General features: G+C 42.8%; 30 protein-coding genes. 7 read left to right on the top strand and 23 right to left on the bottom strand.

The window, feature by feature from the left end:
- The 20 genes from F752_RS0120460 to gmd all read right to left on the bottom strand — a co-directional run.
- Positions 1 to 9,302, bottom strand: a 9,302-nt coding sequence (locus tag F752_RS0120460; protein ID WP_160164147.1) for a malectin domain-containing carbohydrate-binding protein, incomplete at its 3' end; no start/stop codon positions are given.
- A 493-nt stretch (positions 9,303 to 9,795) separates the two neighbouring features.
- A complete protein-coding gene (locus F752_RS0120455; protein WP_026135883.1) occupies positions 9,796 to 11,193 on the bottom strand; it encodes an undecaprenyl-phosphate glucose phosphotransferase in 1,398 nt (465 codons plus the stop codon).
- 295 nt (positions 11,194 to 11,488) lie between these two features.
- Positions 11,489 to 12,412, bottom strand: coding sequence for a class I SAM-dependent methyltransferase (locus F752_RS24740; protein ID WP_017733614.1), 924 nt, complete (start codon positions 12,410 to 12,412; stop codon positions 11,489 to 11,491).
- A 376-nt stretch (positions 12,413 to 12,788) separates the two neighbouring features.
- Entirely contained in the window at positions 12,789 to 14,276 is a 1,488-nt protein-coding gene (locus F752_RS24735; protein WP_017733613.1) for a WcaI family glycosyltransferase, read from the bottom strand.
- A 185-nt stretch (positions 14,277 to 14,461) separates the two neighbouring features.
- Positions 14,462 to 15,388: a glycosyltransferase family 2 protein gene (locus F752_RS0120435; protein ID WP_017733612.1), complete on the bottom strand. Its 927-nt coding sequence runs from the start codon at positions 15,386 to 15,388 to the stop codon at positions 14,462 to 14,464.
- Positions 15,389 to 15,512: 124 nt separating this feature from the next.
- The gene (locus F752_RS0120430; RefSeq protein ID WP_017733611.1) at positions 15,513 to 16,316 is read right to left on the bottom strand and encodes a class I SAM-dependent methyltransferase; all 804 of its coding nucleotides are present in this window, start codon (positions 16,314 to 16,316) and stop codon (positions 15,513 to 15,515) included.
- Between the two features lie 157 nt (positions 16,317 to 16,473).
- Positions 16,474 to 17,577, bottom strand: coding sequence for a glycosyltransferase family 61 protein (locus F752_RS0120425; RefSeq protein WP_017733610.1), 1,104 nt, complete (start codon positions 17,575 to 17,577; stop codon positions 16,474 to 16,476).
- Positions 17,567 to 18,139 (bottom strand): DapH/DapD/GlmU-related protein, encoded by a 573-nt coding sequence (locus tag F752_RS24730; protein ID WP_017733609.1) that lies wholly within the window; start codon positions 18,137 to 18,139, stop codon positions 17,567 to 17,569. Before F752_RS24730 ends, F752_RS0120425 begins: the two co-directional genes overlap by 11 nt.
- 12 nt (positions 18,140 to 18,151) lie before the next feature.
- A complete protein-coding gene (locus tag F752_RS24725) occupies positions 18,152 to 19,261 on the bottom strand; it encodes a glycosyltransferase family 4 protein (RefSeq protein ID WP_017733608.1) in 1,110 nt (369 codons plus the stop codon).
- A gap of 83 nt (positions 19,262 to 19,344) precedes the next feature.
- The gene (locus F752_RS0120410) at positions 19,345 to 20,619 is read right to left on the bottom strand and encodes a glycosyltransferase (RefSeq protein WP_017733607.1); all 1,275 of its coding nucleotides are present in this window, start codon (positions 20,617 to 20,619) and stop codon (positions 19,345 to 19,347) included.
- A gap of 105 nt (positions 20,620 to 20,724) precedes the next feature.
- Positions 20,725 to 21,876 carry a glycosyltransferase gene (locus tag F752_RS0120405; RefSeq protein WP_236614045.1) on the bottom strand — a complete coding sequence of 384 codons (1,152 nt, stop codon included), beginning with the start codon at positions 21,874 to 21,876 and terminating at the stop codon, positions 20,725 to 20,727.
- Positions 21,877 to 22,016: 140 nt separating this feature from the next.
- Positions 22,017 to 23,216, bottom strand: coding sequence for a hypothetical protein (locus F752_RS0120400; protein ID WP_236614044.1), 1,200 nt, complete (start codon positions 23,214 to 23,216; stop codon positions 22,017 to 22,019).
- 199 nt (positions 23,217 to 23,415) lie between these two features.
- Complete coding sequence (locus F752_RS0120395; protein WP_017733604.1) at positions 23,416 to 24,651, bottom strand: glycosyltransferase family 4 protein; 1,236 nt, start codon at positions 24,649 to 24,651, stop codon at positions 23,416 to 23,418.
- 107 nt (positions 24,652 to 24,758) lie between these two features.
- On the bottom strand, positions 24,759 to 25,892 hold the full coding sequence (locus F752_RS0120390; protein WP_017733603.1) for a glycosyltransferase family protein: 1,134 nt from the start codon (positions 25,890 to 25,892) through the stop codon (positions 24,759 to 24,761).
- A 165-nt stretch (positions 25,893 to 26,057) separates the two neighbouring features.
- Complete coding sequence (locus F752_RS0120385; protein ID WP_017733602.1) at positions 26,058 to 27,185, bottom strand: glycosyltransferase; 1,128 nt, start codon at positions 27,183 to 27,185, stop codon at positions 26,058 to 26,060.
- Positions 27,186 to 28,233: 1,048 nt separating this feature from the next.
- Positions 28,234 to 29,523, bottom strand: a complete 1,290-nt coding sequence (locus F752_RS0120380) for a polysaccharide biosynthesis protein (RefSeq protein ID WP_017733601.1) — start codon at positions 29,521 to 29,523, stop codon at positions 28,234 to 28,236.
- A gap of 162 nt (positions 29,524 to 29,685) precedes the next feature.
- Complete coding sequence (locus F752_RS0120375) at positions 29,686 to 32,037, bottom strand: GumC family protein (protein ID WP_017733600.1); 2,352 nt, start codon at positions 32,035 to 32,037, stop codon at positions 29,686 to 29,688.
- Positions 32,038 to 32,048: 11 nt separating this feature from the next.
- Positions 32,049 to 32,834 (bottom strand): polysaccharide biosynthesis/export family protein, encoded by a 786-nt coding sequence (locus F752_RS0120370; RefSeq protein ID WP_026135882.1) that lies wholly within the window; start codon positions 32,832 to 32,834, stop codon positions 32,049 to 32,051.
- Positions 32,835 to 32,926: 92 nt separating this feature from the next.
- Entirely contained in the window at positions 32,927 to 33,490 is a 564-nt protein-coding gene (locus F752_RS24720; RefSeq protein WP_236614043.1) for a UpxY family transcription antiterminator, read from the bottom strand.
- A 1,090-nt stretch (positions 33,491 to 34,580) separates the two neighbouring features.
- Complete coding sequence (gene gmd / locus F752_RS0120360) at positions 34,581 to 35,693, bottom strand: GDP-mannose 4,6-dehydratase (protein ID WP_017733597.1); 1,113 nt, start codon at positions 35,691 to 35,693, stop codon at positions 34,581 to 34,583.
- A 553-nt stretch (positions 35,694 to 36,246) separates the two neighbouring features.
- Between gmd and F752_RS0120355 the strand changes: the two genes are divergently transcribed.
- The 3 genes from F752_RS0120355 (at position 36,247) to F752_RS0120345 (ending at position 40,789) form a co-directional block, all read left to right on the top strand.
- Positions 36,247 to 38,586, top strand: a complete 2,340-nt coding sequence (locus tag F752_RS0120355; RefSeq protein WP_017733596.1) for a TonB-dependent receptor — start codon at positions 36,247 to 36,249, stop codon at positions 38,584 to 38,586.
- A 150-nt stretch (positions 38,587 to 38,736) separates the two neighbouring features.
- A complete protein-coding gene (locus tag F752_RS0120350; RefSeq protein WP_017733595.1) occupies positions 38,737 to 40,239 on the top strand; it encodes a PQQ-dependent sugar dehydrogenase in 1,503 nt (500 codons plus the stop codon).
- Positions 40,232 to 40,789 (top strand): DUF892 family protein, encoded by a 558-nt coding sequence (locus F752_RS0120345; RefSeq protein ID WP_017733594.1) that lies wholly within the window; start codon positions 40,232 to 40,234, stop codon positions 40,787 to 40,789. The genes F752_RS0120350 and F752_RS0120345 overlap by 8 nt, the downstream gene beginning before the upstream one ends.
- Before the next feature lie 107 nt (positions 40,790 to 40,896).
- Here F752_RS0120345 and F752_RS0120340 read toward each other — a convergent pair whose 3' ends face one another.
- A complete protein-coding gene (locus F752_RS0120340) occupies positions 40,897 to 41,529 on the bottom strand; it encodes a TVP38/TMEM64 family protein (RefSeq protein WP_017733593.1) in 633 nt (210 codons plus the stop codon).
- Positions 41,530 to 41,846: 317 nt separating this feature from the next.
- Here F752_RS0120340 and F752_RS0120335 point away from each other — a divergent pair, with 317 nt between their 5' ends.
- From F752_RS0120335 to F752_RS0120320, 4 genes are read left to right on the top strand one after another with little or no spacing between them, the layout of a single operon-like run.
- Complete coding sequence (locus tag F752_RS0120335; RefSeq protein WP_017733592.1) at positions 41,847 to 42,647, top strand: SDR family oxidoreductase; 801 nt, start codon at positions 41,847 to 41,849, stop codon at positions 42,645 to 42,647.
- Between the two features lie 31 nt (positions 42,648 to 42,678).
- Positions 42,679 to 43,896, top strand: coding sequence for an acyl-CoA dehydrogenase family protein (locus F752_RS0120330; RefSeq protein WP_017733591.1), 1,218 nt, complete (start codon positions 42,679 to 42,681; stop codon positions 43,894 to 43,896).
- A gap of 44 nt (positions 43,897 to 43,940) precedes the next feature.
- Positions 43,941 to 44,750, top strand: a complete 810-nt coding sequence (locus tag F752_RS0120325) for an alpha/beta fold hydrolase (RefSeq protein ID WP_017733590.1) — start codon at positions 43,941 to 43,943, stop codon at positions 44,748 to 44,750.
- Positions 44,743 to 45,816: a phosphotransferase family protein gene (locus tag F752_RS0120320; protein WP_017733589.1), complete on the top strand. Its 1,074-nt coding sequence runs from the start codon at positions 44,743 to 44,745 to the stop codon at positions 45,814 to 45,816. The genes F752_RS0120325 and F752_RS0120320 overlap by 8 nt, the downstream gene beginning before the upstream one ends.
- Positions 45,817 to 45,928: 112 nt before the next feature.
- Here F752_RS0120320 and F752_RS0120315 read toward each other — a convergent pair whose 3' ends face one another.
- Together F752_RS0120315 and F752_RS0120310 are read right to left on the bottom strand one after the other, a co-directional pair.
- Positions 45,929 to 46,426, bottom strand: a complete 498-nt coding sequence (locus F752_RS0120315) for a DUF2231 domain-containing protein (protein WP_017733588.1) — start codon at positions 46,424 to 46,426, stop codon at positions 45,929 to 45,931.
- A 1-nt stretch (position 46,427) separates the two neighbouring features.
- A complete protein-coding gene (locus F752_RS0120310; protein ID WP_017733587.1) occupies positions 46,428 to 46,748 on the bottom strand; it encodes a hypothetical protein in 321 nt (106 codons plus the stop codon).
- Positions 46,749 to 47,010: the final 262 nt, after the last annotated feature.

Raw genomic sequence — 47,010 nt, 5'->3', positions numbered from 1 at the left:
TCCACTCCACTTTCCTTCCAGCTGTAGCTGCTGATGCTTCCATCTGCATCTGCCGAAGCTGAACCATCCAAAGATATCGAAGCTGTGCCATCACTGCCTGCCGTCACCGTCTGGTCTGCTCCCGCACTAGCTATAGGTGCTGAGTTGCCAGCAGGAGCCTCATTCACCACTATAGAAACCTGGTCTGGAGAACTAACTGCTCCTTTATCATCTGTGACAATAAGACTGAAGATATAAGTACCTGCCGTTAATTCACTTACGGTTGGTGCAGCTATACTGGTACTGCTAAAGATGGCGGTGCCAGGACCACTTTCCTGACTCCAGCTATAACCATTAACTGTACCATCAGCATCCGTACCTGAACCATTCAGTGCCACTGAGTTGGTTGGCAGTGTAATGACCTTATCATCACCTGCATTAGCTACTGGAGCTGTATTTGGAGAAGTGCTGCCACAATCTGTAAGAGGAGCTGTTGAACTTGTACGGCTGATACCTGCAGGAAGGCCTTGGCTGTCATATCCATTGCCACTCACATCCTTCACTACCCCAGTTTCTTCCTCAAAGTTGAAGTAAGCGGCTAGTCCGGTTGCTGTGATTACTACCCCTTTATTGTAGTTCCCAGCTATATCAGTGCCACTCCTTGCAAGCTTCCATATTCTTAGTTCATCCAGCTCACCTGCCAAATAGCCGGCTCCCTGCCCTAAGTTGTTGATGGTAAAGTCACCGGTCCATTGGTTTGTGGCCTTTGCACCCACATCTTCCACGCCATTGATGTACACCTTCATCATATTCCCCTGCCTTACAAAAGCATAGTGGGTCCAGGTATCGGCTACTGTTTTGTGGGAAGAAACAATAGGATCATTACCGCCAGTAGCCCCTTTACTGTATAGTCTGGCCTGTGTTTTGTAATAATTAATATACTGGCTGTCACCTCCACTTACAGGTGCATCGGAATTACTTGTGTTGCCTGAGAATTTCGCCCAATATTCAATGGTAAAGTCGCCACTCAGCACCAATGGTTTATTCAGCATCAGCTGAATACTGCCATTGAATGCCAGGGACTGGCAAGTAGCAGTAGCTTCAGGATTCACCGTCAGGTTTACCTGGTCAGAAGCAGTGGCTCCTGCATCATCTGTTACAGTTACTTTGAAGCTGTAGCTTCCCTCCACCAGGTTGGAGAGCGAAAGCGTGGCCGTATTGATACTGCTCAGGCTGGCTTCCGGTCCGCTTACTTTCTCCCAAAGGTAAGAAGCTATTGTTCCATCTTCATCCGAAGCGGCGGCCGTAAAGCTGGCGGTATTCTCCGGCAGTGTAATTGTCTGGTCCACACCTGCATCTACTATCGGTGCTGTATTAATGCCTCCACCACCATTCCCTTCTACTGTTAAATCAAATATATCACTGACTGATCCTCCTACACCATCAGAAACAACTACTTTTATTGCTAACGAACCCACATCAGATGCTGCAGGTGAACCACTGAAGGTCCGTGTAGTTCCCTCAAAACTTAACCAGGAGGGTAGCTGATTATCATTTGACAAAGCGGCTGTATAGGTTAAGATATCCCCATCAGGGTCGTTAAAAGTATTTTCAGCAAAAGTAAAGTTAAATGCCACTCCTTCTATCGCTTGCTGATTAGGAATAGGATTGGCCACCACCGGCGGATTATTTTCCCCTCCACCGACAGCATTATTTACAAACACTCTCGGTATACGTTTATCCCAGCCCATAGAAATAATGTCCAGGTCGCCGTCATTGTCAAGGTCAACTGTCTGGGTGCCATCGTGGTGATCAGTGGTCCCCCCTGGGTGTAAGACATGCTCAATCCAAGTGCCTGTATTACATAAATCATTTTCGAAAGCCAGCAATCTATGCTCGTTTTTCCATTCCCCTGTTAGTACATCCAGGTCACCATCAAAATCAATATCAACCAAATCTAAACTCAAGCCGCCATCGACGAGACTACCAATCGTTTTTCTGCTCCACTTATTCGTTGGATCTGCAGGCGGCAGAAACGAACTCACCTCCTGGTCATTTCCAATTTGGCTTACGACCCCATCCAATATTCCATCTCCATCCAGATCCCCTAAAGCATTGCGATCAAAGTAAGAAGGCAGTGCAACCCCTGTGGAGAAGGTAGTCCAACTACCTTTATCATTCCTTAACCAATTTCCTCCCTGGAAAAGATCCAGGTCACCGTCTCCATCAATATCGCCTGCGCTTATTGCTTCTCCGTAAGAATCCTGGCTAATAGAGGCAATTGTCCAGGCCTGGTTAACCGGGTCGGCAGGCACCGTTATCATTTGTACAGGTGAGTTACTTGATCCAGCTCCATTCCAAACTACGGCAATCTGAATATTCTCTACACCATTATAATTTCCTATGGCGGCTCCTGCCATAAAGGTTTCAGAGAAAGTGGAGGTGCCTGCCGGTATATTGGTATGTATGGTAAAATTGCCTGTCCCATCGTTTTCTGCCCATGCCATTTCCGCACTAATATATTTCCCTTGGGTACCAAAAATGTCCATATCCCCATCCTTATCAAAATCATGAATAAGAGACATGTTGTTCATGGGTTCTCCGATGACTTTCTGTACCCACTCTCCGGTTTGGGTGCCAGGGTTCTTATACCACCAGCCCCCTGTTACAATATCTTTTAAGCCATCTCCATCTAAATCTTCAGAAAAAATGTACACCGAACGGTAAGGCACTTCACTGCCAATCGGTTTTTCTGTCCAATCTAACGGGAATGGATTATCCAAACAAACTAAATCTTCCACCACCTTTACCTGAACATGGTCGCTATAAATAGTGGGACTATGATTCGCATTTACCAAAAGCAATTTAATGGTGTGGTTTCCGGGAGACAAATTCTCAAAAACCTGAGGATCTGTCGTATATACTTCGCCCAGGTCTACCCCATCTATTATCTTATGAATATGGGTTCCTCCTTCACTTACCTCCCAATTATTTACTTCGAAACTAACGTTAAAACTTTGAGGTACACTGGTTCCTTCATTAGGCGAAAGAATAGCAACAGAAGGGATGGGGGAATTATCTTGGCTTAAAATTTCAATGGCAGAAATTTTAGCATTATCTACAGAGGCGTTAAAATTCAGGTTGAGTGTACCATCTGTAACGGCTACTGACACTTCTTTTATTGCTGCCGTAGCATCTCCTGTTTCAGCATAAATGTCAAAATTATCCAGAAAGAGGTTATTTTCTGCTGTCACATCAAATACTCGTTGACCTACAGCAGTAAAATAAATTTCCGCAAAATGTAGTCTTACCAGATAAGAGCCTGATGGAACAGGTATGTCATAGCTGAAGTTGGCTCCATAGCGTTCACTCTGGTACAATGCATCATCTGTAGTGCCGGCTATATTCAAGCTCGTATTACTGTAGGTATTGGAAGGGCTAAAATACTGGTCTGCAGCAAAGATTGTCCCTCCACCTGTAGTAAATTCACCCCCTCCTGCATGGAGGCGAATAGGATTAAAATCAGCAAGGCCATTCACCGTCACCACTACTTCATCTGTATCGGTGGCTCCTTCATTATCTGTTACAGTAAGAGCAATTGTATAGCTGCCTACTGCCAGGTTAGCAGAAGGATTTACACCTGTAGCTATCTCTACACCATCTGCTGTCCAGCTGTAGCTGCTAATGCTTCCATCTGCGTCACTGCTGCCAGAGCCATCCAAAGATACCGAAGCTGTGCCATCACTGCCTGCCGTCACCGTCTGGTCTGCTCCCGCATCTGCTACAGGGGCTGTATTCGTTGGAACAGAGGTGGATGCGAGAATTTCAATGGCAGAAATCTTTGCATTGTCTGCAATGGTAGTGAAAGACAGGTTCAGCGTACCATCTGTTACGTTTACTTCTGATTCTTTTATTACAGCTACAGCATATCCAACATCGGCCATAATATCATAGTTTGTCAAAATTGGATTTCCTTCGGCCGCAACGTTAAATACCCGCTTACCAGCTAGAGTATGATATATCTCTGCAAAATGCAGCCTTACCAGATAAGAGCCTGATGGAACAGGTATGTCATAGCTGAAGTTGGCTCCATAGCGTTCACTCTGGTACAATGCATCATCTGTAGTGCCGGCTATATTCAAGCTCGTATTACTGTAGGTATTGGAAGGGCTAAAATACTGGTCTGCAGCAAAGATTGTCCCTCCACCTGTAGTAAATTCACCCCCTCCTGCATGGAGGCGAATAGGATTAAAATCAGCAAGGCCATTCACCGTCACCACTACTTCATCTGTATCGGTGGCTCCTTCATTATCTGTTACAGTAAGAGCAATTGTATAGCTGCCTACTGCCAGGTTAGCAGAAGGATTTACACCTGTAGCTATCTCTACACCATCTGCTGTCCAGCTGTAGCTGCTAATGCTTCCATCTGCGTCACTGCTGCCAGAGCCATCCAAAGATACCGAAGCTGTGCCATCACTGCCTGCCGTCACCGTCTGGTCTGCTCCCGCATCTGCTACAGGGGCTGTATTCGTTGGAACAGAGGTGGATGCGAGAATTTCAATGGCAGAAATCTTTGCATTGTCTGCAATGGTAGTGAAAGACAGGTTCAGCGTACCATCTGTTACGTTTACTTCTGATTCTTTTATTACAGCTACAGCATATCCAACATCGGCCATAATATCATAGTTTGTCAAAATTGGATTTCCTTCGGCCGCAACGTTAAATACCCGCTTACCAGCTAGAGTATGATATATCTCTGCAAAATGCAGCCTTACCAGATAAGAGCCTGATGGAACAGGTATGTCATAGCTGAAGTTGGCTCCATAGCGTTCACTCTGGTACAATGCATCATCTGTAGTGCCGGCTATATTCAAGCTCGTATTACTGTAGGTATTGGAAGGGCTAAAATACTGGTCTGCAGCAAAGATTGTCCCTCCACCTGTAGTAAATTCACCCCCTCCTGCATGGAGGCGAATAGGATTAAAATCAGCAAGGCCATTCACCGTCACCACTACTTCATCTGTATCGGTGGCTCCTTCATTATCTGTTACAGTAAGAGCAATTGTATAGCTGCCTACTGCCAGGTTAGCAGAAGGATTTACACCTGTAGCTATCTCTACACCATCTGCTGTCCAGCTGTAGCTGCTAATGCTTCCATCTGCGTCACTGCTGCCAGAGCCATCCAAAGATACCGAAGCTGTGCCATCACTGCCTGCCGTCACCGTCTGGTCTGCTCCCGCATCTGCTACAGGGGCTGTATTCGTTGGAACAGAGGTGGATGCGAGAATTTCAATGGCAGAAATCTTTGCATTGTCTGCAATGGTAGTGAAAGACAGGTTCAGCGTACCATCTGTTACGTTTACTTCTGATTCTTTTATTACAGCTACAGCATATCCAACATCGGCCATAATATCATAGTTTGTCAAAATTGGATTTCCTTCGGCCGCAACGTTAAATACCCGCTTACCAGCTAGAGTATGATATATCTCTGCAAAATGCAGCCTTACCAGATAAGAGCCTGATGGAACAGGTATGTCATAGCTGAAGTTGGCTCCATAGCGTTCACTCTGGTACAATGCATCATCTGTAGTGCCGGCTATATTCAAGCTCGTATTACTGTAGGTACTGGAGGGGCTAAAATACTGGTCTGCAGCAAAGATTATCCCTCCACCTGTAGTAAATTCACCCCCTCCTGCATGGAGGCGAACAGGACTAAAATCAGCAGGGCCATTCACCGTCACCACTACTTCATCTGTAGCAGTGGCTCCTTCATTATCTGTTACAGTAAGAGCAATCGTATAGCTGCCTACTGCCAGGTTAACAGAAGGATTTACACCTGTAGCTATCTCCACTCCACTCTCCTTCCAGCTGTAGCTGCTGATGCTTCCATCTGCATCTGCCGAAGCTGAACCATCCAAAGCCACCGAAGCTGTGCCATCACTGCCTGCCGTCACCGTCTGGTCTGCTCCCGCATCTGCTACAGGTGCTGAGTTGCCAGCAGGAGCCTCATTCACCACTATAGAAACCTGGTCTGGAGAACTAACTGCTCCTTTATCATCTGTGACAATAAGACTGAAGATGTAGGTACCTGCCGTTAATTCACTTACCGTTGGTGCAGCTATACTGGTACTGCTAAAGATGGCGGTGCCGGGCCCACTTTCCTGACTCCAGCTATAACCATTAACTGTACCATCAGCATCCGTACCTGAACCATCCAATATCACTGAATTAGTCGGAAGGGTAATGACCTTATCATCACCTGCATTAGCTACTGGAGCTGTATTATCTGGTGGTGTTGAAGTAGTTTCCTGTACCTCAATGGCAGATAATTTTGCATTATCGACAGATGCATTAAATACCAGATTCAACGTGCCATCTGTAACTTCTACCATTATTTCTTTTACAATTGCAGTGGCATAGCCTACATCTGCTATAATATCATAATTGGTAAGCAGATCCTTTCCTTCTGCCGACACATTAAATACTCGCTTACCTGCTGCTGTATGGTATAGTTCTGCAAAATGTAGCCTAAGCTGGTAGGTGGCTGACGCAAGGGGAATATTGTAAGAAAAGCTTTCTCCATAGCGCTCACTCTGGTACAAGCCGTCCTCTATTGTTCCATCAATACTAATTGTTTTACTAAAAGTACTGGAGGTTTCGCTAAAGTATTGGTCGGCAGAAAAAGATTCCCCAAGACTGGTGGCAAATACTGCTCCCCCCGCATTTAGCCGGATAGTCGGAGGCTCGTACTTGAAGGACTGAATAATACTTTGATTAAGAACCACCCCACTTTCATTCTCTATACCATTTACAGTTAAATCATAGGTTAACTCCGCCAATAGATCTGATACATTTAAAACTACTGTTCTCCTGTCATGAAGTAAACTGGCAGCAAGTACTTCTATGTCATTATTAATTGTGTAATGAACCAGCCCTTCTGCCGAAGATTGCTTAAGTGCTTCATTAAACTTTAACTGAATTTCATTCTTTGAAAGAGCCTTCAGGGAATTAAGTTTCGCAGGGGTTTGATCTACCGATACTCCACTACCTTTAAACTCAAGTGAATTTAAATCAAACAGGTTCTTATCACCTGAATTTCTTTTCATGACAAAATATAAATCATGCCTTCCCCCCGGATCTGTTACAGGAGCTTCAACATAGGTCCACTCATTTAAACTACCTGTAACAGGCACTTGCACGGTATGTAAAAGCTGCCCATCCGGCGCTCCTAATCGAAGTTCGATGATTCCTCCTAAGGTTGATGCCAGCCGATAAGAAACAGCATTGATGTTTACCATATTTCGCCCTTCAAAAACAATGTAAGCTCCGTGCGATAAGGCCCTGACTGCATTGCTTCCTCCTCCTAATTCATCAGAGTTATCAATTAAGCTGGTATTTAGCTGCTGGTCGTAAAACTCGGCCTCCGTCTGTTTTGGGTGAAGCATAATCTGGTCGAAAGATTTTAGTCCATCGTTATCCGTATAATTGACATTCAAAACCTGGAAAACATCCTCTGGTACACCTGAATCATGGCTGCCAGGATCCAGGAAATAAGATCCTTCACACTGGTTAATGGTTAATCCGTCATGAAAATGCTTCAGGTGTCCCATGGAAGGCACCAGATTAAGTTTACTGCACGAAATGCTTCCATCTATTGTTGAGCCATCTTCCGGATCATTTACTACAATCTTATAATCAATATTATCATACCAGCTTATCATTCCTCCATCCGGCGGATAAACGAAATCAAAAGTAGCGGCATTGTTTCCGGCATAAATAGTTACCGATTTGGCATTTATTCCTCCATTCGAGTCGTCAACCCTTAGCTGGGCATTATAAACCCCTGCTGTCGTATAAATAAAAGAGGGGTTGGGCTCATTGGAGTCCACTACTCCATCCGCGTCAAAATCCCAGGCATAAGTTAAGGCATCACCCTCTGGATCGCTGGTACCCTCGCTTGAAAAATTGACAGTAAGTGGAAGAGAACCGGAAGTAACATCTGCGCTTATGCTTACCGCCGGGGAGCTGTTCCCATGAGTACCTATAAAATCGAGGCGTACTAACTTTCCTGTTCCCGTATTATCAGGGCAGCATCCGGCTCCATACTCCAGGATATAAAGCTGCCCATCAGGTCCAATTTTTAAATCAATAAACCCGGCTCCCTTTACCACATCGCCCGCCAGTTGTTCAGTAGAAAGGATGGTGCCATCATCATCCATTTTAACCACCCACACCTTACTGCTATTAAAATCATAATAAAAAAAGGCTTTATGGAAATCAGAAGGTAACTTTTTAGGATTATCATTCCCTGGATCAAAATAGTACCTGGGCCCGGCCAAATAACACTGGTGAAAAAATTCTAACCAGGAAGATTGAGCTGGAGGTAAGTCTGTGATTCCCGTATTCCATTTAGAGATGTTTACTGGTTTGGCAGGATCGTAATAGAAGTTTGGGCTGGCGTAATCGTTTAAGTAAGGCTCGTTCTTTCCGGCAAAGTAAGGCCAGCCGTAGTTACCTGCCTGTTTAGTCAGGTTTATCTCATCCATTCCGTAAGGGCCAAGAGAACTGCTTGAGTTCGCATCAGGACCCACTTCGCCCCAAAACAACCAATCGGTATTTGTTTTGTCGACAAAAATTTTAAAAGGATTTCTGGCTCCCATAACATAAATTTCAGGTAACCCACCTTGACCGTCTGGAAAGAGATTTCCATCCGGGATACTATATGTACCGTCCGCCTCCGGTTTTATCCTCAGAATTTTACCCCTCAGATCATTGGTGTTAGAAGATGTTCTTTCCGAACTCTTATCAGGATCGGTTTCATCGAGGGTAGCATAGGAGGAGTGGTTCGTATTATCACCTGTTGCAATGTATAAATTGCCCATAGAATCAAAATCCATATCACCTGCTGCATGAAAATATCCATTCCGATCGGTTTTCCATTCCAGCACTACCTTTTCTGAAGACAGGCTAAGCAGATCCCCTTCCATTTTAAACCTGGACACCCTATTTACCGATATCGACAGGGGAGAGTAATGAATGTACACGTAATTATTGGCAGCAAAATCAGGATCAAAGGCAATTGCTAATAGGCCATCTTCCATATCGTGGAAAACACTCAAAGTACCTGCAGGTACTGTTGTTTGGGTATTCGGCTTATAAATAAGCACTTGACCGTACCGGTCCAGGATAAAAATTCGTCCATCAGGTGCAAACTCGAAATTGATGGAATTTTTAAGACCAGTTAGCAGTTCGACCTTTTGGAATTCAGTAGGCAGCTGCCCGAATGCAGTCACATGAAAGCCAAGAATGGTAACTAAAATCAACCAAGCAGGAATTTTAAAACCCGCCAATAAAGGTTTATCAGGAAGTAGGAAAAATTTATTCATGTGTAAATAAAAAAGAATGAGCAATTTTACTTTTACTGTTCACTGAACCGATATTAAATCGCTGCTAACTTTAAAAAATTAATGCCTGGCGTGAATACATTTTCAGGCTATTAACGGGATAAAAGGGATGCCGGGAAAGAAGTAAACTTTTACATTTCTTGGTTCTGCATAAAAACGCCAAAAAAAAGAAAGCCTATCGGCATCTTCTAAAAAGTTAAAAAGGCACCAGTCACAAAAAAATACACGGAGAAGCTTAATTTACTTTGCTTTAGCAAGTTGTTTAATGCACCCTGTTTTTTTTATAATCCTGTAAACCAACTACATACGATTTAAATATAATGCTTTTATTTATTATTTTTCTTATTTAGAAATTAATTTTTTATATTTTTTTCATGAATCGTCCTAAAAATACAACTTGGTCTTTACAGGCCTACCAGGCGTTTTCATCTCCGCGAATTCCCTGCCAAATGGTTAGAAAAATAATCTTTAAATCGAGAAGCAAAGACCAGTTTTCTAAGTACCAAAGATCTGCTTCCACTCTTTTGGACATGGCATCGGTTTCCCTGGTTTCTCCTCTAAAACCATTTACCTGGGCCCAACCAGTAATGCCGGGGGTAAGAAAATGCCGAACCATAAAATTGTTTATCAGGACAGAATAATCCCGGGTATGCTGGAGCATATGAGGCCGAGGACCCACTACAGACATATCGCCCATCAGAACATTAAAAAACTGGGGCAATTCATCCATACTAGTTTTCCTGAGAAAGGCCCCTACCCTTGTTATTCGTTTATCTCCTTTAACAGCCTGCTTGCTGTCGCTCTCATTATTTAGGTGCATACTGCGGAATTTCAGGCAGTAAAAAGCTTTATTGCCCTTTCCGGAGCGTAATTGTTTAAAAAACACAGGCCCTTTAGATTCCAACTTAATCATAATGCCTACCAGTGGTACTAACCAGCTTAAAAGCAACAAAATTACCAGCAATGAAAAAGCAATATCAAAGCATCTTTTTATTATTTCATTAGCTTTATTGTCCAGTGGTTCTTTTCTTGGGGTTAATATTGGCATATATCCATAAACCTCTAAAAGAATATTTTTATCAAAAAAGGCTTTAACATCTGGCACCAGCCTGCAGCGAATCAGGTGCTTATCTGCCTCTTCCATTAGCTTCTGAGCTTTATCAAAGGCATGCATTGGCAAGGCATTAAAAACTTCCTTCACATTATTTGTTAATACATAATTAAAGCAATCGTCTACCTTCCCCAATATTTTTAAATTTGCCTCCTTTTGCTGTAGCAGGTCATCGTCAAACATACCTTCGACCATGTACCCCAGGTGCGGATTTTCGTTAATATATTTGTATAAATCCATCACTACAGCGCCCCCTCCCACAATTACCACTTTTTTGCTTTCCTGCCAAAACCTGCGACGTGACTTTCGAATTGCAAGGAAAGTAACTTTGATAAACAAAATAAGTATTGCGTAAAACACGAAAGAGGATAAAAGAAAGCTTAAGCTAAGGCTGAATTTTGGGAAGGCAACCACCATGGCTAAACCTGCCAGCAGGTATATAGTTAAAGCCGATATAGTAACTTTTACAGTAGGTATGGCTTCTCGGATTATAACGTTCTCATATTGACGTACAAGGGAAGAACAGTAAAACCAAATCAGATTTAAAATAAGGAAACTTAACCTGTAGTTCTCAGAAGTAGAGTCCCAGAATGAATGAGGACACTCGAATGTAAAGAACAAACAAAGCGAAAGGTTAAGTAATAAATAATCTGAGACAACATTGATCCATTTTACAAAGGTTGCGTATTTATACGTCATAGCTTAAAAGTTAAAAAATTGACGTTAGCCACTGTGATAAGGGCCCTATTGGATTTAAAACTTTCTCTGATTCTCAAAAGCAAAACAACTTAATTTTGCTAATGCTAGTCATGATTTATTGGAGTGAGCAAAATGTAATTTATTTTGCTCACTCATTCTTGATAGCGAAAAAACCAGAAAAGGTTTATTATCTAATTTTATCCTTGTTCTCGATAAAAAAGAGTGTAGAAATAGCCAAAAAATTCTTTTGTTACTTCTTAAAGGCAGTGCTAACTAGCTGAGGGATTGTATTTTCCTAGTCCAGACCTGAAACCTGTGCATAAGCAGGTTCATTTTCCTGAATTTTTACTTCGGCTTTTCTGGCCACACACATCAGGGACAGGGCACTTTTATCTGCATTGGGATTCCGACCCGACAAAAGGTTTCCCAACCTGTATTTAAACTCTGCCTTTCCCTTATTACCTCTTAATACTTCTGCCCCTGCTACGTGGTTGTGTGGAAAAACCGCTACATCAAAACCTAGTGGTTTTAAAGCTTCCTGAAAGAAACTGGTGGTTACTCCATGGCCAGGCTTATGGTGAATTTCACAAGCTAATGCCCATAACTGTTGGTCTCTTGATTTATGGAAACTGTGGCCAATTAGGCGGTAATAAATGAGCCTCCCATTCCAAAGTATTTTAGCAAGACCTTTATAGTTCCAGGAGCTATATTGGGGGTCATGGTCAGTTACAAGAATTCCTCCTGGTTTCACCAAACGGGCCGCTTCCTTTAAAACTTTAGCCATGTCTTCACAATGGTGAAGGGCTGCATTTAAGGTAACAATATCGGCAAAACCTGAAATAAAAGGAAGTTGAGAAGCATCTGCCAAAATTGGAACGTAGCCATATTCTTTAGCCAGTTCCAAAGATTTAGGAGCTACATCTACTCCAATTAATAGTTTGGGATTGCCCTGTAACGAAGCAAAAATATTGCCGGGTCCACACCCGATATCTACTACGATTTTGTCTGTCCAGTCACCTAAAGCAGCTTTCCACCGGGCTTTAAAAGCCTGGTCCCAATGACAATAGGTTAAATACTCTTTCGCCCAATCCGGATGACCAAAGTAATAAATGTTGGCTTTTAAGCCAACAGACGGTTGGGAAATTGGACATTCAAGAAAAGGTCCTGCATCCTTTACCTGCACATCGGGCAGTAAATAAGGAAATAAGCGTGTTTTCATAAATAAAAGTTTTAGGCTGTAAGTTTTGGCTGGCTTTTTAAAGCATTTGTCGGCTTTTAATCATAGTTTCATGATAAGATGTTATTTCGTTTCCTTTCCCTACTCGTCCTGCTTTTCCTACTCCACCTGTACGAGAAAAAAAATCCTGCAGTAAACTAACGGTGCGCATATAAGTAGGCACAAGAAAACCAGCTCTACCACAAAACACCCGACTTAATTTGTAGCACTTCCAGTGGCATAAAAATTTTGATTACTGTGTAGTTGCCTTAAGTTTGTTCAGTTTTTGGAGTTAAAGAACGGGAACTCTTCTTTGCTGGTGTTAAAATTAGTTCCTCACCTTAAGCTTAGAGAGATAAGTAATGAATAGGAATATCAATTAGTCTTCGCCAGGTTTATTATTGCGGGGTTCTGAGAAAAAAGGCGGCTCACCCTGCTTTTTCTTTTTTATATCTGATTTAGTTATCTGTTTCTTTTTTTCCTTTTTAGCAGAAGACAATGACCTTCTGTCTCTGGACTGAAATGCCGTATCCACTTTTTTGGGTATCGAAACAGGTGTTCTAAACAAGGTTTCCTCTTGGTTAATCGGTTCAAAAGTTTTTCCTTTCTTTACCTCTATTGCTACAGCAGTGGCAGGAATAGAGACCGCTCCTAATAAGCTTTCAAAAGAACTCATTATCCCGTCAATGGAAAGATGAGACTGAGCATATTGCCTGGCGTTTTTTCCGATGTGGTTGAATTCTTCACTCAGCGCCTTTCGGATACCATTGGTTAAATCCTCCTGATTTTCTGCATCTACGAGTATGCCCATTTTATGCATGGTAATCAAAGAGTGTAAACAGGATCCTCTATTGGCCGTTACAACAGCTAAGCCTCCTACAGCCAGTATTGTTGTGAGTTTCGATGGCATTACTAAATCACTGGCTTTGTTTTTCTGAATGACCAGGTGCACATCAGCCATATTAAGAAAAATGTTGAATTTATCGAACGGTTGTAAGGGCAGGAAGAAAACATTATACAGATTAAGGCTGTTGGCCAGCTTCTTTAACTTCTCTTTATAGGGCCCCGAACCACAAATCAGGAATTTCACCTTAGCCTGGGATTGAAAATTTCTTGCTGCATGCAATACGCTCTCCAGTCCCTGCTTTTCACCAATTGCCCCGGAATAGAGTATTACTTTATCGGATGAAGCAAATCCAAATTTCTTTTTAAGTTCCGCCCGCTTTCCAATAGGATAAAACAGGCTAATGTTCGTCCAGTTAGGAAATAAAAAAACTTCTTTCCCCGCCTTTGCGTGTATTTTGCGGACCATTTCATCTGAAATACTACTTATGCCACTGGCATGGTTAAAAATAAACTTTTCGAACTTAAAAAGGGCTTTAATAACTTTTGCAGATCGTATCATTTTTAAATCCCTGGCCGCTTCTATTTGCATATCCTGAATATGGTAGAGAAAATGCGCTTTTCGCAGTTTCCTGTAAAGCACCCCAAGTAAGCCTAACTGAAAGGAAGGAACCACAGTAATTACATAATCAAATTTTTTCCCTGGGACTAATTGCAATAGTTTAAAAAAAGCAGAAACAAGAAAAGATATATCTAAAATCATTCTTCGCAAGCCGGAAGGTACTGCAGGAACATACATGGGGCAACGGCAAATTTTAATTTTTCCATAATTCCCAACTTTCCTTTTTTCGGTAGTGTACCAATATCTTTTTTTATAATATGGCTCCTGCACTTTCCAGTAAGGGTAATACGGATAGGTAGTAATTACGGTGCAGTCATATCCCTGATTTGCAAGCCAATCAATCATCTCGCCACTATATTTACCTATTCCCGTTGGCTCGGGAGAAAAATTGTACCCAATCATTAATATTCTTTTTTGCATAATCTGATAGATTAAAAAGTATTAGATGGATAGAACAAAGAAATAGAGGCAGCTATATTATATAAGCCTGCCGGATGGGATATATTGTTACAGGAAGAAAAACCGGACTTACCAGAAGGTTATTCAAAGAAAGGTAGAAGAATGAAAAAGACTTCAGAAGAAAAAATTTACTTAATCGTTTGCTTAGAAGACTCATTAATGGTTTTATAAGGTCTAAGAATAGTTTGGTGTCCTTGCCATCTCCATTCTGTCGGACTTTCAGATGAATTTTTGATCTCCTGAATTCTACAGTAGACCTGCATAAAATAAGACATCCTTAAAACTGCATGAGCAAATCCCTTCACTCCGTCCCTAAAGCCACCGTAAAGGAAAAAGCTGCCCATAAAAAAGACGACGCCAATCATCGGGCTGCGCATCAGGTAATACTTTAACCGCTGCTTCCGGGTTAAATTAGATGAATATCCTGGATTGCTCATTCCATTTAAAAAGCGCCTTGCCTCCCAATTTGCATATTCCATGTGCTTATGTACAAAATGAGAAATGCCTCTAAAATCCTGATGATCTATTTTAGAACGAATAAAGCCTTCCTTACCCAATAAAACCGGATGTTCATGTACCTCCATATCAAGCCGGCTCCAATGCTCCTCATCAACCTGTTCATATTCACCAGCTCCAACCTTAAAAAGTGCCAGCTTTCGTAAGGGGTAACCTCCATTTAGTTTTTTTCCTAAAAAGTAAACCGAATAGTTTAACCAGTACCCTACCTTGTCATCATTTTTTCTATTAAGAACCTTTCGTAGTTCTTCTTTGAAAGGTTCCGTCAGATACTCATCAGCATCTAGAAATAGTACCCATTCTGTGTCTGGTTTATGGTTTCGTAAAAACCAATTACGCTTTTTCGGAAATTTACCATTCCAAGTAAAATTTACCAGTTCCACTCCAAAGTTCATGGCAATTTCAGGCGTCCGGTCAGTACTATCTGAATCTATTACTATTACATGCTGAGCTAAATCCCGTCCAATGGAAGCAAGACATCCTGATAAGTTTTTTTCTTCATTCCGTACCGGAATAGCAATTGTTAAATCTAGTAACATAAGTTAAGCGGATAGATTGTGAACACATCAAAAAGAGCAGGAATTTCGAGATCTGCTTATCTTCAAGCTTTCTACAAAAGATAGGAGGAATTAGAAAAACAAGAGGGGGTTGAAGAAGAAAAGCTTAACTACTACTCTCCCTTCTAAATTCCAAAGCACATGTAAGCCACCTTTTAACAACCCAATCTTTTAACCCCAGCCATTCTAAATTCATGTTAATTGTGCGCAGCTGCAGCCCTTTATGGAGAGCCCACAGCTTTAAGTCCAACTGTGAAACCCAGTGTACTGCATCTGCATCTCGAAAGAAAGGACCATGAAAAGCCGCTAAATCATTTTGGATTAAAAAGGAAGGCTGATCTCTGCGCCAGGAAGTCCATCGGGCATTCCCCCACCGCCATGCAAGCTCTATACGCTTTTGTAAATTTAAATGCCTGCTGCTTGGGCAAAAATATCCTGGTATATCGTAACGGGGGCAGAAAATGAATAGACATCCCCGGGGTCGTAAAAGCCGGTAAAGATGCTCGAGGTGTTGTTTTGGATCTGTTACATGCTCAAGAACATAAGTGGAAAAAATAATATCAAAATGGGTGTTAGGTTCAACTTCACTTACATCTCCGAAAATGAAATCATCTGCCTGAGTCTCAAGCCAGCTTTTATTCTGTTTAGTAATATCCTGAGCGCTCCAGCACACCTTTTCCCGTAGGCCTTCCTCTTTTAGCCAATCCCCAAAGCCACTGCGGCCAGCCCCAATTTCAAGCACACAGACAAAATCACTTCCCATTTTTTGGCTTCTCCGGCGAATTTCCTCCCCCACATGACGCCAGCAATTGTTTTGCATACTTACCTCATTGAAAGCTGTGTAATCCTGCACAGTACAATAGAACTCATCTAATTTCTGGCGTAATTCCTGTTTTTCAGAAAAAAACATTTTTTTCGCTGGGAGTTAAGCTCACTTTCATGATACACTACTTATAAGTTTTGTACTTTTTAGGTGCCGCCGAAAGGCGTTCCTTCAAAAAATATTTATCAAGATGTTGCTTTCAGGAAATGTTCCCCGATTTGTTTTGGTACTGATGCCAAAAGCTCTATTTTAAAATGGAATTGCTCCCGTTACAGCATTCAACAGAAAGTTTTTCGATGAGCTCCTCTATGCTTTGCTTATCCAGAAGAAGGTTTTCTTTATTGGCAAGATGCTTCTTCTTACGATTACGAACCGGGATTAAACTTATGGTTTCAAAACGAAGATTACAGGTTTTAGCAATTTCTGAAAAATGTTCCGGTGGATTTGTCTTACTGCGCAATTCAACCACCAATGTTCCTTCTTTACAGAAAACAAGATTTGTTAAGGCTGCTCCATGGGGAGCCACCACTATCTTAGCATTTTCAAGGCTCTCCATCTGCTCCTCCAGCGATAGTTGCTGCAGGTCAATAATAGCAAACCCTTTCTTCCACAGTAACTCAATCAAGTGCTCCTCGCCAATAATACGTCTTACTTTCTGTTGCCCTCTCAGCAGATACACCTTCCCGAAAGATTTGGCTACTACGGCCTCTAATTTTTTTCTTCTAAATCTACCAAACAGTTTCTTTTTCCATTCCGGAAACATCTCCCCACAGGGCACATAATCAGCCACCACCAGGTCTTTTACGTGCACAATTTCTGAAGGAGCTATTCGGACTACCCTTGCCTGAGAAATATTTAACAGGCGTAAGGTATGGAGTTCGTAAGGGCGAGACGAGCTATGAAGAATAATAAATCGCTCCTCCACATCCCCCAAATTATCCATAACAAAAAGCAGTCGAGGCAGCAAATCCACCATCCAGTGGTAATAGTTTCCTTGTGCCTCCGGAGTTAAGAGAAAAACAGCTTTTCCTATACTTCTCCTTCTTTTTCCCAGAAAAGGGGAAGTTAAAACAGGATGTAGATCGGTTCCCCAAGGAAAGGCTGTAAACCTTTTATATACCCTGTTTTGGGCACTAATAACAGCTCCTCCGTACAAACCACTGCAAAGTACATTTGATAACCGCCAGATGGCAAGCTCATTCCCTGAATCTGGAGGAACAGGCAACTTTTCGTTTTCATCCGGATCTGGAATTAAAGCAGGTGCCTTACCAAAAGGATTGCCTACCTGAATAAAAGCTGCCCAGAAACGGAGAAACCTCAGGCAGAATCTGACTACTTTACTTTTCATTTCCCAACAGTTCCCGAGGTGAACTATGCAGATGAGCCTGCTTGGCAGGATTCCCTTTTACAAGGGCTCCTGCCGGCACCGACTTCGTAACTACGCTGCAGGCACCAACCATTGCATGCTCACCAATAGTTACTCCTGGCAGTATGAAGGCACGTGCACCAATAAATGCATGAGCTCCAACTATTATTGGGGCAGTAATCAAATTTTTTGCTACTTGATCAAGAGCATGCGAACCGGTACACAAATACGCTTCCTGGGCAATAGTGGCCTCCTCAAATATCTCAATCTTTCCTAAGGAATAGGCATTTGCGCGGCTACCTAAACAAGCCCGGTCATGTAAAATCAGATTCCAGGGAATCTGGATTCGCGCCAACGGATGAACAAAGGGACGCCCATAAATCTGGCAGCCAAAAATTCTGAGCCAGAAAATGCGCCACCGGTTGGCTGGTTTAGGTGTCCAGGAACACAATAGCCTCCATGCGTATTCCCACAGCAACAATTTAACCCGCTGGCCAGTAGTCCAGGGGCTTTCATAAGGATCTTTTTGTGAGTGGATTTTCATGCGATTTCTACCTTAGCTGATTGTTTTTTGCCCGAATTTTCTTAAAAAAAGAGAAGCAATGTAAGGCACAGAATGGCTTACTCGTACATCAAGCCCTTTTTGAGCCAAATCAAAGCGTATTTTTTCTTCATTCATTAAATAAAGAAGGGATTCCCGTAGTAAATGAACAGCATTTTCTTTTCTGTGGTCGAAGGCTAACCCGTTCTCCCCCGGTTTTATAAAATCCTGAAAGCAATCAAGTTTAGAAACCACAGGTACACAACCCCATGCCATAGCTTCCAATGGAGCAAGCCCGAAGGTTTCGCCCTGCTCTGCTACGGAAGGATATACAAAAATAGAAGCCTCCGCATAAAGTCTGTTTAGTTGTTCCATATCATGTACAGGTCCTGTAAATTCCACGTTTTCTTCTCCGGCAAGGCGCCTGAGAGAATTAACATAGGCAGTGCCTCCACCCCCTGCCGCAACCTCCCAGGGTCCTACAATTTGAAGTTTCCAGGCTGTTCCTACTTTTTTAAAAGCTTTAACCAAAAGAGCAAGTCCTTTTTCCGGATGAACGCGTCCAACATATAGGACTACCGGCTTTTTGTTTTCCATTACTACTGGTAGCAGGTTATTAAAAGGCAATGGGTTAGGGATTATAAATACCTTGTCGTGGTCCTCAGCAGTAAGTTCCCGCCTGATGGCTTTAGCCACAGGCTTGGAATTAGCCCTGAAAAGCTTAGCTTGTTTATAAAGAGGTATCTGCCCTTTTGGCATCCGCTGGACATCTACTACGCATTTTTTTCTAAGGCTCGTGCTTAATATTGTGGGGGCCCAAAAAGTGTTTGTAATAATTATATCAGACTCCGGAGGAAGTACCTTTCCTGCCCGCAGCGTATACCGAAAATCAAGCCACTTCAGCCAGAGACCGGAAGAAGGCGTTGTATGGCCTCGTACCCGGATATGCTGAACCCCCTCGATCCATTCTTCTTCGGGCAAATGCTTGTACCGGCGCGAAATATGCACCACCGAATGTCCCTGACGGGCAAATTCTTTTCCTAATATAAACCACATTTTCTCGACAGCTCCGCCTAGAAGGGGCGGAACAGGCAAAAATGCTCCCTGTAAAATTGTTATCTTCATGAAGTGAATTCTTTTGTTGAGTGGGCAGTAAGATTAGCAAAAGTTCAATAGCTAATAGTTCGCTTCCTTAACTACCGTCCCTCTTATTCCTGGGTGTAGGTTAAAGCCTGCAATAATTTTCGTGCTGCAGGCCTGTTCGCAAAGCGGACTTTATATAATTCCCGCCCATTTCGTCCCATTCTTAATTTCTCTGCAATAGAAAGCTTGCTCCAGCATTGCAATAGCGTTTCTACACCACGGGGGGTGTCTTCTGCTACCAAACCGGCACCTGCAGCTTTGATTTCCTGCCATATATTTACCTGGCTAGAAATTAAAACCGGCTTTCCACAAGCCAATGCCTCCACTACTGCGATCCCGAAGTTTTCCTGGTGACTGGATAAAATAAAGACTTCACTACAGTAAAAAGTAGCCCATTTTGCATCTCCATTAAGCATTCCAGGGAAGAGTACAGAATTACGAAGGTCAGGATTCTCTAATACCAGTTCGTACATCCTTTGCCCATATGTTGTTTCAATACCGGGTCCAGCAATAACAAGTTTAGGGAGTTCAGCAGGTTTACCGGAAGAAGGTTTATCCATTTCACATGGCAGGCCAGGCATTACAGAAGCAGCACGCTTAGTCTTTACAAGCGTTGCATAGGCTTTTATCAATAGGTCCACCCCTTTCTTCTCATGAATCCTGCTAAGGAAAAGAATATAAGGGCAGTTTTTAAGTTCTGGACATTTCTCCTGCAGGGCATTTCTCATTTTAAGGGAGAAAGGCGGAGGGGCGGCAATTCCAAATCCAATATTAATTTCCTTTTTTGGCCGGTAAGGCCGGAAAGGTTGTCGTGCAAGTCTTTTTTCCTCCTTGCATGTAAACAGCACTCCCTCTGCCTCATTAATTACCTTTCCTTCAATTAATTTCCAGTATATCCAATTCCGAAGGGCTTTAAACTTTCTTCCTGATGCTCTTTGAAAATAAGGGTCCAACATTCCATGCGACATTACAAACAACTTTGGCAAAGCTGCTTTCTCCTTGCCAAATGTAGCCTTAGTCCCTTTTAGTTGTTCTATGGCTTTTTGCAGGGCATAACCAGGATAAAGCCAAAGCCCGTGTAGTAAGACAGCATCAAAGGAAGTAATATTTTCCAGGAGCCACGGTAAAAGCTTTGGACTGTAGCACCAGGCGGTCTTTCCGGGCCCAAGAGCCTTGATTGCAAAGGCATCCTTTCCAAGGAACTCTGCAGCAGGATCATCCATACATACCACTACAGTGTGCACTCCTTGCTTTTCCAGTTCGGGCGCGGAGTTTCGAATTACCTGGCAAGGACCTCCCGTAGATGGGTTCATACTACCAATAACCTGAAGTAATTTCATACTTAAAAAATAAAATGGAGTATATATAGGGTTTTATGCAGTAAATACATCCTCTTGGGCATTTACTTATTCTTTTACAGGAAAGAATAAAAGTCAAAGTCTATCTCAAGGAAGGCTACCAACTCTTTCTGAAGTGGTTTTATTCTGCCGCAGAACGTGATGATAAAGCCTTTCAACCTGGACAAGGACTTCTTGGGCATTAAATTTTTTCACTTGCGAAAAGCCAGCTTGGATTACTGCTGTTCGCTCCTCTGAAGTGAGACTTACAACCTGATGAATTACTTTTGCCCCTTCCTGGGCCCAACGTGTTGCTTCTCCTTTTTCCGCAGGCCGTCGGGGAAGGTAAAAAGCTGCTTTCCCTCCTACTTCGGTCATAGGTGCCTTATTAGTTGTAACAACAGGGCAACCGCAAGCCATGGCCTCTGCAATAGGCCAGCCGAAACCTTCTTCCAAGGAAGGAAAAAGTAAGGCAGTTGCACCGGAATAGGCGTTTACCAGCAACTCTTCCTGAACATGATCCAGAAACACGACGTCCTTCCCCCAAGAGTTTCTCTGCACCCGGTTTAGGAGGTTGGCCCCCACTAAGGTTCCTATCATGATAAGTGTTAAAGGTGTGCTTGTTACCTCCCGCCAGGCCTGATACAACTCAAGCACCCCCAGCTTATTTTTATACCAAACATTTGCACCTACATGGAGTAAGTATCCTTCCCTAACTGAATGTGCTGAAGGATTGATGACTTTTAAAACCTCTGAGAGATGGCAGCGGGCTTCCGCTACCTTTACAGGTTTGAAAACAGGCGCAACCTGGTTATAGACCACTTCTGAAGAAAGAGGAGTTGTAGGCAAAAAGCGATGCAAATCTGATTGTGTATGTGCTGAAACAGAAATAAAATTCCTGCCCCTTGAATAACCGCGCCGAATTATTTTCTGATATTGCCTACCAGACCAGCCTGTGACATTTTCCAAAATCTCGCCCAGAGCAGACCGTTGTGCCAGAAAATCATGACAGTGGATAAGGTGGGACCGGCCCGCTACTAAAGGAACCCATGGCCCCAGTGCCTGGTCTGTAAAAACAAAAAGGGTATTTGCCGGACAAGACGCAATCCACTTCAGCACTTCCAAAGGAAACACGATGAATTGGTCGATGTACCCGAACCACTTCTTAACCACCATAGGGAAGGGCAGCTTATAAAACCTTGGCTGTGGGGATAAGACTTTTACCTGGTGCCCACGGGCACTCATTCCTTCTGCTAGCATCTTTGCGAAACGAGGCATGCTCTGTGATCCCTGGAAAGTAGGGTGAGTAAAAAGCACAATATTCATAAGCTACCCTGGTTTAAAGGAAAGGATTGATTCCCGGACCGATGGTTTATCACTTTAGTTTCGCTTTCGCTGCTTTAGTCAGAATTCCGTAAGGAGGCAATTAATAAGCCACCAGTGAGTACACAAAACCCAAGTGAAGTTGGCTGTGCCCACCCTCCCTGAGAAACTAAAAGGATTCCAAAGCTTAAAAGCATCCAGGGGAGCAAATCGCCTTTCACTAATTTTTGATAACAGGCCCAGGCAATTTTGGCAATTAAGCCTAAGCGCAAAAAGATAACAGCTAATCCTAAAAAAGGACCTAGTTCTCCAACAGTCCGGGCCCATTCTTCTTCTGCAACCATGAACGTTCGTTTACCTGCCAATAACATACTGCCCACGTTGGTCCCCATTCCCAGTCCATACCCAAAAAAAGGTTGTTCAGTAGATTCGAAAAGAGCGCTCACTAAGCCTCCCAGGAAACGATCAATCAGGACTCCACTCACCCCCCCTTGCTGGTAATCTGTGGCTGTTTCAAAGCGAGCGGTAAATGCTTCAGTTGCCGTCTGGAAAAATCCCATCTGGCTAACACTTATTAACAGTACGATTCCTCCTACTCCTGCCAGCAACATTCTACCAATGTATTTTGGTTTTCGGGAAATCGCTATTAGGGCAAAAACCAGCGAAACACCAACCTGAAAAAATAACCCTCGGCTAATTGAAAGGGGAACGGCAATTAAAAGGGCTGTAGTGGCAGCAATAAGAAGAAATCTATTGCTGCCAGCTGGTTGAAGCCAGAAATAAAGTATAAAACAAGCAGCGAAACTAAAAAAAAGTGTAGTACCATTTGTAAATGAAAAGGTTGCGGGAGGTCGGAAAAAGCCGAGTGCCCCCCCAAAACCGGCACCTTCCATATCTCCCCCCAATCCTCGATTAACCCAGGCCGATTGTGGGCTGTAAAACTGCAGGGCAATCAAGGCTGCCATGGGAATAGAAATCAATAAGGTAATCTTTCCCATCCTAATAACATCCTTCCTGCTAAAAAGGCTTCCTACAACAAACAAAAAAGGAATCTGAATGAGCAGAATACGAGCACCAAATATTGCAACAGGAATGTTTCCATGCCCCAGTAGGACGGCCATATAAGTCCCTATAATGCCTATTAGAACCATGCCCCCCAGGTAGGGAGTAGAAGGAAGAAGACCTCGCTGCCAGGCTTTATATATTAACCAAAGCGCAATTGGATCTCGAATTACCAGCAACGGCACCGCCAGGCTCGGAAAAAACCATTTTCGCAAGGCACCCTCAAAAATAAGGAGCAAAAAATATATCCAAATACCCTGCCTCAAAAGTTTGTTGTCGGATTGCTTCACAACAGGACTAGTTGCCCTGTGTGAATTGTTAATTCTAAAGTTGTTGCCTCCATTTAATAAACTTTCCATATCTTACCCATGCATTAATCATTTGGTGGAAGGGAAATAACCAACAGCAGGAATCTCATACCCTTCCCAAGGCTTTTGCCAGTTCTTGTCCGTAAACTTCCCACGGACGGATACGGGCAGACTCCATTGCTGCACGACCCGTTTCAGCAATTAATTTTGGGCGCAGGAGCAGCTTTTCAATAGCATTCCGGAGGGTACTGACTGAACCTGCAGATACTAACCAACCATTACAACCATCTTCTATAAGATCTGGTCCGGCCGTACGCTCTGTGGTTATTACTGGTGTTCCCTGCGACATAGCTTCAGTGATAACTAAACCAAATCCATCAAACAGAGAGGGAAACACTAACAAATCATTTTCTCGCATTAGTTTAAGAATATCTTTATGCGGCAAACTTGGTATCCAAGTATGCTTCTCCAGAGCTACATCCAGGGCTTTACAATTATTGCATGCTTTATGTCCTACTAAAGTTAGATCTATAAAATTTTGAAAACCCTCAACTGCAGCAAACAGGTCGGCAACTCCTTTTTGCTGTGATAACTTTCCTACAAATAAAACTTTTAATCTTCGCCTAGCTGCCCGCAAATACTCTCTTTTGGCATAAACAGCAGGGAAACCATAAGGGATTACATGAATGGGGGCGAGAGGGCCTGGATAATATTGAAGTGTGTTGGCAGTAAACCGGCTGGCAACAAAAATTGCATCTGCCAGCCGGAGCTCTTCATCCTTACAAGAGAGCTTATAAACTGAATCTTTAAAACCAGTAATTGTAGAGACCCAATCTGGCCAACGATCTTTCTCCTTCTCTAAAAGTTCTCTTGCAGCACGCCAATAGCCGGTTGGTAGATCATATAAACACTTTACTCCTAACTTTTTGGCAGTACGAAACGAATTTAGTGCTCCATCATCATAGGCGTAAACTGCACCTATCCCTTCTTTGATAGCATATTTTAAACTAGCAGCAACTCTCTTATCAATATCCTGATATACTGCATCTATACTTAATATTCCTTTTTCATGCCGTACAAGTTCTGATAAGCCAGCCTTTGAAGCTACAATTCTGCCAAATTCAAGCCAAGGTGACACTTTAGTTACTGGCTTTAGATCCATATTAAAACTTCGTCTCCGGACTTCAGCAAGAGGCTTTAAAGCGCCAATATTATCCAGAAAACTCCCTGAAAAAACAGCTACAGATGTATAGAACCTTGACAGATGATCTGCCTTATAAAAACCATCAGCAGCTGCTCTAACGTTGGCATTACCTGTAGGGTGAGAAAGAATCAGTTTCATTACATTATGGTAATTAGTAATTAATCATTTAATACCAGCTTCCCTAAACTATTGGCATAAACTAACAGGCTAAATTCTCCCATTTGGTCAGATGATCATGTTTTTGATTAATCTATAGCCGAAAAAGAATCACTTAACTGAATAGATACATCAGTTATCTTATTAGCAGAATTAATACAGCATCTTTCTAAAAGACAATCTGCTAAATTCCCTGGTTGGTATTCTTTAACTCCGGTTGGATTCATTACTTTTACACCTCTTGGTATCCAGGAGCGAGCTACACATACCACGGGTAGATTGTGCTCTAACATAGCAGCTACTGATCCGCTTTTTTCTATTTGAGCCGCAGGGGTAGTAGATAGCCCTATGGTTGCCTGAGCTAAGGCTTTAGAGACTTCCTTAATCGGTTGTTCTCCTAAGATCTCCAGCGGCAATCCTTCAGACCTCCATGCTTTTATCCAGGTATCCTGTTCAACTCCACAGCGGCCAACAAGGGTTAAAGAAACTTTAACGCCTCCTTTATTTGCATAACAAGCCAGCTCTTTTGTGAACTGTTCTACGGGGGCTCCTTTTTGAACTGCTCCGAAAAGGATAAAGGACAAGTTTTTATTCTGATTACTTATGCCTGAGGCTTCAGATACAAAACAGGAATTTCCTCTCCTAATATTAGGAATATTACCAAATAAGGGAAGAATGCTGGAATGAAAGCCAATTTTAGTTAAATAGTATTGGTAAAGCCTGGATTGGGTATGAATGACCTTTGGCTTAAGAGTCAGGAGTAAGGAGTTAATAAGATATTTCTGGAGCTTTCCCCACCAAACATGTTTCAATGATGCTTCTTCCTCCATGCCCACCCATAGTTCATGAAACATAATGTGCCATGACCTGTCCTTGCCCAGGTTTTGGAGCAAGCTACTTAAACTTAAAGAAAGCCCTTTCGGATGAAAAGAAAAAGGAACAAACTGCAAGCTGAGCCAATCAGGATCAAAATCTTGTATCCATTCTTTTGCTCTACCGAACCGACGCCGGCCCGACCAGTTGGCCGGAACCCTTAAAACTGGTAACTCTAAACCTTCAATCTCCTGTACTCCCAGGAGTTCCCATTCAAGGTGTTGGTCATTTAGTGCTAAAGCAGCAGCCTTATGCCCCTGCCGGATAAATTCTCCTGCCAGTCGGCGTACATAATCACCGACTCCGTCACAACCAGGTTCAAGCGAGCCGCAAAGAAATAAAATATTCATAGCTGAATTGCCTTCTGTTGTAAAATCTTCCAGTATTAGAATCTTTGCATTTTGAGTTTTTCCATTATTTGGATCTACAAAAAAACAGAAGGCCCGTTTTTCTAGGAAATAGAAAATCTGTATAGGAGGATGAGGTAAATAAACCTTAAAGAACTAATTAATCGATTAAATTTCTTTCAGCAGCCTGGAGATAGATTCACCTGCAACCTGCCAGTTCAACCTGGTTTTATACTCATTATAAGATGAAAAAGCCAACTGCTCATATTCTTTAGGATTGCTAAAAGCAGAGGCTATGTAATTCCCATAAACTTCCTCTGTATCTGATAAATCAAACATCCTTCCATTGATGCCATTTTTTATAATAGTTGGAATACCTCCCACATTAGTAGTGATGGATGGCAAGGCGAAAGAATTTGCCTCACAAAACACGAGCCCATAAGCCTCTGCTTTAGTTGGTAACAGCAGAAAATGACATTGAGCCATTAGGTTTTGGATTTTCACCTCTCCTTCCTTGGTAGATTTACTAATAAATCCATGATTTAGAACAAAATTAGGCAGATCTTTCACCGGAAGGTTCTTTATACCTACAACATGTAAATTTGTTTTAATTCCTAATTTGTTAAGTTTTCCTGCCACTTTGACTGCTAATTCTCCACCTTTTCTTTCCCAATCCACACCTAAAAACAAAAGATTACATTCCTTTCGGGAGCGACTACGAACAATTGCTTTAATATCAGCGAAGCTAAAATTATGTTTGATGTTAGCTCCAAACGGCACAACTTTTATTTTCCCCGCATCAACTTTGTAGTTTTGAAGTGCTGATTGGGCAGCGTAATCAGATGAATAAATAGCCAAACTGGCAGATTCCAATGCCCGCTGTTCTAGATAATGCCCCTTTTTGATAGTGTCTGAGCAAAAGTCATAAATATAAAAATTAAGTAAGCCTGCAAAAGTCGCATCAGAATAAATAACCTTTGGTTTACTTGTCTCTAAAAGGGCTGTCGCAACAGAACCAGGTGAAAATATTATATCAGTATCAGGCTTTAGCAAAGATTTCACCTGTTGAGAACACTGCCTTGCAAAGAAGGGGGTTCTGACAGCATCATATCTTTGTCCTATCAATCTATACAAAACTTGTTTCTGTCTTAGTCCCAGCTTCTTCTTTATCGTTAAATTTCCAATATAGTTTACTTCACCAACGTGATCTTCTAATGCTTTAGCTATGTAATATTCCAGTCCCGACCAATTATGAATATCCAAAGCGTTACCAATTGTTACATATGAGATTTTCATAATGTTTTACATGTTTTAATTTTTTATAAGAGGAATGTACAATCATTATAACAAGAAAGGCACTGGTATTCTACACATTAATTGGTTTACTGCACTTTTTCTTTGCAATTAACTGTTACTCGAAAGAAGATGAAGAAGTCTTTATTTGGATAATTGCTTAAAACGAATATTCTCCCATGAGGATATTCCAATATTTAGAACCACTAAGAGCTGTTTTATCCCAGTTATATCAATTTGCAACTTCCTGTCCCTCTTTAGCTAATTTAATAGTTTAGTCCTTTATTTAATTAAGTCTTACTTGAACTGTTTCACCCGAAATTTCTTTTTCTCAACAGGAACTAACAATTCATTTAAAATAAAATCAGATGGACCAGGGGTACAACATCCAACCACAGGCAATCATCTCCAGTGCTCGAAAACCAATACTTTCCAGGTAAGAAGGGAACATTCTTATCAGGCAATCCTTTATCTTTTTCATACCTTAATAAATTGTTAAAACCCTTGATAAGGGTATGATTGTCAAAAATAAAGTTTCTGAACTCTGCATGCCAGATGAATTCCCATTCAACAGAGGCTAAGCTGTTGTAGGAAATAATTTCATCGGGATCTAAACCAAGGAGAATGTTGCCAGCCCTAAATAGCTGCTTTGCTGTTTTGATAAGCAGCTTTTGTCTACCAGTTTCACTATAATATTATGAATTATTGTCAACGATAGTTACGTTAGAAAAAACAGTAGCAATTTCTTGGGATTTATCTATAGAATCCTGAGCTGCCAGATAAAATGTGAACAGCAAAAATGGTAGTAATTTCAAAAATGCTCCTAAAGTTCAGTCTTCATTCTTTTCCGGGGAATGCCCAACAACTTCTAACAAAAAAACGATTTTTTATTATTAAGATATTTAATTTTTAAAAAGCTAAAGGAGTTTCTTACCAAGATCAAGAGAGAACCCCTTCTTTGGCTGGCAGTTCTACAAAAAGTAAAAGAAGGCCCTAATTCTTCTAATTGAACCAACAACTTTTGTGCAGACAGTAGGATAGTTTATCCTGCTCACTTACTCTTTAAAATCTTCATATAACTGTACGAACTGTTCATGATTACCTGAACTGCTGCGATGAATATATTCATCATCAAAATGCCCTTAAGGGACGAAACATCAAAAATCAATGCGCCACAAATAATAGCCATTACATTAAGAGGAATTGAAATTAAAGGATTAATTATCCAACCTCTACCTAAACAAAGAAAAAAAGATGCTCCTGAGACAACACTAAGGCAGGCGGCGACTGTATTTAATAAAAGCTCCGTGCTCAAACCTGCGTAGTCTGGTCCTAAGATCCATAACAACTCAGTAGAAAATATCCAGAAGCTAAAAACCAGACATATATTTAATAGCACCAATCCCACCTGAATCTGGAAAAAGCGAAGCAGAATAACTTTAGGCTCATTGGGCAAACGAGCAAAACGTGGTAAAATAAGGGTTCCAAACAATACAGAAAGCGAGTTAATAACAACTGCCAGTCGCCCAAGCCCTCCTATTTGAGCAATTTCTGTTGTAGAACCGAAAATGGATAACAGCCAGATAGTTATTTGACCTCCAATACAATAGTATATAGCTTCAGGGAGCTTCCGCTTTACAATGAAAAGGATTTCTTTTCTAACAGCGGGATCAGGCTTTTGAGCATGATCAGCATATTTTTTCGAGCTGCGGCGAATATGCATATTTCCCCAAACCTGTGGGAGCCCGTAAGCAATGAGTGCAATAAAGGCCCAGGGAAAAGCAAATAAAGTCAACCCGAGAATGACAACACGTCCTACATTTGCTCCCAGCTGAACCTTTTGCAGTGGTAGTATATCCTGCCGTAGCTTTGGGGCAATTTCGAGCAGTTGGTTTGAAAGGGTTGTATAGAATGCCGGAATAAGCGATAAGGTTATCAAAACAGACATCCCCCAACTTGTGCCATGGTGGCGGAACAGAAAAAACAATGGAGGAACTGCTAACAATAAACTCCCTATAGCAAACTTCTTTTTAAGGTATGAGCCTGTAGACAATACTTTTCCAAGCTCGGCATGATCCTGCCAGACCTTCCCTCCCTGTGCCATTACACCCGTAGATATCCCTCCGTCAGCCAAAATAATCATGGCTCCCAGAGTTGTATTTGCTAGTGTATACAATGCATATTCATGGGTAGAAAGAGTCCGGATAATAATTATCCCGCTTATAAAACCAATTGCTTGTACCAGCACCTGCGTCGAGCCGGTAATGGTGAGTAATTTTCCCCACCCAAGCACCCTTTCAAAATTTGGGTGGGTATAAATACGCTGAGCGAGACTCTTCATATTTTCTATTATGCCAACCTTTGGGCTAATCTCATGGCTACTCTCCTTTAATAAAGTTCTGATAATCTTACAACAAATGCTCAGCCCCAAAGAAACACCTATAATAAGCTAAAGACTTAGGAAAAGGGGAAAAGCCGGTTATCTTATAATATGCTGTATCCCCTAGCTTACGGCTAAAAGTTTCTTTTTCTTCTTTTCTCCGTATCCGTACCCATAACCATAACCATAGCCATAAACCCCTCCATTTTTCTTTTTAAGATCATTTAATACAATCATGGGATAAGCTATTTTCTTGTTTCGATAAATCTCCTCCACAATATTTAACTGCCCCTGTAACGTTCGCCCATATCTTACCACATAGATACAGGAATCCACCAACGGACTAAGGGCAAAGGCATCCGCTACCTGCCCAACAGGAGCCGTATCGAGTAAAATATAATCAAATCGAAGTTTCAACGTCTCGATAAGTGTCTCGACTTTGGCTGACATCATCAACTCAGTAGGGTTGAAAGGAGTTGGTCCTGAATCGATCAGGAAAAAGCCCTGAACATTTGGAACCGGGACCAGCATGTCATCTACCGCAAACTCATTGCTTATCAGGTAACTGGTTATTCCAACTTTGGGTGTTAAACCTAAATTTTGCATAAGCTTTGGCTTACGCAAATCGAAACTCAGGACCACAACCTTTTTACCGGTTAAGGCAAGGCTGGCACCTAAATTTATACTTACAAAAGTCTTCCCTTCTCCGCTCATACTGGAAGTCACCATTATTACCCGGTTTGCTTTCCCAACAGTACTAAACTGCAAATTGGCCCTCACCAGCCTAAAATATTCTGCTACAGGGGAGTGTTTCTTTTCTGTTACCGCCAGGGAAGTTCCTTTATTATGATGTGCTATTTCTCCCAAAATAGGAACACATGTTTTCTGTTCCACATCTTTAAGAAGTTGTACCTTGTCATCTAATAAATCATGGAAATAGATACCTGCCACAGGTAGGCTTAAACCAATGAGTAAAGCCATAAAGTAAATTTTCGAACTATTGGGACTGATAGGATAGTCGGTTGCTTCCGCAGGATCAATTATACGGGAATTAGACATAGCTGATGCCAGCGATAAAGCAGATTCTTCACGCTTTTGTAGCAGGTATAAATATAAGGCCTCTTTCAAGCCTTGCTGCCTACCTATTTCCTGTAATTCCCTTTCTATTGCAGGCACCTGCTGTATTCTTGACCCAAACTGAACTGATTTTGCCTCCAGATTCGTCCGTGCAATAGCCAGACCCTTTTTAATATTCCGAAGGTTTTCGAGAATGTTAAGCTGAAGGTTTGAAAGTTGCTCGCTCATGTTTTGCACAAGCGGGTTATCAGGTTGAGTGGTCCGTAACAGGCGTTCCCGCTCCATTTGGAGCTCATTAAAACGTTGTATAAGCCGCTGGAGGGTTGGATCCTGGATACTGAGACTACTTGGTACAAGCTGGTAACTGTTACTACCTTGTTTGTTTAAATAATTCTCTATTGATTCCAACACATCTATTTGAACACCTAAGTCAGCGAGTTCCTTATTATACTCACTTGCCTCCTCTAAATAAAGGCGAATCTGAGAGTTCACATCTGTTACAGAATTTCTTTTTTTGTATTGTTCTACATCTTTTTCAACATCTGTTAATTCAATTCTTAGGTATTTCAGTCGTTCATCAATGAAATTGAGAGTACTGGAAGCCATCAGGTTTTTATCTTCCATGGTTTCTTCATCATAAACCTGAATTAACTTTTCAATGATACTCATTCCTTTTTCCGGTACTGGATCAACCATACTTAAACTAAGGACGCTGGCCATTTTATTTTCCTGCACTACCATTAACTTTCGGGAGTAAATCTTTGCCAGTTTCCTGATATCAAAAAATCGTATTAGTATTGATCTTTCCCTAATAGCTGCTCCATCAGCCGTGGATAAGACTGTAAAGGAGCCAAAGCTTTTTTTTACTTGCTGACCAAACTGGTGAGAACTCATCCTGCCATTTTCTTCAATTAAAAAGGAATTATTATCCCGCACGTGAATTTTAAGATCAGTATTGAAAGCAGCAGAATTGAGGGTGCTGATAATGATTTTAACAGGGCTGTTTTCCGCATGTATCTCCTTATCCTGAAAAGTTCCTTCAATAAAATAACCCACATTTAATGAAAGTTCTTCTAAAACGCGTTGCATTAAGTTTTTAGAAGTTAACATCTCTATTTCATTATCGATGTTTTTGGTGGACTTAAATAAATCTAAATTGATAAAACCCTCTCCGCCGGAAAAATCCGGTTCATTTTTCGCATCTCTGATGAGCAGCTTGCTACTGATATAATACTGGGGAATGGCATATTGCAGGTAGGCATATGCCAGGGTCAGACATATTACTGTCCCTAATACAAACCAATACCAATAGCGAAGAGATTTAGAAAAAACAGTTTTTAATTTATTCTCCTCTCTCCCCCCATTTGCATTTATTGGAAACAGTTCTTTTTCGACCATAGCTGTAAATTTTAGAGAAACCTTGTCAAGATGATTGATAAGATAGATACAATGGAAAGACCAAGAGAGATATCATTTCGGGTTGAACTGGCCTGTGCAATTTTTGCCTTATTTGGCTCCACGTATATTACATCGTTTTGCTGTAAATAAAAGTATGGAGAATCAAGCAGCTCTTTACTGTTAAGGTTTAGCCGAACAAGGGTCTTTTCACCACCTTCTTCTCTAATTAATAAGACGTTCTCTCTCTTTCCATAAATTGTTAAATCGCCGGCCATACCAAGAGCTTCTAAGATAGTAATCTTTTCTGATGGAATTGTAAAGGTAGAGGGCCTGCTGACCTCCCCAACCACTGTTACTCTGAAATTCAGAAATCGAATGTTTACCACAGGTTCCTTCAGATAACGCACCAATTTTGAATTGATTCGGGCTTTTGCCTCTGCCTTGGTTATTCCACCCAACTGGATTCTTCCTAAAACAGGAAAGTCAATAAAGCCTTCTTTGTCGACTAAATACCCTTCACTGTATACATTGGGACCATTATTACTATAACCACCAGAGTTACCGACTGGTATTACCTCTCCTTTATTAAAAAGGACGTTTGCCTCTGCACTTAAGCTGGTAACAGTTATGCTTAATAAATCATTAGGCTGTATTTTAGGGTCTATATTATTTGAATTGTTAATGTGATGTTCCATTTTTACAGCTCTTTCCTCTGTGCTACTAAAGTAGAGGAGGTTTCGTTTTGAGCAGGAGAGAAGTGAAACCAGAAGTAGTAGATATGTTGCTATATTTTTCATAAGAGAAAAAAATAATTAGTGATTCGCCACCTTGCAAAAAAACTAATAAGATGGGCTAATATTCCTAAGTGCACGTGCTATTTTCCTTCGAATCAGGCAAAGTATTTTTTCTTATTCAGGACTCTTCCCAGAGAAGGGCTTGCTTTTAACTCACCCAAAGAGGTTTCTGCATGAATGCAAAATCCTAGTGATTTAAAGCGCAGCAGCAATCTTTGCTTTCCCCGTAGTTCTACTACCTCACCTTTTACGCCTGTCAAAGGCCCTTCAACCACCTCTACCCAGTCGCCTTTGGCAAAGTCTCCGTAGTGTACTTCTATACTCTGTGATTTGTTAGCAATGAAATTATTTAAGTGGATAATCTGCTCATCAGGAATAGCCACAGGCTGTCCATCGAAGCAAACATAACATACCGCTCCTGGGGTATTCAGGACGACGAAACGTTCTTTTTCTGTAATTCGAACAAATACATAAGAAGGTATTAATGGAAATTCTACCCATTTCTTCCGGTCTGAACGCTGTTGAAGCTTTTTTGTCAAAGGGAGAAAACATTCCACTTCTTTCTCCTTTAAAAGGATGGAAAGTTTTTTTTCAGCCCTGGATCGTGTGTATACAGCATACCACATGGGCTCCATTCTTACTGCGCTACTAATACTCATTTTGTTAGCTGGTTTATAAAAAATAAATACTCTCAAAAGTTAAAAGCGCTAACGGTCCGGACACAGCTTCGCTCTTTCAGTTACATCTGGTTCTTTCACCATAACCTAAATGACACAAAGCTATCGCCCTCTCAGAGAGGGAAAATCCCTGAGAAGTTTCTTTTCCGAACCAGGTAAAGCCCTCTTTTTTCCAGTCCTGGAAAGTCCGTTAAGCTAATTGCTCTTTCTAAATGATGATGCTAAATTAACTACCGCTGTTCTTTTTCTCATACACATGTGGTGCATGCTCTTTTAGGTAGTTTGGAGAATGAATTCGTTTTTTAAAAAGTAGATTAAATATCCTTTGGGGTAAATAAATCAAAATTACCTCAGGAAATTGAAAAATAATTATATGTAATTGGTTTTAAGTAAATTAGGGATAATTCGCTTCTTTGTCAATAATTATATGGTTTTCTTTATAAAATAATCTCAGAAAATACTGGCCCTATTTTTTTATTTTTAGACCTCATTTTAATACCCACCGGCTTCCTCCTTCTTTCAGCCTATGAACTTTTCTTTCCTGCTTTATTATTGATGCCAGCTCAATAAAACAGCTATTAACTGGGTACAACAAAACTGCTTAAGAAAGGCCTCCCACCGTCACTGTAAAATCTCATTACATTTTGTTAGGAAGATATTATCTGAACAAATCATTCTGCTCTTCTTCCAATCTATCTTTGTTATAAAAATTGCTCATTCTCTTTTAGAAGAGCAGGTAATAACCTGTCTGCATCGCTCTTAATTGCTCTAGTATATCCTTTCTTCTGTACCTCATAAGAAGCCAAAATAGTTTTCCATCCAGAAACCGAATACTTTTTCTTCTTACAGTTGTTCTAAACCTTTAAAAAACACAATAGGAGAAAGTAGAATACAGCTTCGCTCTTTCGGTTACAGCTGTTTCTTTCAACCATAACCTAAATATTTTTTAATCCTTCCCAGTGAAAAACCTGAGAATCATATCTTCATTATCACAACTTATTCTGCTATTCCATGCGGTGTACTAACAGCCTCCGCCTCTCCGAGGCTCCGGGTAAAGCTTCCCTACCCATTGTTACTCATAGTAACTGAGAACAGGATGGCCACCTTGTTTAAGATATACATCGCGCTGAAAAAGCTCTACATCAGCCTCCATCATGTCTTCAACCAGGCTGTCCAGATCATATTCCAGCTCCCAGCCCAGCTGTTGTTTTGCCTTTGCCGGATCCCCCACCAGAAGATCCACTTCAGTTGGGCGAAAATAAGCAGGATCTACTCTCACCACCACAGTACCAACGGGGATTTGATAATCGGGGTGGGCACAATAGCTTACATTAGCTACTTCATCAGCTCCCTGCCCGATAAAATTTAGTTGAATACCCAGGAAAGCAAAAGCTTTTATAACAAATTCCCTTACAGTAGTCGTTATCCCTGTTGCGATAACATAATCTTCAGGGCTTTCCTGTTGCAGCATCAGCCACATTGCTTTTACATAATCTTTGGCATGGCCCCAGTCACGACTGGCATCCAGATTTCCAAGGTAGCAGACATCCTGCAAGCCAAGAGCAATTCTACAGGCTGCCCTTGTAATTTTCCGGCTTACAAAGGTTTCCCCGCGCACCGGTGATTCATGATTAAACAGAATCCCATTTACGGCAAACATATTGTAAGCTTCCCTATAATTGACGGTTATCCAGTACCCGTACATTTTAGCCACTGCATAAGGGGAACGCGGATAAAAAGGCGTTTTTTCACTTTGCGGCACTTCCTGTACGAGTCCGTATAATTCAGAAGTAGAAGCCTGGTAAATCTTTGTCTTTTCCACCAGGCCAAGCAGGCGGATTGCTTCCAGAATACGCAATGTTCCCAGCCCGTCTACATTGGCTGTGTACTCCGGAGTTTCAAAGCTTACTTTTACATGCGACATGGCCCCCAGATTATAGATTTCATCGGGCTGAACTTCCTGTATAATCCGGATAATGTTTGTGGAGTCTGTAAGGTCTCCAAAATGTAGCTTAAAACGTACATTGGATTGGTGAGGGTCCTGGTACAAATGATCAATTCTATCAGTATTAAAAAGAGAAGTCCTTCTTTTTATCCCATGAACCTCATAGCCCATCCCGAGTAGCATTTCTGCCAAGTAGGCTCCGTCTTGTCCTGTAATCCCTGTAATCAGTGCCTTTTTCATAAAAAAATAATTAACCTATACCTGATGATAAAAAGATAGCTTAAAATATAATTTTACTGATGTTTATTTTAAAGCTACTAAGTCATGCAAAGAAATGCAAACTTTTAAATGTGTTTTTTCAAATAAAATTTTTAACTAACAATCTTATATACAGACGGTTAGAATAAACAACAAAGCTCCATAAGCCAGCAAAAAGAAGATTACAAAGGCCGCTGTTGGGTTTTAAAAAAATTCCTTTCTGCTTCTCCCATAAACTGGTTGGGTTCAAGAGTAGCTTTTCCGCTGGAACTAAAGTATTCTTCTTCGGATATGGAAGGGCCTCACCCTATACTGTTGCTTTCTTTCAAAGGACGCTTTCTTCCTTAAAAAGGGGAAGAAAAATATTGTTTTATATAAATATTTATTTATAAATTTAATATAACATTTATTTTTAATGTGTAAGAGCTAGTTTGGGGCGCACCTTAGCTGTTTGCATACATGTTGTTCTCCTGTTTCATTTGAAGAAGGAGAAGCCGGCAAAATAATCTTTTTTTAAGCAGGACATTTTTACCCTATGCCCGTGAAATTTCCCTTTTTGCTTCTCCTGTTTTGCATTGGCTGTCTCTCATCCAATGCGCAGAATCTCCACCAGCAGTTGAGTGGTTTTGTTCTTCAGAAAGAATCACTGGAGCCTATAGCCAATGCTCAACTCCTGCTACAGGGAGAAGATAAAACTTACCAGGTATTAAGCAATGATGAAGGATTTTTCCTTTTTAAAGAGGTTCTTCCCTCCCGCTATCGACTCACTGTTCATCATGTTGCCTTTGCCCCTCAATCTGTTCCTGAAATTATGGTAAGAACCAGCAAACCAGAAAAGTTAACACTATACCTCGAGGGGCGGCCCATTGTTTTGAAAGAAGTAAATGTAGACTCCGATACCCCACTTCCTTTGGCAGAGGGTCTGAACCACACGATTTTTACCATGGAGGAAACCCAGCGTTTTGCCGCCACTTTTTACGACCCGGCCCGCCTTATGCTCTCTCAGCCAGGCGTAACCGGGGCAAATGACCAGAATAACCAGCTGGTAGTCCACGGGCAATCGCCCAACCATCTTAGCTGGCATATAGAAGGAGGCGAAATTTTAAGTCCCACTCACCTGCCCAATGCAGGCACCTTTAGCGACCGGCCCTCTGTTAGTGGAGGTGGCGTTAATATTCTAAGTGCTCAGCTTATGGGCCGCTCCAACTTTTACACCGGCCTTATTCCTGCAGGCTTGGGTAGTGCGGTGGGTGGTGTATTTAACATCCGCCTGCGGGAGGGCAGCAGCATTGACTACAATCACACCCTACAGGCCAGTCTGTTAGGCATTGATCTGGCTACAGAAGGTCCTATTAATAAAGAGTCTGGCAGCAGTTATCTCCTTAACTACCGCTATTCCACGGTAGGGCTGCTAAGCCAGCTGGGGGTTGATTTTGGCAATGAAGCCATCAGCTATCAGGATTTCTCCTTTCACCTCAGCTTTCCTTCCACCAAACTGGGGAGCTTTTCTGTTTTCGGGCTTGGTGGACTTAGCACCACCGACCATTTTCTGCCGGAAGAAGTAGAGGAATGGCAGGTGGCAAAAGATGGCACGGAAACAGAGCTCGATGCCGGAATGGGCGCTACCGGAATCCGGCACGAACTATCCTTGGGCGATCATTCTTCCCTACGCAATATTCTTACCTTCTCTATTCGTTCCAGTAATTATAACAGCCAGGCCTACACTCCAAGGTTGGAAGTATATAGTTTAGTCGAGGAAGAACTCCGACAGGAGCTGTTAGCTTTTAAATCTGAAATCACCACTGAACTATCGCCAAGGCTTACCGCTGAAACAGGTGTTGGGATTGACTGGTACAACAGTAGTATTACTGCATTTACCGCCTATGGCAGGGATGGTCAGACATTTACGCCGAATCTTAGCTACACCTCCATTAAGCCCTATGGTTCCCTGCGGTACCGCTGGTCGGCTGAATGGATGCTCCACTCTTCTCTGGGCCTGTTATTCGATAGCTATAGCCAAAAGATCTATCCCGAACCGGGGCTAAGCCTTCACCATATTTTAAATGAACAAAGCAGCCTTGAACTGGTATACGGGCTGAGGAGTCAGCCAACCCTCCGGCAGCCTCACTTAACCACCTCCTACACAGGAGAAGAGAATCCTCTCGAGCCGGTTCGAAGCCATTACAGTGCCCTGGGCTACAACAGAACCTGGAATTCCGGCACAAGGCTCAGTTCTGAAGTATTTTACCAGTACTTTTACCAGGTGCCGGTAAGTACCTTTATTCCCAACTTTTCTGCCTTAAACCTGGTGGAAACCTATGCCGGTTTTCCTTTACGCAATGAGGGAAAGGGTAGAACGTATGGGGTGGATGCTTCCCTCCAAAAGTTTTTCACCAGTGACTTTTACTACCTTGCCAGCCTTTCCCTTTTCGATGCAAGTTACCTGGACTCAGACGGGCAGTGGAGAAACATGCAGTTTAACAGCCAGTATAATGCCAGCCTTACAACGGGCAAAGAATGGGTAAAGGAAAAAGAAGGGCACCTCCGCATCATCGGGCTTAACATAAGAGGCCTGTACCGGGGCGGCTACTGGTATACCCCTATCCTGGAAGATCTCTCTTCTGAGCACCAGCGAACTATTTTTGATTATAACAGAGCTTTTAGTCAGCGCCTACCGCCCTACTATAGTTTTGACCTGCGCCTGAGTCATACAAAACAGAAAAAGGATTACCTCCGCACATGGGCACTGGATATCCAAAATGTGACCAATCGGCAAAACATCAGCTGGTATTATTACGACCAGCTGACTCAGCAGGTCGAACCCATGTACCAGTTAGGAATTATCCCCGTGATTGCCTACCGGCTTGAGTTTTAGGAAAAAAGGTAATTTCTGTACCTGCATAAAAACCATTCAGCACTCTGCAGGTTAGCACTTTAAACAGAAGAAAGCGGTAACTCCTCCTGCATCCTTAATATCAGGCAAAAGGCTCAATATTTACAGCATACACCATAAAACCTTTCCATTATGGCCGATAAACCTAACGCTTCCTCTTCCAACAGAGGATTTAAAATAGGCAAAGCCCCTGTTAGAATTCAAAAGGCCCCTCCGGAAGAATTCCTGAGTTTAGATGTGCCGGCCCGCCCGAAGGTTGACGCCAGCGATGTGGTAGTGCCGGATGGCTATAAGGTAGAAGCCGTGATGACCGGACTCTCCTTCCCAACTGATGTTACTTTTGCAGATGACGGAACCATTTTCGTGAGCGAAGGGGGCAGCTCCTGGCCTACCCGCCCCTATATGCCTGCGCGGGTGGTAATCATAAAACCTAATGGTAAAACAGAGGCCATAACCATGAATGTACAGGCTGGCCCCCGCGGAATTGCCTGGAGAGAGGGCGAACTGTACATGGCTATTAAAGGCGGCTATCATATGCAGGTAGCGAAGTATAACCTGGAAACGGGTAAACTCACTGTATTAATCGATAAGCTGCCGAGTGGTGGCTGGCACGAACCAGGAGGTCCTGTTTTCGGCCCGGACGGGCTCATGTATTTCGGCAATGGTTCCGTGAGCCAGCAGGGAGTTTGCCTGCCTATGGGCTTTACTGTAGATCTAGCTAAACACCCGCTGGCCCACGATGTGCCCGGGCAGGATGTCACGCTCACAGGGAATAACGTCTGGAGCCGCGACCCCCGCAGGCCTTACCCCTACCTTACCCAGACAGGCCCCTTTAAACCTTTCGGTACCACTGCAGAGAAAGGAGAAGTGATAAAGGGAGCGCTTTTCTGCAATTCAGCTGTCTGGCGCTCAAAACCCGATGGCTCCGATGTGGAGCTGCTTGCCTGGGGCATCCGCAATCCGTTCGGGATGGCCATCAATGAAGAGGGCGAACTCTATGTATCGGATAATGACTTTGAGGAAAAAGGAGAAAGGGCTATTGCCAAAGACCCTGACCGCATCTGGCACATTAAAAATGCAAAGCAGCCTTTTGGTTCAGTTAAAACCCCCGACTGGTACGGCTTCCCCGACATTTGTGGAGACGGTTTGCCGGTGAACCATGAAAAGCACCACCCGGAGAAAGGAAAGCCGGCTGATCTTTTTCTGCAGGACCCACCGCCATGGGCAGGACCGGCCGCCTTTCTGGAACAGCCCCATTCCTGCATGTGCAAAATGGATTTCTCCTCTTCCGATTCCTTTGGCCACAAAGGCGAATTATTTGTAGCGGAATGGGGTACACTGGCACCACTCAATTCGCCCCGCCGCGAAGATCTTGACCATGGCTTCAGGGTAATTCGGGTAGATGTAAAAAAGGGAACCGCAGAGCCTTTTATGCACAATAAAGAATTTGGCCCGGCATCCAGGATTGGAGGCGGAGGCATTGAACGGCCGGTATCCTGCAAATTCAGCCCCAATGGTAAGGATTTGTACGTACTGGACTTCGGCCATGCCCGCATCGACAAAGGCGCTATGTTTGCCTTTGCCCATACAGGTGTTTTATGGAAAATAACAAAGGAGGAGGAAACCCATGAGTAAAGAACAAATGCAAACCGGCTTCCTGCTGGAACTGGATAAAGAATGCAGGCAGGAACACTATGAGCGGACCGTTGCCTGGTTCAAAAATGTCCAGCTTACACAATCCTCCTTCCGGCAACTGCTGGAAGATACGGTGGAAAAAATTGAAGAACCCCATATAAAAGACTACCTGCACACCATGCTGGAGCATGCCCGGGAGCATGAGGAAAAAGCAGAGGCTCTGTTTACGATCATCGGCCATAAACCTTCCTCTGTGCGCAGCACAATAGGCGAACTGATGGGCAAAGGCAGGCAGGCCCTTGCCGATGTTATTGCCTTTGGAGGTGGCGCTAAAGGTCCGTGGCAGGATTTGCAGCAGCTCTATATCTCCAACTATAATTCCATGAGCGCTTTTGCCGTCGCGGAGCAACTGGGCCTTGCACTCGGCATTCCGGAAATACTGGATGTTACTTTTTCTGTTATCGCACAAAAATCGACCGATGCTTTATTGCTGCAGGAGTGTGCGCTGGAAATGTGTTCGAAATCCATTCTGTACAAACAGTCTTTTTGACCTTACCGGATTATCCAGTTTATCAAATCTCCCTACCCTTGGAAAGCTGGCGCCTCTTGTGCCAGCTTTCCTTTTTTCTTCCTGAAATCTACTGCACCACCTTCGTACTATACAGAAGCTTTTTTCTTTCTGGTCGATATTGCCTGCACCCCCCATGCCAGCACCAGTGCCCCAACAATAATGAGTGCCGAAACAATATTTGAATCAAGTGCATTTGTCATACTCCCTATCCATGCATACACCAGCGACACAACCGATTGCCCGATAAAGGAGTAAAGGAGAAAAGCTTTATAAGAGATACGAGTTGTTCCTGCCAAAAAAGCGATGGACTCCGATAAAACCGGCAGGGCTTTGGAAATTGCGATGGATAGTTTCCCGTAGCGTTCGAAAAGCCGGTTACCCGCATCCCTTTCTTTTGCGCTAAAGAAGCGTTTAAAAAATGGCTCGGCCTTTCTTCCCAAATAGAAACCAATAACCGCACCGGCCAGTCCAGAGAACAGGGAAAGAATGGCACCCCAAAATGGCCCCAGCACTTTTCCGTTCAGAATCATTACCAGGCTCGAAGGAACCGGCAGCAAAATATCTGATATCAGCGCCAGAAAACTGATGCCGATATACCCTATCATACTCCCCGGCGACTGCAGATAACCCGCTACTGATTGCTCATAATCCGATAAAAGCAAAAAGAACAAAATAACAAAAAAGCAGCTAAAGAACAGGACGGATAAGAGCTTTTTCATGGGTTGGGATAAATGGAAAACAGAAGCTAAGCATGCTCAGGGGCAGCTGTATACCAAAAACCACCACCAATAACAGTTGTTCAAAGAAATTTAATCCTCTACTGAAGCACTCCTTTATTTTTGCTCCATACTTTTTTACCTGCTCATACCAATAAAATCAGTATTTTATCTCCATCACGTGCCTCCCAGCCAGTTTTTAATTATATTAAAGTCCGGTCAGGTTTGCCCTCCAGAAGAATGGCCCTTTTCCTCTAAAAGGTTCAGTCTACAGAGGTTTTTTCATGGTTCAACCTCTCAGATCATTATAAAAAGCATTTATGACACAATTCGAAAATAAAGTAGTCTGGATAACGGGTGCCTCCTCCGGAATAGGGGAAGCATTGGCCTATACCTTTGCAAGGGATAAAGCAAAACTGGTTTTATCGGCACGAAGGGCCAAAGAACTGGAGCGAGTAAAAAAAGAATGTAAGTTACCCGAAGGACATATCTTGCTGCTGCCTATGGATGTATCGGAGCATGAAAAGGCGGAGACACATTACCAGGAAGTGATTGCAAAATTCGGGCAGGTAGATATTCTTATCAATAATGCCGGGCTAAGTCACTGGTCTAAAATTAAAGATCTAAGCCTTGAGGTCATTCAGAAAGTAATGAATGTTAACTTCCTTGGTGGAGTGGCCCTTACGAAAGCAGTTCTCCCCGATATGCTAAATCGTAAGCAGGGACATATTGTAGTAGTCTCCAGTATTCTGGGCAAAATAGTCACCCCAAAGCAGGCCGCCTATAATGCCAGCAAACATGCCATACAGGGTTTTTACGACACCCTAAGGGCTGAGGCAGCGCCGGAGGGGCTTAAAGTGTTGATTGTTAGCCCGGGAGCTGTCAATACCGATGTGGCAAAAAATTCGCTCGACAGAGAAGGTAAGCCTATTAATAAAAGCAATAAAATGATTGAAAATGGTCTTGATCCGGGCTTTGTTGCAGAGGAAATCCGAAAAGCCATCCAGAAGAATAAAGAAGAAATCATTCTGGCAGGAGGAAAAGAAAAGTTTGCTATCCTGATGAAGCGCTTTGCTCCCGGCCTGTTTTCCAGGTTTCTGGGTGGAAAGAAAGCCAGCTAATCCTTTTTTATACGGAACAACTACTTTAAGTATGAATTTTTCTCATTCCCCCAAAGCAAAAGAGTTAATAAAGCGAATAAGCCGCTTTGTACAGGAGCATGTAATTCCTCTTGAGCCAGAACTGCTCCAAAGTTCTGTACAGGCAAACCCTGACTGGACAAGCTGGGCAAAAGAACCGCGTATAGAATCCTTAAAACAAAAAGCAAAGGAGGAGGGCTTATGGAACCTATTTCTGCCCGACATCAGCGGTTTGGGCAATACTGAATACGCTCCGCTCGCCGAAATTACCGGGTACTCTCTGCTGGCCCCTGAAATATTTAACTGCAATGCTCCCGATACCGGCAATATGGAAGTACTATGGAAATACGGAAGCGAGGAGCAGAAAGAACAATGGCTGCAACCTCTGCTCGAGGGACACATCCGCTCCGCATTTTGTATGACAGAGCCAGAAGTAGCTTCCAGCGATGCTACTAATATGCAGGCAACTATTACGGAAGAAGGTGATGAGGTGATTCTTAACGGACGAAAGTGGTGGAGTACCGGCATCGGCCATCCCGATTGTAAGGTTCTTATTTTTATGGGTCTGTCAAACCCACAGGCACATAAGTACCAGCAGCACAGTATGGTATTGGTTCCTATGAATACACCCGGGCTAACCATTGAACGGATGCTGCCAGTGTTTGGTACCTATGATCCTCCTTACGGGCATGGTGAAGTAAGCTTCGATGGGGTGCGGCTGCCAAAATCAAATATTATCGCCGGTCTTGGGAAAGGGTTTGAGATTGCACAGGGCCGTCTGGGGCCAGGAAGAATCCACCACTGCATGCGCCTGATTGGCGCGGCAGAAAGGGCTTTAAAACTCATGATTGAGCGTTCCCTGCAGCGGACAGCTTTTGGTAAGCCACTTGCTTTTTTGGGTGGTAATCGTGACCTGATTGCCAACGCCCGTATCGATCTCGAAATGGCAAGGCTTCTGGTTCTCAAAGCGGCTTATCTGCTCGATACCAAAGGCATTTCCGGTGCCTTCAGTGAGGTTTCTCAGATAAAAGTAGTAGCCCCTGCTGTCGCCTGCCGCATTATCGACCAGGCCATGCAGCTGCATGGCGGGGCCGGTTTAAGCAATGATACACCGCTTGCGGCTATGTATGCTTATGCGAGGGTGCTTCGCCTTGCCGATGGCCCCGATGAAGTTCACCGTGCAACAGTGGCTAAAATGGAGTTGAAGAAATACGAGCCAGAAAAAGAATAGCATAAATTCGAAGCAGCGAAATTTTCCAGCCCAAAATTTAAAATATGCCTTACATCAACCTTCAGAATACGAGTCTTTATTACGAAGAAACAGGTACCGGCCCGGAAACAGTCGTTTTTTCACATGGACTTCTGTGGAGCGCTAAAATGTTTGCTGCCCAGGTCGAACAGCTACAATCCCGGTACCGGGTTATTACTTACGACCATAGGGGGCAGGGTAAAAGCAAGGTTCCCGCCAGTGGGTATGACATGGATACACTTACTGAAGATGCTGCTGAATTGATAAGGAATTTAAATGCAAAGCCATGCCATTTCGTAGGACTCTCAATGGGTGGTTTTGTTGGAATGCGACTGGCTTCCCGTTATCCTCAATTACTCAAGTCTTTGGTGCTGATGGAAACTTCCGCACAGGCAGAACCGGAAGAAAATATACCAAAGTACCGGATGTTGAACAGAGTTATAAAGCTGCTGGGGGCCTGGGCGGTAAAGAAACCGGTAATGAAGATTATGTTTGGTCAAAAGTTCCTGCATGATAAAGGAAGAATCCCTCTACGAAAGTACTGGGAAAAGGAATTGACATCTAATAATAAAACCATTACCCGTTCGGTAGAAGGAGTGATAAAGCGCAAGGGTGTTGAGCAGGAGCTAAAGAATATAAATTGCCCTACCCTTGTTATTGTAGGCGATCAGGATGTAGCGACCGTACCGGCCAAAGCCCGCTTTATTCAGCAGCACATTCCTGGAGCAGAATTAGTAATAATTCCGGGCGCAGGTCATTCCTCTTCCATTGAGGAACCGGAATTTGTAAACCGCACCATTATTAATTTTCTGGCTAAAATTTCAGCTAATGATTGAAGATAATAAACTGCTTGATAAACCCAGCAATGTTCGAGAGGAAGATGCACTTGATTTAGATGCAGTTAGCCGGTATGTAAAAGAACAACAGCCGGAAGTGAAAGGCGAACTGCGGCTAAAGCAGTTTCTTGGAGGTGCCTCTAACTTAACCTACCAGCTCGACTTCGATAACGCTACTTTCATATTGCGCTGCCCACCCGTTGGAACCAAAGCCAAAGGGGCCCATAATATGGAGCGGGAATTCAGGATAATGAAGGAGCTGAAACCTGTTTATCCGTACGTGCCTAAAATGATTGCTTTTTGCAATAACCCCAACCTTATTGGCAGGGAGTTTTACCTGATGGAAAAGCTGAATGGCATTATTCCAAGAGCCAACCTTCCACGAGAGCTGAGCCTGAGCCGGCAGCAAACCCGGCTTTTATGCACCAATGTACTCGATAAGCTTATTGAATTACACCAGGTGGATATTCAACCAACAGGTTTAAAGGAGTTAAGCAAAGGTAGTGGATATGCCAGTCGCCAGATCGAAGGCTGGTCGGAGCGCTATAAAAAAGCAAGAACATGGAATGTTTCTTCCTGCAGTTACGTCATGAGCTGGCTAAAGGACCATTTACCGGAAGAGGAAAGGTCCTGTTTCATTCATAATGATTTTCGCTTCGATAATGTGGTCCTCACTCCGGAAGATCCGGTACGGGTTATTGGGGTGCTGGATTGGGAAATGGCCACCGTTGGCGATCCTTTAATGGACCTGGGTAATTCTCTGGCCTATTGGGTTCAGGCCGATGATGACTTTCTGATGAAACAGGTACGCCGGCAGCCCACCCACCTGCCTGGTATGCTCAGCCGCAAAGAAGCCGTAGCTTACTATTCCGAAAAAACAGGCTTTCAGATAAAAGATTTTACCTTTTATGAGGTATACGGTCTGTTCAGGCTGGCTGTAATTGCGCAGCAGATTTACTACCGCTACCACCATAAGCAAACCTCCAACCCTGCCTATAAACACTTTTGGATTCTGGTTAATTACCTGAACTGGCGCTGCAAAAGAGCCATAAAAGGAAGAACATAAAAAGTCTGTAAGCGCATCCTTTTTCTTGACAGAAAATACCACTTAGCTTTTTTGGCTATATCGTTACTTGCCACCAAAGCCGACTACTAACCGTCAAGGTATGCTGGATTTGTTACTCAAACTCCCTGCAGTCGCCGGATGGATGGTAAACCCCTCCCCCCTGCTGATACACTACCGTTGCGCCTAAATGTCCGGCATACATCAGGTAGCCACTACCTACTACTAACAACACAACTACTGCCAGCTTTCCTATTTTTTTGAGTTTCTCCCACCACTTTAAGTCCAGCACAATCTGCAGCCCCAGGGCAATGGAAAAAATGATACTGGAAGTGTAGGCGCTGTTTTCATGATCCTTTAAAACGGTTGGATCGCAGATTTTTCGGGAAACAATACCATCGGCCATATCGCCGGTATAGATACCAATCCAGGCCGCCGCCACCCCGCCAATTAGCAGAATTTTTGCCATCTGGTACCAAAAGTCCTGACGTTCTCTCTTCAGGAAGAGTGAAACAATGTAGGCCAGTGTGGCAACTACCAGCAGGACAATTGGAAAATGAACGGACAGAGGATGCCACACCTCTGTCCGCCAAAATGGAGGAATCTGTTCCATCTTACTCCAGTACCACTACAGAGATAGGATCGAGGCGCTGCCCCACCTTTTCTACCTCTACCTCTACACGCTGACCTGGCTCCAACACGCTGAACTCAACAGGCTGGCCATCCTGAGTTAACTCAGTTGTTTCAGTAAAATACAATTCCAGTACCTCACCGGCTTCGGTCTCCACATAAATTTCAGTTTTTTCCGGCTCTACCTCTTCGATAACACCAACATAGGTACCTGACTCTACCACGTCAGTTTCTCCACCTCCGCAGCTGTAAAGACCGAACACGGCAATTGCCATAAAAAAGGTTTTAAATAAAGATAATTTCATTGTGTAAAAGAGTTAAGGGTGATTGAATTTATTAAAAAGTTGATTTAGGTTTTTCCCGATCAGAACATCTTACACCAGATAAAAATGGAAGTGCCCTTCAGGCAAATTTAATATTATTTGCTTGCAAGACAAACATCTCCCTTAATAGAAGGTGAAACATCATTTAAGGAACGAATAAAAAAGCAGGCAAAGGAGAAAAATCGGGAGTGTAAACGCAACTGTGTCAACTGGCTTTTTCGGTGTTACGGCGAAGCCTAACGCC

It is taken from the genome of Nafulsella turpanensis ZLM-10, assembly GCF_000346615.1.
Taxonomy (GTDB): Bacteria; Bacteroidota; Bacteroidia; order Cytophagales; family Cyclobacteriaceae; genus Nafulsella; species Nafulsella turpanensis.
Note: the sequence above shows the minus strand (reverse complement) of the source record. Positions and strands in the feature narration are given on the sequence as shown.

What these genes read in the sequence shown, in the direction of transcription:
- F752_RS0120455 (WP_026135883.1), bottom strand. Translation starts at nt 11,193, where the DNA reads ATGACGTATAAATACGCAACCTTTGTAAAATGGATCAATGTTGTCTCA.
- F752_RS24740 (WP_017733614.1), bottom strand. Translation starts at nt 12,412, where the DNA reads ATGAAAACACGCTTATTTCCTTATTTACTGCCCGATGTGCAGGTAAAG.
- F752_RS24735 (WP_017733613.1), bottom strand. Translation starts at nt 14,276, where the DNA reads ATGATTGGGTACAATTTTTCTCCCGAGCCAACGGGAATAGGTAAATAT.
- F752_RS0120435 (WP_017733612.1), bottom strand. Translation starts at nt 15,388, where the DNA reads ATGTTACTAGATTTAACAATTGCTATTCCGGTACGGAATGAAGAAAAA.
- F752_RS0120430 (WP_017733611.1), bottom strand. Translation starts at nt 16,316, where the DNA reads ATGTTTTTTTCTGAAAAACAGGAATTACGCCAGAAATTAGATGAGTTC.
- F752_RS0120425 (WP_017733610.1), bottom strand. Translation starts at nt 17,577, where the DNA reads ATGAAAAGTAAAGTAGTCAGATTCTGCCTGAGGTTTCTCCGTTTCTGG.
- F752_RS24730 (WP_017733609.1), bottom strand. Translation starts at nt 18,139, where the DNA reads ATGAAAATCCACTCACAAAAAGATCCTTATGAAAGCCCCTGGACTACT.
- F752_RS24725 (WP_017733608.1), bottom strand. Translation starts at nt 19,261, where the DNA reads ATGAAGATAACAATTTTACAGGGAGCATTTTTGCCTGTTCCGCCCCTT.
- F752_RS0120410 (WP_017733607.1), bottom strand. Translation starts at nt 20,619, where the DNA reads ATGAAATTACTTCAGGTTATTGGTAGTATGAACCCATCTACGGGAGGT.
- F752_RS0120405 (WP_236614045.1), bottom strand. Translation starts at nt 21,876, where the DNA reads ATGCTAGCAGAAGGAATGAGTGCCCGTGGGCACCAGGTAAAAGTCTTA.
- F752_RS0120395 (WP_017733604.1), bottom strand. Translation starts at nt 24,651, where the DNA reads ATGAAACTGATTCTTTCTCACCCTACAGGTAATGCCAACGTTAGAGCA.
- F752_RS0120390 (WP_017733603.1), bottom strand. Translation starts at nt 25,892, where the DNA reads ATGAATATTTTATTTCTTTGCGGCTCGCTTGAACCTGGTTGTGACGGA.
- F752_RS0120385 (WP_017733602.1), bottom strand. Translation starts at nt 27,185, where the DNA reads ATGAAAATCTCATATGTAACAATTGGTAACGCTTTGGATATTCATAAT.
- F752_RS0120380 (WP_017733601.1), bottom strand. Translation starts at nt 29,523, where the DNA reads ATGAAGAGTCTCGCTCAGCGTATTTATACCCACCCAAATTTTGAAAGG.
- F752_RS0120375 (WP_017733600.1), bottom strand. Translation starts at nt 32,037, where the DNA reads ATGGTCGAAAAAGAACTGTTTCCAATAAATGCAAATGGGGGGAGAGAG.
- F752_RS0120370 (WP_026135882.1), bottom strand. Translation starts at nt 32,834, where the DNA reads ATGAAAAATATAGCAACATATCTACTACTTCTGGTTTCACTTCTCTCC.
- F752_RS24720 (WP_236614043.1), bottom strand. Translation starts at nt 33,490, where the DNA reads ATGAGTATTAGTAGCGCAGTAAGAATGGAGCCCATGTGGTATGCTGTA.
- gmd (WP_017733597.1), bottom strand. Translation starts at nt 35,693, where the DNA reads ATGAAAAAGGCACTGATTACAGGGATTACAGGACAAGACGGAGCCTAC.
- F752_RS0120355 (WP_017733596.1), top strand. Translation starts at nt 36,247, where the DNA reads ATGCCCGTGAAATTTCCCTTTTTGCTTCTCCTGTTTTGCATTGGCTGT.
- F752_RS0120350 (WP_017733595.1), top strand. Translation starts at nt 38,737, where the DNA reads ATGGCCGATAAACCTAACGCTTCCTCTTCCAACAGAGGATTTAAAATA.
- F752_RS0120345 (WP_017733594.1), top strand. Translation starts at nt 40,232, where the DNA reads ATGAGTAAAGAACAAATGCAAACCGGCTTCCTGCTGGAACTGGATAAA.
- F752_RS0120340 (WP_017733593.1), bottom strand. Translation starts at nt 41,529, where the DNA reads ATGAAAAAGCTCTTATCCGTCCTGTTCTTTAGCTGCTTTTTTGTTATT.
- F752_RS0120335 (WP_017733592.1), top strand. Translation starts at nt 41,847, where the DNA reads ATGACACAATTCGAAAATAAAGTAGTCTGGATAACGGGTGCCTCCTCC.
- F752_RS0120330 (WP_017733591.1), top strand. Translation starts at nt 42,679, where the DNA reads ATGAATTTTTCTCATTCCCCCAAAGCAAAAGAGTTAATAAAGCGAATA.
- F752_RS0120325 (WP_017733590.1), top strand. Translation starts at nt 43,941, where the DNA reads ATGCCTTACATCAACCTTCAGAATACGAGTCTTTATTACGAAGAAACA.
- F752_RS0120320 (WP_017733589.1), top strand. Translation starts at nt 44,743, where the DNA reads ATGATTGAAGATAATAAACTGCTTGATAAACCCAGCAATGTTCGAGAG.
- F752_RS0120315 (WP_017733588.1), bottom strand. Translation starts at nt 46,426, where the DNA reads ATGGAACAGATTCCTCCATTTTGGCGGACAGAGGTGTGGCATCCTCTG.
- F752_RS0120310 (WP_017733587.1), bottom strand. Translation starts at nt 46,748, where the DNA reads ATGAAATTATCTTTATTTAAAACCTTTTTTATGGCAATTGCCGTGTTC.